Annotated in this window: 45 protein-coding genes (1 of these 45 running past the window's edge); 10 read left to right on the forward strand and 35 right to left on the reverse strand. The window is 67.2% G+C overall.

Going from position 1 to position 57,671, the window contains the following annotated elements:
• The first annotated feature begins 101 nt into the window (after nt 1-101).
• Nucleotides 102-1,265, forward strand: a complete 1,164-nt coding sequence (locus FHW85_RS13920) for a sialidase family protein (protein WP_246866760.1) — start codon at nt 102-104, stop codon at nt 1,263-1,265.
• Nucleotides 1,266-1,378: 113 nt separating this feature from the next.
• Here FHW85_RS13920 and FHW85_RS13925 read toward each other — a convergent pair whose 3' ends face one another.
• Entirely contained in the window at nt 1,379-3,628 is a 2,250-nt protein-coding gene (locus FHW85_RS13925) for a CBM35 domain-containing protein (protein WP_168648631.1), read from the reverse strand.
• A 373-nt stretch (nt 3,629-4,001) separates the two neighbouring features.
• Here FHW85_RS13925 and FHW85_RS13930 point away from each other — a divergent pair, with 373 nt between their 5' ends.
• Entirely contained in the window at nt 4,002-6,431 is a 2,430-nt protein-coding gene (locus FHW85_RS13930) for a glycoside hydrolase N-terminal domain-containing protein (RefSeq protein ID WP_246866761.1), read from the forward strand.
• Nucleotides 6,432-6,691: 260 nt separating this feature from the next.
• Nucleotides 6,692-9,571: a TonB-dependent receptor gene (locus tag FHW85_RS13935; protein ID WP_168648632.1), complete on the forward strand. Its 2,880-nt coding sequence runs from the start codon at nt 6,692-6,694 to the stop codon at nt 9,569-9,571.
• 77 nt (nt 9,572-9,648) lie between these two features.
• On the opposite strand, the gene FHW85_RS13940 is transcribed toward FHW85_RS13935, so the two are convergent.
• Together FHW85_RS13940 and FHW85_RS13945 are read right to left on the reverse strand one after the other, a co-directional pair.
• On the reverse strand, nt 9,649-10,425 hold the full coding sequence (locus tag FHW85_RS13940; RefSeq protein ID WP_168648633.1) for a FadR/GntR family transcriptional regulator: 777 nt from the start codon (nt 10,423-10,425) through the stop codon (nt 9,649-9,651).
• A gap of 90 nt (nt 10,426-10,515) precedes the next feature.
• Entirely contained in the window at nt 10,516-11,274 is a 759-nt protein-coding gene (locus FHW85_RS13945) for a FadR/GntR family transcriptional regulator (RefSeq protein WP_168648634.1), read from the reverse strand.
• Nucleotides 11,275-11,424: 150 nt separating this feature from the next.
• Here FHW85_RS13945 and FHW85_RS13950 point away from each other — a divergent pair, with 150 nt between their 5' ends.
• Both FHW85_RS13950 and FHW85_RS13955 read left to right on the forward strand, forming a co-directional pair.
• A complete protein-coding gene (locus FHW85_RS13950) occupies nt 11,425-12,342 on the forward strand; it encodes an aldose 1-epimerase (protein WP_168648635.1) in 918 nt (305 codons plus the stop codon).
• Nucleotides 12,343-12,353: 11 nt separating this feature from the next.
• Entirely contained in the window at nt 12,354-13,166 is an 813-nt protein-coding gene (locus FHW85_RS13955; RefSeq protein WP_168648636.1) for an SDR family oxidoreductase, read from the forward strand.
• A 12-nt stretch (nt 13,167-13,178) separates the two neighbouring features.
• Here FHW85_RS13955 and FHW85_RS13960 read toward each other — a convergent pair whose 3' ends face one another.
• A complete protein-coding gene (locus tag FHW85_RS13960) occupies nt 13,179-14,612 on the reverse strand; it encodes a sugar porter family MFS transporter (RefSeq protein ID WP_168648637.1) in 1,434 nt (477 codons plus the stop codon).
• A gap of 156 nt (nt 14,613-14,768) precedes the next feature.
• Between FHW85_RS13960 and FHW85_RS13965 the strand changes: the two genes are divergently transcribed.
• The gene (locus FHW85_RS13965) at nt 14,769-17,012 is read left to right on the forward strand and encodes an alpha-galactosidase (protein ID WP_246866762.1); all 2,244 of its coding nucleotides are present in this window, start codon (nt 14,769-14,771) and stop codon (nt 17,010-17,012) included.
• Nucleotides 17,013-17,084: 72 nt separating this feature from the next.
• Here the strand turns inward: FHW85_RS13965 and FHW85_RS13970 are convergent, their stop codons facing one another.
• A complete protein-coding gene (locus FHW85_RS13970; RefSeq protein WP_210427803.1) occupies nt 17,085-18,626 on the reverse strand; it encodes a discoidin domain-containing protein in 1,542 nt (513 codons plus the stop codon).
• 311 nt (nt 18,627-18,937) lie between these two features.
• On the opposite strand from FHW85_RS13970, the gene FHW85_RS13975 reads away from it, so the two are divergent.
• Complete coding sequence (locus tag FHW85_RS13975) at nt 18,938-19,852, forward strand: nuclear transport factor 2 family protein (RefSeq protein WP_168648639.1); 915 nt, start codon at nt 18,938-18,940, stop codon at nt 19,850-19,852.
• A gap of 51 nt (nt 19,853-19,903) precedes the next feature.
• Here FHW85_RS13975 and FHW85_RS13980 read toward each other — a convergent pair whose 3' ends face one another.
• Nucleotides 19,904-20,452 carry a hypothetical protein gene (locus FHW85_RS13980; RefSeq protein ID WP_243868237.1) on the reverse strand — a complete coding sequence of 183 codons (549 nt, stop codon included), beginning with the start codon at nt 20,450-20,452 and terminating at the stop codon, nt 19,904-19,906.
• Nucleotides 20,453-20,952: 500 nt separating this feature from the next.
• Nucleotides 20,953-21,561 carry an ABATE domain-containing protein gene (locus FHW85_RS13985; protein WP_168648640.1) on the reverse strand — a complete coding sequence of 203 codons (609 nt, stop codon included), beginning with the start codon at nt 21,559-21,561 and terminating at the stop codon, nt 20,953-20,955.
• A 93-nt stretch (nt 21,562-21,654) separates the two neighbouring features.
• Here FHW85_RS13985 and FHW85_RS13990 point away from each other — a divergent pair, with 93 nt between their 5' ends.
• The 3 genes from FHW85_RS13990 to FHW85_RS14000 all read left to right on the forward strand — a co-directional run bounded on the left by FHW85_RS13990 (nt 21,655) and on the right by FHW85_RS14000 (nt 26,258).
• Nucleotides 21,655-22,977 (forward strand): glycoside hydrolase family 2, encoded by a 1,323-nt coding sequence (locus FHW85_RS13990; RefSeq protein ID WP_246866763.1) that lies wholly within the window; start codon nt 21,655-21,657, stop codon nt 22,975-22,977.
• Between the two features lie 219 nt (nt 22,978-23,196).
• Complete coding sequence (locus tag FHW85_RS13995; RefSeq protein WP_168648641.1) at nt 23,197-24,987, forward strand: alkaline phosphatase family protein; 1,791 nt, start codon at nt 23,197-23,199, stop codon at nt 24,985-24,987.
• 413 nt (nt 24,988-25,400) lie between these two features.
• Nucleotides 25,401-26,258, forward strand: coding sequence for a DoxX family membrane protein (locus FHW85_RS14000; protein ID WP_168648642.1), 858 nt, complete (start codon nt 25,401-25,403; stop codon nt 26,256-26,258).
• Nucleotides 26,259-26,273: 15 nt separating this feature from the next.
• Here the strand turns inward: FHW85_RS14000 and FHW85_RS14005 are convergent, their stop codons facing one another.
• The 28 genes from FHW85_RS14005 to FHW85_RS14140 form a co-directional block, all read right to left on the reverse strand.
• Entirely contained in the window at nt 26,274-27,863 is a 1,590-nt protein-coding gene (locus FHW85_RS14005) for a DUF6519 domain-containing protein (protein ID WP_168648643.1), read from the reverse strand.
• Nucleotides 27,864-27,873: 10 nt separating this feature from the next.
• Nucleotides 27,874-30,111, reverse strand: coding sequence for a hypothetical protein (locus FHW85_RS14010; protein WP_168648644.1), 2,238 nt, complete (start codon nt 30,109-30,111; stop codon nt 27,874-27,876).
• Nucleotides 30,108-33,263, reverse strand: coding sequence for a putative baseplate assembly protein (locus FHW85_RS14015; protein WP_168648645.1), 3,156 nt, complete (start codon nt 33,261-33,263; stop codon nt 30,108-30,110). The genes FHW85_RS14010 and FHW85_RS14015 overlap by 4 nt, the downstream gene beginning before the upstream one ends.
• A complete protein-coding gene (locus FHW85_RS14020; RefSeq protein ID WP_168648646.1) occupies nt 33,260-36,046 on the reverse strand; it encodes a putative baseplate assembly protein in 2,787 nt (928 codons plus the stop codon). The genes FHW85_RS14015 and FHW85_RS14020 overlap by 4 nt, the downstream gene beginning before the upstream one ends.
• Complete coding sequence (locus FHW85_RS14025; RefSeq protein ID WP_210427804.1) at nt 36,043-36,414, reverse strand: GPW/gp25 family protein; 372 nt, start codon at nt 36,412-36,414, stop codon at nt 36,043-36,045. The genes FHW85_RS14020 and FHW85_RS14025 overlap by 4 nt, the downstream gene beginning before the upstream one ends.
• 7 nt (nt 36,415-36,421) lie before the next feature.
• Entirely contained in the window at nt 36,422-36,745 is a 324-nt protein-coding gene (locus FHW85_RS14030) for a hypothetical protein (protein WP_167258215.1), read from the reverse strand.
• An 11-nt stretch (nt 36,746-36,756) separates the two neighbouring features.
• Nucleotides 36,757-37,263 (reverse strand): phage baseplate assembly protein V, encoded by a 507-nt coding sequence (locus tag FHW85_RS14035; protein ID WP_167258217.1) that lies wholly within the window; start codon nt 37,261-37,263, stop codon nt 36,757-36,759.
• Nucleotides 37,260-38,384, reverse strand: coding sequence for a hypothetical protein (locus tag FHW85_RS14040; protein ID WP_343203704.1), 1,125 nt, complete (start codon nt 38,382-38,384; stop codon nt 37,260-37,262). The genes FHW85_RS14035 and FHW85_RS14040 overlap by 4 nt, the downstream gene beginning before the upstream one ends.
• A 4-nt stretch (nt 38,385-38,388) precedes the next feature.
• Entirely contained in the window at nt 38,389-38,709 is a 321-nt protein-coding gene (locus FHW85_RS14045) for a LysM domain-containing protein (protein ID WP_168648648.1), read from the reverse strand.
• Nucleotides 38,709-39,368, reverse strand: a complete 660-nt coding sequence (locus FHW85_RS14050; protein ID WP_167258223.1) for a hypothetical protein — start codon at nt 39,366-39,368, stop codon at nt 38,709-38,711. Before FHW85_RS14050 ends, FHW85_RS14045 begins: the two co-directional genes overlap by 1 nt.
• Nucleotides 39,365-40,120: a CHAP domain-containing protein gene (locus FHW85_RS14055; RefSeq protein WP_168648649.1), complete on the reverse strand. Its 756-nt coding sequence runs from the start codon at nt 40,118-40,120 to the stop codon at nt 39,365-39,367. The genes FHW85_RS14050 and FHW85_RS14055 overlap by 4 nt, the downstream gene beginning before the upstream one ends.
• Nucleotides 40,121-40,172: 52 nt before the next feature.
• Nucleotides 40,173-41,258, reverse strand: a complete 1,086-nt coding sequence (locus tag FHW85_RS14060) for a DUF4157 domain-containing protein (RefSeq protein ID WP_168648650.1) — start codon at nt 41,256-41,258, stop codon at nt 40,173-40,175.
• Nucleotides 41,255-41,857, reverse strand: a complete 603-nt coding sequence (locus FHW85_RS14065) for a hypothetical protein (RefSeq protein ID WP_168648651.1) — start codon at nt 41,855-41,857, stop codon at nt 41,255-41,257. The genes FHW85_RS14060 and FHW85_RS14065 overlap by 4 nt, the downstream gene beginning before the upstream one ends.
• A gap of 9 nt (nt 41,858-41,866) precedes the next feature.
• The gene (locus tag FHW85_RS14070) at nt 41,867-43,174 is read right to left on the reverse strand and encodes a DUF4157 domain-containing protein (RefSeq protein ID WP_208399912.1); all 1,308 of its coding nucleotides are present in this window, start codon (nt 43,172-43,174) and stop codon (nt 41,867-41,869) included.
• Between the two features lie 13 nt (nt 43,175-43,187).
• Nucleotides 43,188-45,032, reverse strand: coding sequence for a DUF4157 domain-containing protein (locus FHW85_RS14075; RefSeq protein WP_168648652.1), 1,845 nt, complete (start codon nt 45,030-45,032; stop codon nt 43,188-43,190).
• Complete coding sequence (locus FHW85_RS14080) at nt 45,029-45,307, reverse strand: hypothetical protein (RefSeq protein ID WP_168648653.1); 279 nt, start codon at nt 45,305-45,307, stop codon at nt 45,029-45,031. Before FHW85_RS14080 ends, FHW85_RS14075 begins: the two co-directional genes overlap by 4 nt.
• A complete protein-coding gene (locus tag FHW85_RS14085) occupies nt 45,304-47,460 on the reverse strand; it encodes an AAA family ATPase (RefSeq protein ID WP_168648654.1) in 2,157 nt (718 codons plus the stop codon). Before FHW85_RS14085 ends, FHW85_RS14080 begins: the two co-directional genes overlap by 4 nt.
• Nucleotides 47,457-48,701, reverse strand: a complete 1,245-nt coding sequence (locus FHW85_RS14090) for a DUF4255 domain-containing protein (protein ID WP_168648655.1) — start codon at nt 48,699-48,701, stop codon at nt 47,457-47,459. The genes FHW85_RS14085 and FHW85_RS14090 overlap by 4 nt, the downstream gene beginning before the upstream one ends.
• Nucleotides 48,698-49,435, reverse strand: coding sequence for a hypothetical protein (locus FHW85_RS14095; protein ID WP_168648656.1), 738 nt, complete (start codon nt 49,433-49,435; stop codon nt 48,698-48,700). Before FHW85_RS14095 ends, FHW85_RS14090 begins: the two co-directional genes overlap by 4 nt.
• Nucleotides 49,432-50,172, reverse strand: coding sequence for a hypothetical protein (locus tag FHW85_RS14100; protein ID WP_210427805.1), 741 nt, complete (start codon nt 50,170-50,172; stop codon nt 49,432-49,434). The genes FHW85_RS14095 and FHW85_RS14100 overlap by 4 nt, the downstream gene beginning before the upstream one ends.
• A 10-nt stretch (nt 50,173-50,182) precedes the next feature.
• Complete coding sequence (locus FHW85_RS14105) at nt 50,183-50,710, reverse strand: phage tail protein (protein ID WP_167258246.1); 528 nt, start codon at nt 50,708-50,710, stop codon at nt 50,183-50,185.
• A 10-nt stretch (nt 50,711-50,720) separates the two neighbouring features.
• Nucleotides 50,721-52,355, reverse strand: coding sequence for a phage tail sheath subtilisin-like domain-containing protein (locus tag FHW85_RS14110; RefSeq protein ID WP_168648658.1), 1,635 nt, complete (start codon nt 52,353-52,355; stop codon nt 50,721-50,723).
• A 34-nt stretch (nt 52,356-52,389) separates the two neighbouring features.
• Nucleotides 52,390-52,656 (reverse strand): hypothetical protein, encoded by a 267-nt coding sequence (locus tag FHW85_RS14115; RefSeq protein ID WP_167258250.1) that lies wholly within the window; start codon nt 52,654-52,656, stop codon nt 52,390-52,392.
• 178 nt (nt 52,657-52,834) lie between these two features.
• Nucleotides 52,835-53,821 carry a sigma-54 dependent transcriptional regulator gene (locus FHW85_RS14120; protein ID WP_246866764.1) on the reverse strand — a complete coding sequence of 329 codons (987 nt, stop codon included), beginning with the start codon at nt 53,819-53,821 and terminating at the stop codon, nt 52,835-52,837.
• 292 nt (nt 53,822-54,113) lie between these two features.
• Nucleotides 54,114-54,590, reverse strand: a complete 477-nt coding sequence (locus tag FHW85_RS14125) for a cupin domain-containing protein (RefSeq protein WP_168648659.1) — start codon at nt 54,588-54,590, stop codon at nt 54,114-54,116.
• A 133-nt stretch (nt 54,591-54,723) separates the two neighbouring features.
• Complete coding sequence (locus FHW85_RS14130) at nt 54,724-56,592, reverse strand: sugar-binding domain-containing protein (RefSeq protein WP_168648660.1); 1,869 nt, start codon at nt 56,590-56,592, stop codon at nt 54,724-54,726.
• Nucleotides 56,593-56,634: 42 nt separating this feature from the next.
• Nucleotides 56,635-57,504 (reverse strand): ribonuclease H-like domain-containing protein, encoded by an 870-nt coding sequence (locus tag FHW85_RS14135; protein ID WP_343203705.1) that lies wholly within the window; start codon nt 57,502-57,504, stop codon nt 56,635-56,637.
• A protein-coding gene (locus FHW85_RS14140) for a DEAD/DEAH box helicase (protein ID WP_168648661.1) crosses the window boundary here: on the reverse strand, nt 57,501-57,671 show its end. 2,238 nt of this gene lie beyond the right edge of the window; the window shows 171 of its 2,409 coding nt (coding positions 2,239-2,409); its start codon lies beyond the right edge, outside the window; it ends in the stop codon at nt 57,501-57,503. Before FHW85_RS14140 ends, FHW85_RS14135 begins: the two co-directional genes overlap by 4 nt.

Genomic DNA, 57,671 nt, shown 5'->3' on the forward strand with positions numbered 1-57,671 from the left:
GACGATATGCTGGAGCGCGATTCGTTTCGCGTGCACGGGCTGGTTCGCACCGACGTGCTGTCGTTCCATGCCGCTTGTCGCGCCCAGGCTTTTCCCGCGGCATGGGCCCCGGCGGCGAAAGCGCCGCAAGCGTGATGCGCTCCGGCCCGGGAGCATGCGAAACTCGATGTTCTGTGCATGCCCGAATCGAGCTACTGATGGAAAGCAAGCGCGTTGTACGAGCCGGCTTGGCCTTGACCTGCATCGTGGCCTTGCTGCTCGCGGGAGCTGCGCCGGCGGCATGCGCCGACGCGCCTGCAGCCATTCGCAAGATCGAATTCGCCGGGGCCGGCCAGGCGGCGCCGCAAAGCCATGCGGCGACCATCGTGGAGACACCCGCCGGACTGATCGCCGCATGGTTCGGCGGCAAGCAGGAGCGCGACCCGGGCGTAGGCATCTGGATGGCGCGGCAGCGAGCCGGGCGATGGTCCGCGCCGGCTGAAGTCGCCGATGGCGTGCAGGCGGATGGAACGCGCCTTCCAAGCTGGAATCCGGTGCTGTTCCGCAGCAGCACCGGCACGCTGATGCTGTTCTACAAGGTGGGGCCCGACCCGCAGCACTGGTGGGGCATGCTCAAGACTTCCCGTGACGACGGCATGCACTGGTCGGGGCCACGCCGGCTTCCCGAAGGCGTGCTGGGGCCGATCAAGAACAAGCCGGTGCAACTGACCGACGGCACCATCGTCAGCCCGTCCAGTACGGAGGGCGATCATTGGACTGTGCATTTCGAGCGCTCCACCGACGACGGCGCCACCTGGCGCATCGTCACGCCCCCGATGGGCACGCAACCCATCGAAGCGATCCAGCCGGCGCTGCTGGTACATCGCGGCGGCGAGCTGCAGGCCATCGGGCGCAGCAAGCAGGACAGGATCTTCAGCACCCGGTCCCGCGACGGCGGCCGCAGCTGGTCGCCGATGCGCCTGCTGGACTTGCCCAATCCCAACTCGGGTGTGGACGCGGTGGTTCTCGCCGACGGGCGCTCGCTGATTGTCTACAACCCTACCTTGCACGGCGCGCAGTGGTGGGATGGCCGCGGCCAGCTGTCGGTGGCGGTTTCCGATGACGGCGAGCATTGGCGCAAGCTGCTCGACCTGGAAAACACGCCGGGCGCCGAGTTCTCCTATCCGGCGGTCATTCAAACCGCCGATGGGCTGGTTCATATCGTCTATACCTGGAAGCGGCAGCGGATCAGGCATGTCGTGATCGATCCGCGGAAACTCGATTGAGGCGGATTCATTCCGGCCCCGCCGGATAATCGAAGATGCGCCAGGCACGCGCGGCGAGGGCCTGCGCCATAGCGCCTGCCCTCGCCCATGGTCATGCGGTCCGCGATCAGCGATCAGCGCGGGCACATGCGGCTCACCGCGGCATCCGATAAACCGGCGCCGATCAGCGGAGCCACCACGATGCGGTCGAGATCCGGACCGTAGCCGGTGGGATTGCCCAGCTGGATGGTGTTGGTTCCGGCCTTCAACGCCACCCGAAGCAGCGTCGGCCGCGGGTCGTCGAACGTGCTTCCATCCACGGTCAATGAAACCGGCGCGGCGTTATTGACCGTAACCGTCAGCCCGCGCGGCCCGTTGGTCGCATAATCGATTTCCAGCTGGTAATTCCCTGTCGCGGGAACGGTGACGTTCGAGAACGTCACCGTATTGGCCGGTCCATGGCCGACATTGCCGGCCTTGGACAAGCCCGACGCATAATTGCTGAAACCCGCGGTGACCGTTCCGCCCAGGCTGGCCTGCTCGGCTTCGTACGTGCTTGCCTGCGGCGGCACGGCGTCGCCGGCTCCGCTGATGACGATGCGGTCCAGGTCGGGCGCATAGCTGGTGGGGTTGCCGAACTGGATGCTGTTGTATCCCGCCTTCAGGCAAACCGGCAGCGTGGTGCTGGAGGGAATGGAAAAACTGCCGCCGCCGGAGTTGAGCGTCTGATAGGCGCCGCCATTGACCGTATACAGATAGGAGCGCAGGGCGAAGGTCATCGAATCGACCTGCATCAGGTAAACGCCTGCCTTGCGCACATAGACATTCTGGAACGTCACCGTGTTGTTCGTGCCCAGGCCCAGACCACCGACCTTTTTACCGTTGGAGCAGCCGGAACAATCGGCCACGGACGCACTGCCCGCGAGCGTGGCCGATGTGGCCGCGTAACTGGTGGAAGGCGTGGGCGGCGCATGGCCGACCCGCGCCGAGACTTTCAGCAACCGCACGCCATGTCCGTCCAGCACGGTGGAAAATGCGCCCGCGGGTGCGCCAAGCTCGGCCCTGGCCCACAGGTCGCGCACCTGCCGCACGCCATCGAGCCCGATTTGCCGCCACGGCAAGGTGACCACCGCCGGCGTCGCATTCATATTGAACAAAGCGACGTAATAGTTGCCATCGCCGAGATCGGAAATCCATACGGGCAGGTCGCCGCCGAGCACCTGCGTGGCCGGCTTGCCGGACTGGTCGACGGCGAGCACTTCATCCGCCGTGGCCAGCTGCTTGCCGAACGCATCGATCCGGGTCAGGTCGCCGCCGAGATAGATCGGCGCATTGGCCATGGCCCACAAGGTCATGGCAGAGCGCTTTTCGGCATGCGACAGGCCATCGAGTTCGCCATCGCCGATATCGAGCGAGTCCAGGTCGTTCCAGCCCAGCGCGGGGCCGCCCGCATGCTGCCAGCCGGGCAGATCGCGGAAGCGCTTGTAGATGCGCGACCAGTCCGTCAGCGTGGCGCAGCGGCTTTCGCACTCCACGTCGTCGTCGATGCGGCGTGCGTTGGAAAACTGCTGCCATACGCCGAGGTAATCCTGGTCGATTTCCCAGGAAACCGTCAGCCACATGGGGCGGCCGCTGTTCGCAATCGCCTTGGACCAGGCGGCGACATCGGCGCGGTTGTCGATATGCAGATCGTCGCTGTACGAGCCTGGCGTCACCGCATCGAGCTTGATGAAATCGACGCCCCACGAAGCGAACAGCGCAACCACGGAATCGATATAGGCCTGCGCGCCGGGCTTGGTGAAATCGATCTTGTAATGGTAAGGCGAGGTGCCGGGGCCGCCGAAGGCATTGCCGGCGGTGTATGGCACCGTGAGGATGTCCTGGATGTGATAAGGCGTGCCGAGAATGGGAGCGTTGGCCGTGACCGCGGGCTCCTCGACACCGGGTATCCAGTAAATGCCGGCTTTCTGCCCGTTCTGGTGGATATGGTCGATCAGCGCCTTGATGTCGGGAAACAAGACGGGATCGGGAGTGGGCCTGCCGTTCGCATCGAAGCCGCCATGCCAGCCCGAATCCATATTGATGTAGTTGTAGCCATGCGCCTGCAGCCCCGAGCTGAGCAATGCGTCGGATTGGATGACGACATTGGCCTGGGTAAGAAAATTGGGGTCGAGCGTCTGCTGGCTGAAACTGCTCCAGCCGAGATAGGGGCGCTGCGCCACGCCGTTGACTTGCGCGCCGACGCCGGCCGCCATGGCAAACATGCCCAATGCAATCGCACTGCGCGACCACAGCGACAGCAGGCCGCGTCCCTGCTGGCGATCTGCCGTTGTTGCCTGGCCGGATCGCGAATGCTTCGTGCCGTTGGAGACAAAGGTATTCATGAACTGGCGACGCTCCCTTCATGGGTTAGAGGACAGCCGCGCCTGACGGGCAGGCGCAAGCCATGCCCGGGCGGACAGTTAGGTGTACTCATGGATAGAAGGCGCGCCGGCAGCTCGCCTTCCAGGCATGCCCTGCACTCTCTGGAGCCGATCAACAGCCAAGCACCACCGATGAGGGCTGACGGATGGCGGCGCCGTCATCGGTGCAAACGCTGAAACAAGCCGCAAAGCCCTGGATCCGGGCAATTGTCATATAATATAACCTATGCCCGCTTCGCCGCCGGCGTCAAGGGCGGATGAGTGAAATACGGGCCGTCATCGCAAACCCGATGACGCGGGGACGGATGACCAGAGACATGGGACGCGATCACTCATGACCATCGAGCTCGACATCGATCCGCAGCAGCCCGCCCCAGAGCAGGCGGCTCGCCGGCGTTTCCTGAAGATGACCGGCACGATGGCCACGCTGCTGTCCCTGTTGAGCGCGCCGGGCATGGCCACCGCGGTGAGTTCGGCGGGCAAGCCACGGCGCATGCGCACGCCTTCGCTTCATGGCCCCACGCTGTGGTACGGCGCTCCCGCGTCCGAACAGAACGTCATTCAGGAGGGAACTCCGATCGGCAATGGGCGCATGGGCGCGCTCGTCGGCGGCGACCCGGCACGGGACTTCCTGTACCTCACCGACAGCTCCATGTGGCTGGGCGGATCGAACGGCACGCTCGATGCGGAGGGGCAATTCCCCTACGAGGCGGAGAATTTCGGCAGCTTCACCATGCTGTCCAAGCTCGTTATCGAAGTGCGCGATCACGGACTGTCAGGCATTGGCGACTACCGGCGCGAACTGGATCTCGCCAATGGCTATCTGCGGATTTCGTACCGCAAGGACGGCATCCGCTATCTGCGCGAGATATTTGCCAGCCATCCGGACGACGTCATCGCCGTGCGCCTCTCGCAAAGCGGTGGCGGCACCTGGTCGGGCGCCATCCACCTGCAGGGCACGCATGGTGAAGCCATGCAGTTGTCGCCGGAGACGGCAAGCAGCCATTTCAGCGGCACGCTCCGCAACGGCCTGGCTTATGCCGCTAGCGTCAAAGCTATCGCCTCGTCCGGTTCGGTATCGGCTGAAAACGGCGCCCTGCATTTTGCCGGCTGCGATGCGTTGACCATCCTGTATTGCGGAGGCACCAATTACACGCCGGATGCCGCGAAAGGCTATCTCGACAGCTCGATCGACTGCCTGGCGTGGGTGAGGCAGAACATCGAGGCGGCAGGTTCGCAGACGGCGGATGCTCTTCTGCACAGGCACATTGCCGACTATGCCGCCCTGTACGGCACCATGCAGGTCGACCTCGGCGCATCGACGCCAGCTCAGCGCGCATCGGACACCTGGACGCGGCTGCAGGCACGCGCGAAACCTGGCGCCGCTCCGGACCCCGAACTGGAAGCGGCGTACCTGCAATTCGGCCGCTATCTGACCATCGCAGGCTCGCGCGACCGCTTGCCCACCAGCCTGCAGGGGCTATGGCTGAGCGACAACGCGCCCGAATGGATGAGCGACTATCACAACGACATCAATATCCAGATGAACTACTGGCTGCCCGATCGCGCCGGCCTGCCCGGCTGCTTCGATGCGCTGGCGAACTATTGCCTGTCGCAGTACGAATCGTGGAGTGCGATAACCCGGCAGCACTTCAACGATCCGCGCAACGGCTTCCGCAATAGCTCGGGCAAGCTGGCCGGGTGGACGGTGGCCATATCCACCAATATTTTCGGCGGTAACGGCTGGTGGTGGCATCCGGCCGGCAGCGCCTGGCTGTGCAACAGCCTGTGGCAGCACTATCAATACACGCTGCAGCGGGATTATCTGGTCCGCATCTATCCCTTGCTCAAAGGCGCATGTGAGTTCTGGGAGGCACGCCTGCTCACCGTGCGCATCCCCGATCCCGCCACCGGGAAAGAGCGCGAGGTATTGATCGACGACTGCGACTGGTCGCCGGAGCATGGGCCAAAGGATGCAAAAGGCATCAGCTATGCCCAGGAACTGGTCTGGGATCTGTTCGCCAGCTATCGGGAAGCCGCCGCCATTCTCGACAGGGATGCGCGGTACAGCGCAGTGATCGGCGACTTGCAGGCAAAGCTCTATCTGCCCGAGGTCAGCAGCGAGAATGGCTGGCTGGAAGAATGGATGTCGCCGCATAGTCTCGGCGAACCCGGGCATCGCCACCTTTCGCCGCTGGTCGGTTTCTTTCCTGGCGATCGCATCACCGTGGACGAGAGTCCGCCCGCCTTGATCGAGGGAGTGACCCGCCTGCTCGATGCGCGCGGCATGACCAGCTACGGCTGGGCCTGCGCCTGGCGCGCCATCTGCTGGGCGCGCCTGAAAGATGCCGAACGCGCATATCAGCTGGTGATCGACAATCTGGCGCCGTGGCAGATCCGCGGGAACGGCACAGCGATGAACCTGTTCGACATCTACCAGCTGGCGCCGCACAAGAACATTTTTCAGATCGACGCGAATTTCGGCACGCCAACGGCGATGCTCGAAATGCTGCTGTATTCCCGCCCTGGCAGGATCGAGTTGCTGCCTGCCCTGCCCCGTGCATGGTCGGCAGCGGGCGAAGTCACCGGCATCGGTGCACGCCATGGATTCGTCGTGGACATGCGCTGGAAAGATGGCGCCGTCACTCACGCCACGGTGCGCAGCGTCGGGGGCACACGGACGCAGCTGAAAATCGGCACGCGCGTCCGCGAGATTTCGCTGCACGCCGGCGAGTCGATCAGCGTGACACCGGATTCGCCCTGAACTCATCGCGCAAGCAATGCTGCATCGCAGCTTGATCTCGCGGCGCGCCTGCCGGAGAGTCGCCATAAATCTTATTGTAAGATAATAAGATTCTGGGGCCGGATTTTTACGCACGAAACCGATCGATCGATAACCGGTGTGCACGTCGCTGCCCCCGTTTTGAGCAATGCCGCGGTCATGGCGGCGCGCCCTGCATCACGCGCAATCAGGCTCGGCAAACCACTCGCTCCAGCAACTCATCTACTTATTGGGGATAGGGAATGCAGCGACACATCCTGACCAGCTCGATCCATCAAGCCTTGTTCGCCCTTTCCGGCATCGCCTGCCTGGCCACCGCATTCGCGGTTCATGCGCAAGACGCCGCACCTCCTGCCGGCACCGCGGCGCCCGCACCGGCGCAGGCCCAGCAAGGCACGGATGCCGCCCCCGCGGACGGCAAGAAGAGCGTCACCCAGCTCGGCACGGTCAGCGTCACCGGCCAGCTCGCCGCGATCCGCCGCGCCCAGGCTATCAAGCAGGATGCGGTCAATGTCGTCGACTCCATCTCGGCGGAGGAAACCGGCAAGTTCCCCGATCCCAACGTGGCCGACGCGCTGCAGCGCGTGCCCGGCGTATCGGTCAATCGCAGCGGCGGCGAATCCAGCCAGATCGCCGTGCGCGGCTTCGGCCCCGAGTTCGTGGCGGTGACGATCAACAACCGCCCGATGGCCACCGCCTCCGGTTCGCGCGCCTTCAATTTCGACGTGCTGCCTTCGGAAATCATCAGCGTCGCCCAGGTCAACAAGACCTCGTCGGCGGATATTCCGGAGCTGGACATCGGCGGCGTGGTCAATATCCAGACCGCACGCCCGCTGGATTTCCACGGTTTCCATGGCGCCTGGAGCGCCGCTGGCGTCAACAGCAACCTGACCGGCGACTGGGAGGGCAAGACCACGCCCAAGGCGTCGGGCGTGTTCGGCTGGACCAATGCCGACCACACCTTCGGCTGGGTCGCCTCGGCCACGTACTACAAGCGCAAGGACACCCAGCTCAATACCCAGGCCAGCTCCTGGTACGTCAATCAGGACATCTCCACATCGACCGGGGCCAACGACACCCACGTCGCGGTGCCGGAAACGCTGGCCAGCAACGTCATCGACGAAACGCGCACGCGCAAGGGCCTCAGCGGCGCCATCGACTGGAAGCCGATCGACCAGCTGACGGTGCAGTTCGACACGCTGTATTCCAGCTACAAGGTCGACCCGCTGGAGCACGAGTTCGGCGAGTACGGCAACACGGGCGACATCAAGTCGATCACCACCGACGGCAACGGCACCGCGCTCAATTTCGTGCGCAACAGCTCCGGCCCGAACGTCATGGCGAACGACTACGTCATGTCGTACAACCCGAGCTACGAAAAGAGCACGCAGAACGGCCTCAATCTCGGTTTCGATTTTGACGAGTCGACCAAGCTCAGTCTCGATATCTCCAATTCCAAGGCCTGGAACAAGCAAAGCCCGAATGGCTACTTCCTGGTGATCGGCACCAAGAATTTCGGCACCAATCCGACCTGGACCAACAACGGCGACAGCCAGCCGCCGACGTATTCGAACATTCTTTCCACCACCAACATGGGCACCTTGAGCGCCCACTGCTGCAATGCGGGCGCGGGAAACAACGTCACCAACCAGGTCAATAACTACGAGCTCAAGCTGAGCAAGAGCTTCAAGGACGGCGTGCTCTCCCAGCTGGAGTTCGGCGGCCAGGTCACCAACAATTCGGTGAAGTCGATCAGCTGGGGCACGCCGAACGGCATCCTGTGCAATGCCTATTGCGGTTATGTCGTCAACGTTCCGGCCGATGCGGTGGGCGCTTATATCTATACGGCGCCCGACAAGATCCATGGCGTTTCCTCGCCGGGCATGCCGGCGCAGTGGATCCAGTACGACCCGCGCGCCTATCTGGCCTGGCTCGCCACGCCGGCGGCCTACAACCAGATCACCGACCCCGCCAAGCGCGCCGCCCTGCTGGCCGGCCTGGCCGCCAATGGCGGCACCTTCAATGCCGCCCCCAATCCGGGCAGCTACAACAAGGTGACCGAGAACGCGAAGTCGTTCTTCGCCAAGGCGGTGTTCGAAGGCTCGATGTGGGAGAAGCCCTGGGCGCTGGATGTCGGCGTGCGCTACCTCGACATCAATTCCACTTCGACGGCAGTCAACCAGCCGCCGATCAGCTATTACGTGGACCCGAACGACACCAGCAACGGCCAGGTCACCTACGGGCCGCTGGCGCCGCAGTCGGCCAAGGGCGGCTATCACAAGTGGCTGCCGTCGCTGAACTTCAAGCTCAGCCTGCTCGACAACCTGGTCTACCGCTTCTCCGCCTCCAAGACGCTGACCCCGCCCGAGCTCAGCAATCTTTACTACAACAAGAGCTTCGGCACGCGGCCGAACTCGCTGACCATCTCGCAAGGCAACCCGCAGCTCCAGCCCTACACCTCGCGCAACTTCGACATGGGCCTGGAGTGGTATATCGATGACGCCAGCTATATCGCGCTGGAAGGCTTCTACAAGAAGGTCAGCAACTTCAGCACGCTGGTGAGCACGCCGGTGCCGTACCTGACCAACCAGAATACGGGACAGCCCTTTATCTGGTCGCTCACCCAGCCGATCAACCTGAATTCGTCGAACATCTACGGCGAAGAGCTCACCGTCAATTACCAGTTCACCCACGTATTGCCGGATCCGTTCGACGGCCTGGGCGTGGCTTTCAACTACACCCACGTTTCCAGCAGCACCTCGCTGAGTCCGGGTGTGATCGCGACTTCGGGCAGGTTCGCCGTGCCCGGCATCGGCAATTCGGCCAACTTCAGTACGTATTATGAAAAGGGCCCCGTGCAGGTGCGCCTGGCCTACAACTGGCGCGGCTCGTATCTGGAGAGCATCTCCTATGGTTCGGGCGCGCAGCCGGCGACCCGCACCTCGTATGGCCAGCTGGACCTGAGCGCGAGCTATGAACTCAACAAGCATCTGTCGGTGTTCCTGTCGGGCACCAACCTGACCCATCAGCACCTTTACGACTACTCGGTCTATTCGAACCGGTTCCTCTATGCCGAAGCGGATGGCACGGTGTACACGGTGGGTGTGCGCGGCACGTTCTGACCTGCCGCTCCGAGTATCTGCACGACGAAAACGCCAGCGCGATGCTGGCGTTTTCTTTTATGGGTCTTGCCAGTGACTTATCGAGCGCGCTTCGCAGCGGCGCCAGGGTGCTTGCCGCGCGCCTTCTTCTGCGCGTCGACCTCGTGCGCAATCAGCGAGCCGGCCTCCGCGATAATGGCTTTCATCGCCGCGCTGGCGCGCGCTTCGTCGCGGTCCTTGATGGCGTCGAATACACGCCGGTGCGCCGGAATACTGGCCGTGTGCCCCTTGATGCGATTGGTGACGCGGATGGATATTTTCAGCGCCGTGGTAATCAACTCGTCCAGCTGCGCATAGAACGGATTGTCCGTCGCGTACAGCACGGCCACATGGAAGGCGACGTCGGCCTCCAGGTGGTCGTCCTTGCCCTGCCCCGCATCCACCATGCGCTGCAATCCCTGCTCGATGGCTTTCAAGGCAGCCGGCGTGGCATGCCTGGCCGCGAGCGCGGCAGCCTCCGGCTCCAGGCCCAGGCGCATTTCGGTGAAATGGCGCAGCAGATCGTGCGAAAACTTTTTCTCGAGCATCCAGCGCAGGACGTCCGGATCGAGCAGGCTCCAGCGCTCCGGCGGCTGCGCGGTAATGCCGCTGCGCGGCCTGGCCTGCAGCATGCCCTTGGCGGTGAGCATTTTCACCGCTTCGCGCGTAACGCTGCGGCTGGTCTGGAACAGCTGCGAGATCTCGGCTTCCGTGGGGAAGCTGCCGGCGTCGAATTTCCCGGCCACGATCGCCTGCCCCAATTGCTCCAGCACCTGCTCCGTCAGGGTAAGGCGGCGGCCGCGGCGCGAGCGATCGAACTTCGTGCTGATCTCCATGCCGGCGAGGCTAGCAACGCGAATAGCGCTTTACAATGAGGGCGATATGAAAACCCGGCCGCCGGGATCATCGGCCGCGCGGCTCCTGCATCAGCCGCGGGCCGAACTGGCCTTCTGCATATTGGTGCGCGATTCCTCGACCATGGCCAGCATCGCGCGGCGGGCCGCATCGGGCTCGCTGCGGCGGATCGCATCCAGCACTTCGCCGTGCAGCGGCAGTGCGTCCTTGAAGTTCCTGGCGGTGCGCGCGGACAGCGCGAAGAACGTGGCGAGCGCGCTCTCGATCACCGAGAACAGCGACACCATCAGCTCATTATTGGTGGCGCTCAGCACTGCCTCATGGAAGGCCAGGTCGGCATCCGTCCACTCATCCAGGTCGATGGCCGCTTCCATCGCCGCATAGGCTTGCTCGATGGACTGCAACTGCTCGTACGTGCGGTATTTCGCGGCGGCGGCAGCGGCCGACGGTTCGATCACCTCGCGCATATCGGCCAGCTTGCGCACGAAGTCCTCGGTCGGCATCAATTCGCAGCGCCAGGCCAGGATGTCGGCATCGAGCTGATGCCAGGCGCGCGCATCGCGCACGCGGGTGCCGACCTTGGGCCGCGATTCCACCAGCCCTTTCGCGGACAGTACTTTCATTCCCTCGCGCAGCGCGGTGCGGCTTACCCGCAGCTCTTCCGCCAGCAGTTCCTCGCGCGGCAGCAGCTCACCCGGTTTGATGCCGCCTTCGATAATGCGCCGGCCGAGTTCGTGGACTACATGGCCATACAGGCTGCGCGAGGAAGTAATGGAGGCCGAGGGGCGGCGCAGCGGGATCCGCGGGGACGGAGCGGAACGTTTGGTCATGGGGCGTGCGCCTCTGCGCGGCTGTCGAGCTAATTGTCACACAAGAAACTTTATCGCAAAGCCTCCAATGCGTGGAACTTGATTTAATAATCATACAAAATAACCAACGCACTGGCGACTCACACGCCAGCCGCCGCATAGAGACACGACATGATCGAATTGAACGGCACGGCGCTGGCGGCAGGTATCTGCCCATCGTTCGGCGGCGGCATGGCTTATCTGGACGCATGCATGGCCGGCAGCAGGATTCCGCTGCTGCGCCCGCTGCGGCCGCCCACCATGCCGGCGACGCCGTTCGAGCCGAACCGCCTGGCCTGCTATCCACTGGTGCCGTGGAGCAACCGCATCGATCACGGCGGTTTCGAGATGGAAGGCGTGCGCATCGCGCTGCCGCGTAACCGCGATGACGATGCCTGGCCGATCCATGGCACCGGCTGGCAGCGTGCGTGGCGGATCGAACGGCAGACGACGGAAGACATGCTGCTTGCACTGGAAGACGCGACACCAGGCGCCTATGCCTACGAAGCGCAGCAGCGCTATACGCTGCGCGGCGACACTCTCCGCGTGGCGCTGGCCGTGCGCAACACCGGCGGGGCGGCATTGCCGTTCGGACTGGGTCTGCATCCGTTCTTCCTGCATCACGGCGACGTGCGCCTGCGCGCCGCGGCGACTCAGGTCTGGCTCAACGATGGCCATTCGCCCATCCCGACCGAACGCGCGGCGGTGCCGCCCGCCTGGGATTTCCGCGACAGCCGCGAGTTGCCGCCAGCGGAACTCAACCATTGCTTCGTCGGCTGGGATGGCGATGGGACGATCGAATGGCCAGGGCTGGGCCTGGCGCTGGACATCGCTGCCGACGTGGATGCCTTCATTCTCTACACGCCGGCAGCTGCCGGCTTCTTTTGTTTCGAGCCGGTAGACCATGCCATCGACGCCGTGCATCGCCCGGGTGGCGCATTCGCCAACGGCATGACACGGTTGGCGCCAGGCGAACGGCTGGCTCGGCATTTCGCCTTCCGCGTGCGCCCGCTGGCCGCCGCTGCCACGCCGTTGCCCTTGATGCCATGAGGCCGCCATCCATGAACGCCACCGCCCACGATTTCACCGCGACCGGCGTGCCGCGCCTGCACGGCAAGCGTGCCCTGATCACCGGCGCGGGCAGCGGCATCGGCAGCGCCATTGCCGAGCTGTTCGCGCGCGAAGGCGCGGATCTCGCCCTGCTGGACCTCACCGCCGCCCCCGCCCGGGCGGTTGGCGAGCAGTTGGCGCAGGCCACCGGGCGCCACGTGATCGCGGTGGGCGCGGACGTCGCTTCATCAGAACAAGTGGACGCCGCGTTCGCCCGGGCGCTCGACGCCTTGGGCGGACTGGACATCCTGATCAACTGCGCCGGCGTGAATGTCTTCGGCGATCCTTTGCACACCACCGAACAGGACTGGCGCCGCTGCCTCGATACCAACCTCGCGGGTGCGTGGCACTGCATTCGCGCGGCACTGCCGTCGATGCTCGCAGCAGGCTATGGACATATCGTCAATATCGCTTCCGTTCACGGACACAAGATCATCCCAGGCGCCTTCCCCTACCCCGTCGCCAAGCACGGCTTGATCGGGCTGACCCGTTCACTGGGCATCGAGTACGCCGCGCGCGGCATCCGCGTGAACTCGATTTCGCCGGGCCTGATCATGACGCCCGCGGCCGAGCGCTATTTCCAGTCCTGCGCCGATCCGGAAGCGGAGCGCCGCCGCCAGGCCGAACTGCTGCCGTGCAAGCGCATCGGCCGGCCGGAGGAGGTCGCGTACGCGGCGCTGTTCCTTGCCGGCGACGAAGCCCGCTTCATCAACGCCACCGACCTGCTGATCGATGGCGGACGCAGCCAGATCTATCACGACTGAGCGTGCACCCGCTCAGTCGCCGCGCCCCGTCAATCGCGTCTCCATCGCCTCCAGCGCCACGCCGGAGGTTTCCGGCACGCGCCGCAGAATAAATACGAAGCCGGCCGCGCAGATCAGCCCATAGGTCCAGAAACTGCCCGCGGCCCCAAGGCGCGCATTGAGCCAGGGAAAGGTGTAGGTCAGCACGAAACAGGCCGTCCACAGCGAGAACACGCCCAGCGAGACGGCTTGTGCGCGGATGCGGTCCGGGAAGATCTCAGCCAGCAGGACCCAGGTCACCGGCGCCAGCGTGGTCGCATACACAGCGATCGCCGCGAGCACGAGCAGCAGCACCGGCAAGCCCATCACATGCGCGGCGTAGGTGCCGCCGATCAGCGCGTAGATCACCGCCAGCGCGCCCGCGCCAACCAGCATCAGCCGGCGGCGTCCCCAACTGTCGACCAGCTGCAAGGCAAGCACGGTGAACACCAGGTTCACCGCGCCGGTAGCGACGATGGATTTCAGCGCATCGTTCACGTCGAAGCCGGCCGACGCGAAAATATCCTGCGCATAGTTGAAGATCACATTGATGCCGCACCATTGCTGGAACACCGCCAGCACCACGCCGATCGCCAGGATCGGCCGCAGTTCCGGCGCCCACAGCGAGGCACGGCCGCCACCCACCTTGCGATGATCGTGTGCCGCGCGAATCGCAGCCAGCACGTCGCGTGCGTAATCCGCACCACCGATGCGCTCCAGCACCGATGCGGCCTGCGCGTCGCGGCCGCGGCGGCTCAGCCAGCGCGGCGATTCGGGGATGGTCAGCGCGAGCAGCAGGAACAGCACCGCGGGCACGCCGCCGGACAGGAACATCCAGCGCCAGCCGTGCTGCACGTTCCACGACTGCAGCAGCGCCGCGGCATCCATCTGCGGCGGTACCGGGCGCGCGATCCACAGATTCACCATCTGCGCGAGCAGCACGCCGATCACGATGGTCAGCTGATTGACCGCCACCAGGCGGCCGCGGCTCGCCGCCGGACTCACTTCGGCGATGTACATCGGCGACAGCCCCGAGGCCAGGCCGATGCCCATGCCGCCGACGATGCGGAACGCTGCGAACGCGAATGCACTGTTCGCCATGGCGGCGCCGATCGCGCTGGCCACGAACAGGATCGAGGCCACGATCAAGGCAGGACGCCGGCCATGGCGGTCGGCCAGCATGCCCGCGCACATCGCGCCGGCAATGCAGCCGACCAGGGCCGAACTCATCAGCCATCCCGACATCGCCGGATCGTGCACGCCGAAGTAAGCCTCGTAGAACGGCTTGGCGCCACCGATCACCACCCAGTCGTAGCCGAACAGCAGGCCGCCGAGCGCCGCCACCAGGCAGATCAGCCACAGATAGCGGGTGGGTGCGGCGATGGCGTGCTCGGGCTGCGCTCCCGGCGTCGAGAAATCACTATGCATGAGGCATCGCTTCCGCGGATGAGGCGCGCGGTAAATTGTCATACAAGTAGACGGGATGCAAATGCACTCCAGGGCTTGCGTGCTGCGGAGTGCCTTGAGAATTATCATACAATATGCTTGCATCCCGCTTCGACTCGAATCGGGGAACGGCGAGTGATGCGACATTCCATGGGCAAGGCGTACAGCGTGGCGCTGGTGCTGGGTTTGCTGTTCGGCGCAGCCGCACCCGCTGCGGCAAAGGCGGCAAACACCGCGCCGACGATCCGTTACGACGCCGCACATAAGCTGTTCCGCATTGACGCGGCACAAGTCACCTACGCCTTCGGCGTCGACCCCGACGGCATGCTGCAGACGGTCTACTGGGGCTCGCGGCTCGCCGCCAACGATCCACTGGTTCCGGCCCGCGTTTCTCCTGGCCATGCTTCGTTCGATTCACCCGGCAGCACCTCGCCGCAGGAATACGCCGGCTGGGGCGGACGCATCACCATCCAGCCGGATCTCAAGGCGCATTTCGCCGATGGCAACCGCGACCTGGTGTTGCACTACGCCGGCCATCGCATCGATGGCGACGCACTGGAAGTGGAGTTGCGCGATATCCGCCTCGACGTATCGGTGACACTGCGCTACACCGCCGATCCAGCCACGGGCATCATCGGCCGCTCCGCACGCATCGAGAACCATACCGCGCAAGCCATGACCGTCGACGAGGCATCGGCAGCGAGCTGGAACCTGCCCGCCGGCGACAACTATTCGCTGCGCTACCTCACCGGCGCCTGGGCGCGCGAGTGGCGCCTGCAGACCCGCGCGATCGTGCCGGGCGCCATCGAGATCGGCAGCCGCCGCGGCAGCACGGGCGACCAGAACAACCCGTGGTTCGCCATCGAGCGCGGCGGGCAGTGGAACGAAGAGCATGGCGAGGTATGGTTCGGCGCCCTCGGCTGGAGCGGCTCCTGGCGCATGCGCATCGACCAGGACGTGCTGCACCAGGTGCGTATCACCGGCGGCTTCAATCCGTTCGACTTCGCTTATCGACTGGCGCCCGGGCAATCACTGCAGACGCCGGTGTTCTACGCCGGCCATACGGCTGACGGTATCGGCGAAGCGTCGCGGCTCATGCACCGCTTCGAGATCGATTCGGTACTGCCCGCACGCGCCGACACCAAGCTGCGGCCGGTGCTTTACAACTCCTGGGAAGCCACCGAGTTCAAGGTCGACGAAGCCGGCCAGGAAAAACTGGCCGAGGCCGCGGCCAAACTCGGCGTGGAACGCTTCGTGATCGACGACGGCTGGTTCGGCGCGCGCAACAGCGACCATGCCGGCCTGGGCGACTGGACCGTCAACCGCGACAAGTTTCCGCATGGCCTCACGCCGCTGATCGGCAAGGTGCACGGCCTGGGCATGAGCTTCGGCCTGTGGGTGGAGCCGGAGATGGTCAACCCCGACAGCGATCTGTATCGCGCGCATCCGGACTGGGCCCTGCATTTCGACGGCCGCCCGCGCAGCGAAGGCCGCAACCAGCTCGTGCTCAACCTGGCGCGCAAGGACGTGGCCGACTACGTCTACGGCGTGCTCGATCGCCTGCTGTCGGAAAACGATATCCAGTTCCTCAAATGGGATTACAACCGCAACTGGACCGAGCCGGGCTGGCCGGAAGTGGCGCCCGAGGAGCAGCAGAAGGTCTATGTCGCCTTCGTCGACAACCTGTACGACATCATCCGCCGCCTGCGCGCGCGGCACCCCGGCGTGGAAATCGAATCCTGCTCCGGCGGCGGTGCGCGCGTGGACCTGGGCATCATGGGCCTGACCGACGAGGTGTGGCCGTCGGACAACACCGACCCATCCGACCGCCTGTCGATCCAGGACGGGTTTACCTACGCCTATGCACCCGGCGTGATGATGGCCTGGGTCACCGGCTCGCCGAATTGGGTGAACCAGCGCAGCAGCTCGCTGGACTTCCGCTTCCTGTCATCGATGCAGGGCGGATTGGGCATCGGCGCGAATATCCTCGAATGGACGCCGGAAGAAAACGCCACCGCGCAGCGCTACGTGGCCGAATACAAGCGTATCCGCGCCACCGTGCAGCGCGGCCTGCTGTACCGCCTGCTGTCGCCGCGCGACGACTCGCCGCGCTCGGCCACCGCGTCGGTGGCGGCCGACGGCCGCCAAGCCGTGCTGTTCGCATTCCAGCGGCAAGGCCATGAAGCGGAGGCCTACCCTGCCCTGCGCCTGCGCGGGCTGGATCCGAAGGCGCGCTATCGCTATCGCCTGATCCATGGCGAAACCGTGGAAGGCACGCCGGCCGAAGCCAGCGGCGCGTATTGGATGAACCAGGGTATCGAGCTGAAAATCCGCGGCGATCTGCAAGCGGCGGGCGTGGTGTTCGAACGCGTGGGGGCTTGATGGCCGGAAGCAGGCTGGCCCTGCACTCAACGCGCCGGCCCGCATCGCACGGGCCGGCGCTTATTCAGCGGATCAATGCTCGATCAGGCTGAGGCTGGTGCGGTAATACGAATCGCTGGTGTATGGCGACTTGCGTCCGATCCCCAGCGACACCGACACATTCTGTCCCGCCGTCAGATTGCTTAGCGGGAAATAATGCGTGGCGATAATCCCGCCCGGGCACCAGTTGCGCGGATTGCTGCTGGTGTTGTTCTGGAAGATGCCCGGATTGCCATCGGGGCTGTACTGCGCCAGATCCGAGCAGTTCACCGCGGTATTGAGGCTGCCGACCTGGGTGCCGTTGACGGAAACGGTGACCGTGGTGTTCGAGTATTCCTCGCCGCCGCTGGACGAGCCGTAAGCGCCGATCACCAGGGCCACGTCGCCGCTCTTGTGCGCGACGCTCTGCGTGGTGGTGCTGGCATTGACCTGGTTCGTGGTCTGGTTGGAGCCGGACAGCATGGTGTCGATATGGCGGTCCAGCACCGTCTGCACCTGCGACGACACCAGGTCCAGCGAATAGGTGAAGCCCACCGCCTTGAAATCCGTGCTCAGCCCGCTGTGCGAATCGCAGGGGTCGCCGCCATACGGATTGGAGCCGCTGCCGATGCCCACCCAGATATCGCGGTCCGGATCCGACATGGCATCGGCATACGAAGACAGGTCGCCATCGTTATAGACATAGGTGGCCTTGGTGCCGCGCCAGTAATCGCTGAAGGGCGTGATGAAATCCTGCAGGGTGATCCGCGGCGTGGTGGCGACCGGCGCCTGGCCCTTGGGCATGCTGATATAGAACACGGTGCCGATGCGGTCGTAGTTGTCGCACTGCGCGTGATAGGTCACCCGCGCGCGCAGGTCGTCGCCGATCAGTGCCTTCTCCGTATCGCTCAGCTTGCGCGCGAATTCGGTGCCGCGGTTCCACATCAATACGCCGGATGGCGGCGTATAGCCGGCCGGGTCGGTGCTGGTGTAGATGCCGTACATCGGAATGCGATCGAACACCGCGATCGATCCGCCCGGTTGCGTGCCATTGCCGTTGACCTGGAATTCGTAGATGCGCGCGGCCGTATCGGTGGTCTGCGTCGGCGTGGTGATATTGAGCCTGGCGTAGCGCGCGGTGGATGGCGTGATCGTATGCGTACTGGTATTGGCGGTGTTGTTGCTCACCGTGACCACCGTGAACCAGTTCTGGCCATCCTGCGACAGCTGGATATTGAAGGCCTTGGTGTTGTAAGTACTCGATTCGCCGCCGGCCCCCGCATGGGCGATGGTGAAGCTGTCGACGGTAACCAGCGCACCCAGATCCAGCTGCAGCCAGCGGCTGGAGGCCTGCGTGCAGAACTTGTCGTAGTTGCCGAGGTTGGTGCTGCCGTTCACCGCGCGCTGCGGACCTTCGGTACTGCCGCACGGAGTCGAGCCCGTGGCCAGATGATTGAGCGCGAGATTGACATCGGCGGCTGAGGCCGAGGATGCGGACGATACCCAGAGCATGGCGGCGGCTACCGCCAGCAGGCTATAGCGATATGGCGGGCGCCGGTGCGTGGCGCTTTGCTTGGAGCGACGGACTTCAGGCATGCGATTGACGACCATCTCGATTTCCCTCGATGCGGGTGCCGACAGCGCGGCACGATCATTCCCCTGAGCTGCGCCCGCTCCGCGGGCGACCTGACGACATGCAATCAAGAGCTGCGCCGATCACGCCCGCGTGGGCGTGACCGGTCATGCGTACCGCTACTTTTTTCCCTGCCGGGCCGCCGATGTGCAAAGCCGCTGGCGCCGTGAATGTTCACTCGCGAACGGATAGTTCATATTTACTTGGATCGAGGCAAGTTGCGCTGCGATAGGAGAATTTCCTATTTGTCGGACGATGTAAGGCACGTGCCGTCATGGCCGCCAAAATTTATTTGGCCATCCGCGAAAAAGATTCGACTTACCCGGGCGCCGTGGCGAACGCAGACTGCCCCGCATTGCCACGGAGCCTCTTTATGCAGTCCCTTGTCTCGCTTTTTATCTGGGCGGCAGTCGCCAGCTCTTCCGCCGCTGCGGTTTCGAATCCATCCGCTGATGAAGCCGCGATCCGCGGCGCCGTCGACGATTATTTCCGCGCCAATGACCAGAGACGTCCGGATCTGCTTTATCAGGCGTTCCAACCCAGCCTGGTGATGTACAGCGTTAAGCCGGACGGCTCGTTGACCGGGCTGGATCTGGCGCGATGGGCGGCGAGGCTTGCCGAGGCTTCATCGGTGAAGCCCGCGCAGAAGCGCAGCATCGAATGGCTTGAAGTACATGGCGACGCCGCGAGCGCGGAGACGCTGAGCGTTTTTGAAGACCATCAGTTCCGCGACTTTCTATCCCTGCTCAAAGTGCAGGGCCGCTGGCGCATCGTGGGAAAGGTTTATGCAAGCGAGCCCGCCGGCACCGCCGCGACTGAAAATCCACCTGACGTCCAGGCCGTGCGTGCGCTGATCGAAGCCCAGTTCCAGGCCATGGATCGCCAGGACGGCCAGCGCCTCGCGCCGCTGTACGACCCTCGCGCACTGAGCTACTCCGTCACCCGCGGCGAGCTGGTCGCGGTGGCCATCGGCGAATGGGTGGGCCGCTTCGACGAAGCGGCGGCACGCAAGGAGTTTCCGCAAGGCGCAGTGCGGACGATCGACCGTGTGGTCGTGCGCGGCCATGTGGCGTGGGCGCGATTCAGCCATCGCATGGGCAAGCGCGTGGTGGTGGACAACGCGCTCTTCGCCAGGGTGCATGGAAAATGGCAGGCGGTGAACCTGACCTACGTCGTAACCACGCAGTAATCCGGCGCTGAAGGCGCGCCATGCACAGGCATGGCGCGCCAACCATCAGGCTTACTTCTGATCGGCCCCGAACTTCGCGCTCACGCCGCCGTTGAACGGCGTCGGATCGCTGGTGACCAGGCAGTTGTAATCCTTGCCCTGATTGAGCACCAGGATCGAGGACTTCGCGCCCTTGAAGTCCGTGCCCATGGAGTACAGCACATAGGTATCGGGCAACGCCGTGGGACGGAACGCGCCGAACGCGTACTGCCCTTCGATGCCCAGCGGCGCCAGCTTGATGGTGAGCATCACCGGCTTGGTGGCCACCGGCGACGGCAGCATCGACGAAGCACTCATGATCAGCGACTGCGGGTCGACCGAGTAGCGCGTGGTGACGGTAATGCCCAGATAGCGGGAGTTGGGCGACGAGACCTGCTTGCGGCAGGCGGCGATATCTTCCGGCTTCGTATCGGTCTGTCCGTTCTGCAGGGTCGCGAAGACGTGCGTCAGCTTGACCTTGGCCGTGCCGGTGACCGGCGCCGCGAAAGCAGCACCCGCAGCAGCCAGCGACAGCGCGCCGCAAGCCAGCAGATAAGCGAGGCGATTATGTTTAATGCGCATATGGGCTATTTCCTTGTTGTTGAACTGCTGTTATCGGCTCTATTTCGATGATATTCGAGCGATCGCAGGCCCAGTGCACCGACCGTCTCATTTGCCCGCCTGCCGGGTTTTGCGGAAAGCAGGCAGTCGCAGCCGATCGGACTTTTCTCCGATCGCCGCAAAAGCACGATGAAAACACGCCAGCGCAGAGCCAGAGTCAGAGTCAGGCCAGCCAATGGAAATACCAGATGGGCGCCGGACGATCCGGCGGCCATGATGCAATGCAGAAAATGGCCGATCCTGGCCGATGAAAATAAGTTCCTGGATTCCCCGAAAAGCGGCGGCGACGCTATCATGCAAGTATGTGCAAATAGCGTGAATAATCGAGCGGGAGATAAAACCCCATCCCGAAATAGTCGAATCGCGAAAAGCCTCTTATATGGTCGACCCGATAACCAGGGTGGCGTGCCGGTCAAAATCGCAAAACTTCTCGATACACCGGCGTGGCGAATCGCGCCCGGCTAGCTCCGGCGATACCGCCCCATCTTGAATTCCGTGCCGCAGGTTTCCATCGCACACCAGCGCCTGCGCTGGTTCTTGCTGGTATCGAAGAACAGCCAGCCGCAGGTGGCGGTGTTATCGCAACGACGCAGCTGTGCCACCGACGGCCCGTTGAGCAGATCCAAGGCATCCAGCGCGATCCGCTGCAGCGGCAGCAGCACGTCGCGGGCATCGCTGCGCCAATGCATCCTGCCGTCGGCGCCGAGCACCTGATTGGCCCAGGCGCGATGCAGCCAGCGGTCGACGCCCTGCACTGCCTCGTCCGCCGGCACCACGCCATCGATCCGCGCCGCCAGCAGCGCATGCAGGTGATCGCGCAGCGGCCGCAGCTTGCGCATCAAGGCAGCGCGCGGCCCGGCGCCCGCAGGCGCGGCGATGTTCTCTCCGGGGCGAATGGCGCCGGCACGCCGGCACCATTCGATAAAGCGCTCGGGATCGGCGATGTAATCCTCGGCCGGTACGGCGTAGCGGTCGTGGATGGTATTGACGAAGTCCAGGCACAGACGCCCTCCGTCCAGCCGGACGGTGGCCACCGGACGTGGTTGCGGAATGCTGTTTTCGATCGGCATGGAGCGCTGCTGTCTCTGGCGGCAAGAACTTGACGTTACCGTCAAAGTTAGTTTAGACAGTAGCCCGCCGTGGAATCAATCCGGAGAGTGCAGATGGGCAGCGCAACCGCGTCCAACGAGTCCGCCACCGCTCGTGGAGCGTCCGGTACGCTGCGCCGCGTGCTGGCGATCTGGATCGTCATGGCCAGCCTGCTCGCACTGATCGGCACCACGGCGGTCATCGCCATCGGCGGCCGGGCCGACCCTGCCGAGGTGCGCGCCGCCTCGCCATTGCTCGGCGGCCCATGGCGATTCCATCTGGGCGACGATCCCCGCTGGGCTGGTGCCGGCGTCGACGACAGCGCCTGGGAAACCATGGATCTCAGCGCGCCGGCAAGCAGCATCGATGGCGACGTCGGCCTGCCCAACTACGTGCGCGGCTGGATGGCGCACGGCCACCCCGGCTATCAAGGCTATGCCTGGTATCGGCGCACGGTGGCGGTGCCGGCGGGCGATCGCGCCTGGGATATCGTCGGCCCCACTCTCGTCGAGGATGGCTACGAGCTGTACTGGAACGGCAAGCTGCTGGGCGGATCGGGACGGATCGACGCATCGCCCAGGGTGGTCGGCACACGGCCGCTGATCTTCGCGCTACCCGCCGACGCCGCCGGCACCCGGGGCGTGCTCGCCATCCGCACCTTCATGCAACCGGGCAACGACGCCAGCGCCGAAAGCGGCGGCATCCACGTCGCGCCGACGCTGGCGCCGCGTCCCGAGAGCTACGCGCTGTACCGTGCGGAATGGTGGCGCAGCATTGCCGGCTACATCGTCGAAGCGGTCGAACCGCTGGCGATGTTCGCGCTGATCGGCCTGGCGCTGGCGATCCGCAAGCGCAGCAGCCATCCGGCTTTCATCGTATTCGCCTGCATCGCGCTCGCGCTTTCCGGAGTGAAGCGCCTCGACAACGCGATCGTCTCGTGGACCGACCTGATGAGCCTGCCCACTTACGCATGGCTGTCCAAGGTGCTGTGGACGCCACTCAGCCTCGCCGCCTGGGCGCTGGCCTGGAACCGCTGGAACGCACGCGCGTCGCGCGCCATCGATGGCGCGATCCTGCTGCTCACCCTCCTGGGCATCGCGGGCGCACTGATGAAACTCGCTCCGATGACGCAGATCTTCCGGCTCGGCGTACTCGCCCTGTTCGCGGTGATCGCCGTGCGCATGATCCGCCATGGTCCCATGCGCAGCCTGGCCATCGCCACGCTCGCCGCCATCCTCGTCTCGCAATACGCGGGCGAACTGGGCTCGCTCGGCGTGCCCACCATCTGGTTCCCGTTCGGCATCGGTGTGACGCTGACGCAGTACATCTATGCCATCGCCATACCGTTGCTGGCCGTACTGATCGTGTGGACCACGCCATCGACCAAGGCACGATGACCCAGGCCATACGGCCACGCCATAGCCACCATTTCTTGCGAATGGCGCTTCCCATCGCTTGAAGGCGCTTCACCCGCCGATCACGCCCCAACTCACGTCCGCGCGCTTTGCCGCGTACTGAAAAGGTTTACTTCGCGCGCTGTCACGCCGCTGTTGCTGGAAAGTCACCAGGTGCCGCCAACCTGCGCTGCTTTTCATCCAACAACCAGGAGTAGATCCATGCGTGGACGACGTGTTCTGGCGAAATTACCTGCGGCGACGGCGCTATTCGCGCTGGCTGCCAACCCCGCCTTCGCCGCCACCAGCGGCAACCTGATCGTGGGCGGTGACGGCGAGGCGGGCACCTGCACCACCGATTGGTCGGCGGTCACCACGGTGCCGGGTTGGACGGTGACCCAGGGCAATCCGTCCGTGGCCTGCTACAGCATCGGCAGCTTCAGCACGCCGGCTGGCGCAACGCCGGGGCGTGCCTTTATCGCGGATGGCCCGTATGGCGACTCGGCGTTGCGCCAGGTGGTGGACGTGTCGTCGGCGGCTGCGGCGATCGATGGCGGCGGCGTGAGTTTCAATCTGTCGGGTTGGCTTGGCGGCTACGGCGCCTATAACGGCCAGGCCGTGCTGACGGCCAGCTTTCTCGATGCCGCGGGCAAGCCGCTGGGCAATCCGGCGCAGTTGTCCGGCGTGAACGCCTCGGCACGCGGCAGCCAGAGCGGATTTCTTGCGCGAGCCACCACCGGCGCCGTGCCGGCCGGCACGCGTTCGATCGCGGTGCTGCTGCAGTTCACCGACACCTCGGCCTCCTACAACATCGGCTATGCGGACAATCTCTCGCTGACCTTGTCCACACCGGTCAATGCACCTTCGCTGCGACCGCCTTCGTCCAACGTGCCGGCCTTCGACCATGTCTTCGTGATCATGATGGAGAACACCGACTACGCGCAGGTGATCGGCGACACCACGAACGCGCCCTACATCAACAGCCTCGCCAACCAGGGCGTACTGCTGGTCAACCACAGCGGCGTCTATCACCCCAGCGACGAGAACTACCTGGCCATCGCCGGCGGCGACACCTTCGTCAAGGGCGCCATCTACTACCCCAACATCCACGTGACGGCGTCCAGCATCGCCGACGAAATCGAGGCCAAGGGCAAGACCTGGAAAGCCTACGAGCAAGGCATGGGCACGCCCTGCAACACCAGCAACAACAACGACAGCTACTACGAGCCGGACGACGCGCCGTTCATCAACTTCAGCAATATCGCCTCCGATCCCACGCGCTGCGCCGCCCATCTGGTGGACACGAACCAGCTGAGCGCCGACCTGCAGTCCGCCGCCACCACGCCCAACTTTGCCTGGATCGCCGCGGACGATTACTACGACGGCGAAGCGTCGGGCAACGGTTCCGCCACCAGCCTGAAGACACAGGACGGCTGGTTGAAGCAGACCCTGCAGCCGATCTTCAACTCGCCGGCGTGGACGACGCAGCGTTCGCTGGTGGTGCTGACCTGGGATGAGTCGGCATCGAGCAGCGGCAACCATATCGCCACCGTGCTGCTCGGTTCGCAGGGTCTGGTGCGTGCGGGCAAGACCAGTAACGCCAGCTACAACCACTACAGCATCGGGCGCACGATCGAAGCGGCATTAGGCCTCGGTGCGCTGACGGCCAATGACCAGTATGGGCAGCCGATCAACGACGCCTTCGTCGCGACTTCCGGTACGGGCGCTGCGTCGTTGTCGACGACCATGCCGTCGATAAGCAAGGGCCAGTTCATCGCCTTCGCCTTCGACACGCCGTTCGCCCAGGTCAGCGCGAAGAACTGGATCGGCATCTATCCGCAGGGCGGCAGCCCGGGGCATGGCTCGTCCACCAGTTGGCAGTACACGCCGGCAGCGAGCGGCACGGCTACGTTCGATACCTCGGGACTGGCGCCGGGCAATTACACGGCGTGGTATTGCAATAACGATGGCTATACGGTGATCGCTGGGCCGGTGTCCTTCACCGTGCACTGAGCGAACGGAAAGCTTTTCCGTTTCACCCGTAGAAACCGGGAAGAACTTTGCGAAGTGGAAGCGCAACTTCGCAGGGTTCTTCCCGCTTGTTTTCGCCGCAGCTTTCTTTACCCCGAAGCGTATTGCATCGACCCCGCGAATCCGCCTATAACGCGCTTCGCGCAGTCTTTTGTGGGACAAGTGCTACAACATTCGCGACAACGTTGAGCCCCTCTCCCACTGGGAGAGGGGTTGGGGTGAGGGTACGGGCGGAGCGCTAGGGTGATGTGCACCGCTCCGGCCGAACCCTCATCCGGCTGCCGCCACCTTCTCCCGGTGGGAGAAGGGCTGAGCCTTGGATGTTGTCTGCATGCACGCACATTCGATAGCGATCCATCTTTCAACACTGCCGCGCGCCACCAGGGAGACAGGGTATGGAACGATCGATTCAAGCTGGCAGCGGCGCTTTTGCCTCCGACGTATCCAGCACAATGCCCATGCGTCCGGCACACATAGCGTTCGCCATCGTGATGGCGGCGCTCGGCATCCTCGGTCTGGTCTACGGCGACGTCGCCCTGGTATGGCAACGCATCCCCATCGAGAACATGCCCGGGCAGCATCTGCTTGCCTACGCGTTTGCGCTGATCGAACTACTCACCGGCATCGGTCTGCTGATCCGCTCTTTCGCCAAGCCCGCAGCCGCCGTGTTGTTCGTCTACATGGCGCTTTGGGCCGTACTGCTGAAACTGCCTGCCGTCATCGCGGTGCCGCAGATGGAGGCGACGTGGCTGGGCTTCGGCGAGATTGCCGTGATTCTTGCCGGGGCCTGGGTGATCTACGCCTGGCTGGCGAACAACAAGGCCTTCCTTGCCGGCCCCAAGGGCCTCCGCAACGCGCGCCTGCTGTTCGCCCTCTCGCTCCCGATGATCGGCCTCTCCCACTTCTTCTATAGCCAGCAGACCGTGGAATTCGTCCCCGCCTGGCTGCCTTCGCCGCTGAGCTGGGCATACATCACCGGCGCTGGAAGTATCGCGGCCTACCTCGGCGTCTTGTTCGGCATCTTTCCGCGGCTGGCGGCCACGCTCGAAGCGGCCATGCTTGCCGTGATCACGCTGCTGGTGTGGGGGCCGAAGCTGTTCGCGATGCCGCTTGATCGCACAGCGCTCACTGCCTTCGTGATTTCCGCAGCCATCGCCTGCGGCGCGTGGCTCATCGCCGAGTCGTACAAAGGCCAGCCATGGCTGGCCCTCGGCGCACCCGCATGGAAGACACCGTCCGCCGCATCGGCCTGACGGTGTCTCGATGGACTAAGTCCCTTTCTTCTTGGCCGTCGCCGCCTTCTTCGCCGCCGGCGCGGCCACCGCCATCGGCTTGAGATCGGCGGCCTTGGTGTCCCGCCGATCCGACTTGTCCATGATCAGCGAACACAGCGAATCGAAGCGGCAGCAGCATTCGTTGTAAGCGCCCTGCACGCCAAGGCAGCCCAGCACCGCCTGGTGATGCATGCCGCTGGAACGGACCAGCGCGGCCGTGCCATCCGGCGCCTGCGGCCAGTCCAAGGTGCCGTTGCCGGCGACGCGGGCGGGGATCACCCAGTAATCGCCGTTGGCATAGAGGCCGCCGGCCTGGAAGCTGATCTGCACGCCGTCTTCCAGCTCGATGGTCTGGCCTTCCAGCAGCGGCACGCAGCCTTGGCCGTCGAGGTCCCCGCTCTGGTCCCAACGTCGCAGCAAGGGATGCCTCGCCGGGTCGTTGCTGACGGCATACGGCGTGACGTTCTTGGGTACGGTCAGCGTCACGATGCCCTGGGCCACGTCGATCGCCATCACCTGCAGCAGCGGCGCGGCCAGCTGCGCCAGCGTGTACTCGTCGTCGACCAGTTCCACCCAGTCGTTCACCGCCAGTCCCAGCCGCTGATCGCGGCCCAGCGTGGCCAGCGATACGGCCAGCTGCGCGCTGCCATCGTTCTGCGGCGTGCTGATGGCGCCGATGATCGGGAAGATCACCGAACCGTTCTCGCGCGACCATTTGAAATTGGTGCCCGAAGGCGAACCCGCCGTACCCGCGGCGCCGCCCTGGTGGATCTCCACGCGGTACAGCTGGTTCTCGCAGCCGCGGTAGCGCGCGTCGGCGGCGATCACGCAGGGATCGCTGTCGGAAGGGATCGGGCCGAGCTGGGCGCGCAGCTGCGGCCACGCATAGGCGGCGCGCGCCCCGAGCAGCTGGCGCAGCGAGGGGCATGGGTCGCCGTTATTGGTGGCGCCGCCGCCGGCCGCGATGCTGTTGCGCAGCTGGGCGACGTCGTTGATCTGCTGCTTGATCGCCGCCTGGTCGCTGCTGCTGACCGCCGCTTCCAGGCGCACTTTCAATGCCGCCGTCACCGCATCCAGCCGGGCGGTAAGTGTCGTCGGGTCGAGGTTGAGCAGGCGCACCTGCCATACCGTCTGCGCACGCGAGGCGGTGTCCACGCCATCGAGCGCCAGGTCGGCGATTTCCGGCGCCTCGATCGCGCTCAGGTGCCGTTCCCACACGTCCAGCCACAGCGCGAAATTATTCGGCGGCTTGTTCCAGTCGTCGCCGGTATCGGCCGGCGCGGGCGCATAGGGCTGGCTGTCCAGCGTGCACATCGCCTCGTTCTGGCACAGGATGCCGTCCACGTAGAAGTGGCCGGGCGCCAGTTGCCAATCCGCCAGATGCTGCTGGGTGGTGATCGCAAAGCCGCTGCCCGGCGCCCAGCAGGGGCCGACCAGGTCCGCGATCATCGTGCGCAGCAGGAACAGCTGGATGCCGGCCTGCTCGTTCCAGTCCGCCTCCAGCGTCACCCGGCCCTGCTGCTGCATGACCTGGCTGTAGTGTCGTGCCGGGTCGAACGTGACCCGCGCAAAGTCGCCTTTCATGGTCGATCTCCTAACTTGCGAAAAGAATTCCGGCATCGGTATCGGCGGGTGTGTATTCCTGCAGCCGCCAGGCCAGGTTGGCCTCGCGCTGCGGCTCGTACAGGTCGTGGTACACGCCCATCGCCGACTGGTCGGATGCGCCCGCGCGGATTTCCCCGCAGGTGCCGTCGTCCAGCCGCGCGTAGTCGGGCGTGCCGTAGCGCAGGCTGCGGAACTGCGGCACCACGCGCAGCGTTTCCTGCGGCTGCTGCGCCTTCGGCACGGCGTCCAGCGCCAGGTCCGGCTGGCAATGGAAGCGCTGCGGCGTGCGCGAACCCGGCGGCACGTAGCAGAAGCGCACGCAGCCGGACTGGCGGCGCAGCACGCGCACGTTGCTGGCGAAGATGCAGTCCTCGGCCAGCGGCATGGTGTGCGCCTGCACCTCGCCGATCACCGTGCAGCGCTGGAAGCTCGCCTGCACGTAGGCCACCGCCTCGTCCGGCGCGCCCAGCGCAACGCGCTCGATGCCGGTGGCATCCACCACGCTGTCGCAGATCTGCAGCGCCGGCGGCTCGCCACGGCGCACCGGGCTGACCACCGAGATCGCACCGACGATGCTCTGCTCGATGCGCAGCGAGGCACGCGTACCGTCCAGGGTGACGCTGGGCTCGCCCGGGCGCTTCGGATCGCAATCGCATTGCAGCGCCCAGCCGGGCACCAGGGTGCAATGGCGGATCACCAGCTCGCACAGGTCCGGCTGCGGCTCGCTGCTTTCGCTGTCCTCCGGCCCGTGCACTTCCACGCCGCGGCCGACGATCAGCAAGCCATCCAGCAGCACGCGGCTGCCGTTGGCGCCGCCGATATTCAGCGCATCCGGCTGGCTGGCCCGCACGTCGAGCAGGCGCAGGATCGGCCGCGTGCGTTCCGCCGCACGCAGCTGGATCGCCTCGCCGGCTTCGAGCTGCAGATCGATCGCGCCTTCGTAGATGCCGCTTTCGGCCAGCTCGATGATCAAGGCGCGCAGCGACGGGTCCGCCGCCTTGGCCTGCGTCCATGCGTCCAGCGCATCGGCAATGCTGTTGAAATGCCCAGGCGGCAGCGGCGCCGGGCCGGCCACCGGCAGCACGGCGTGCACGATGTAGCGCGTGGCGTTCTCCAGCTCCGGCACCGGCCGCGCATACTCGCCGCCGCCAAGATCCGCGGCGAAGCCGTAGCTGTAGGAAACCCACACGCCACGCTTCGGCCGCTGGTTCGCCGGGAACAGCAGGCGCCCGGTTTCCGGATCGACCGCCACGCGTCCGCGCGGCACCTGGTAGCGCCAGGCGGAGAGGTCGGCCGGGATCAGCGCCTCGATCGGCACCGGCATGCCCTGCCCCTTCGCCGGCCAGTCGGGCGCGTAGACCAGCACGCTCTTGCCGGGGCCGTACAAGGCCGGCGACACATTGGCGTAATCCGCCAGCGGGCCGCGCTGCGCAAAACGGTAGCGGCGCAAAGGCACCGGCAGGTTGTGCTCGCGGGCGATATGCGTGGCTTGCGTTTCGGCCTCTGGCCGCTGGAACAGCGGCGTGTCGTTGCCGAGCACGCTGAAGCTGAAGCACTGCGGCCCGCGCTCTTCCAGGCAATACGCCGGCGTGGTGGTGACCGCATAGCTGCGCAGGCGGAACACGAACAGGCCGACGTCGGGAATGGCGTAGCGGCCGCGCTGGTGGGCGCTGCCGAAGCGGCGCACGTCCACGCTGTGCGCGAGCGGATCGAAAGCGCCGCCCGCCCAGCCGATGCGCTGCATCACGCCAGGGTCGCGCAGATCGGCCGTGCCGCCGCGGTGCGGATGCTGGTGATCCAGATGCTGCGTCCAGCCCAGCAGGCGGTAGAACTCCACCGCGCGCGCCGGCCAGCCGGCGGCGTCGCGCGCCAGGTCTTCCAGCAGCGACAGCGTGCCCTTGCGGCGGCGCGCATCGATGGTGTTGGCCACGTCGGCGCGCGGCGCGAGCACGCGTCCCAGCCGGGCGCCGTGCACGCTGCCGTCGGCCAGCGTCGCCGCTTCCGGCAGCAGCGAGTAGCCCAGCAGATCGCCGATATACGGCACCACCCAGTCGTCGCAGGTCTCGATAAACCAGTTGTCGTACAGCCGCGCGATGTCCCGCTCCAGCACATTGGCCTGGGTCGACAGCACGCGCAGCAGGTCGCGCAGCGGATAGCCCTGGTCCGCATCGCGCATGCGGTACACCACCGGCATCAGTTCGTACAGGCGGTCGGGATTGGCGCTCATGGCGTGGCCTCCTGCAGCAGCAGCGTGTCGGGCACGGTGGGCAGGAAACAGGCGATCTGCGCCGGCAGCGGCAGCCCGTCATCGTCGTAGCGCGCCGGCAGCGCCTGCACGCGCTGGTTGACCAGGGACTGGCCGCAGGAGCCATGGGCCGAACCGCTGGTATGGAGGAACGACAGCTTGCCGACGCCTTCGCCCTTGTCGCCGTTCTTGTCGCCGCCGACGCCGAAGCCGGCCAGCACCGCCGCCTCGTCCAGATACCCGAAGGCATCCGCATCCACCCAGGCCACTCCGCGTACCGCCTGGATGCAGGCGACGATCTCGCTGAGATAAACGTTCTGCGCCAGGCCGCGCCGCTCGAAGCCGAAGCGCTCCAGCAAGGCCGCGCGCACCTGCGGCTCCACCGCTTCCCAGTGGTAGTCGGGCGCCAGGCCGATCTTCGCGCTCAGCGTCAGCGCCAGCAGCTCGCGCACGTCCAGGCTCACCGGCAAGGACGGATCGCCGTACTGCCGCAGCGCCTGCAGCAGGTTGCGGTACAGGTCGGAGGTGACATCCACCGCCACGTCCGCCGCGCCGGCAATGGTCACCCGCACCTGGGTGCCCAGCTTCGCCGCCGCGGCCTTGCCGACGCCGCCGAAGGTGCGGGCGAAGTCGGCGTAGTCGGTGACCGACACCAGCCGGTCCAGCGCAAGCACCGCCAGCGGCACGTTGGCGCGGGCCTGGTCGCGCGTTTCCGGATCGGCGCCGCCGGACGCGCGCAGCGGGTTGATCACGTTCTTCACGCCCAGCGGCTTGGTGGTGAGCAGGCTGATCTGCCCGGCCTGCACATTGCCGGCGGCGCCGATGCCGTTGCGGTACACCGCGGCGATGTTCTCCACCCCGGTGGGCAGGCGCGCGCCATGCGCACCGTCGCCGAAGCTCACGCTGGTCTTGCCGCTGTCGTCGGTGGCGGTGACGAAACGGCGCGCATTGCCGTCGACAAAGGCCAGGTTGCGCACCTCGTGCCATTCCACCTGGTTGACCCGCACGGAGAGCGTGCTCAGCACGCCGTCCACCGTCGCGGCCGACACATACGTGAGCGGCGGCTGCTTGAGCGCGAACGCCTGCATCGGCACGCTGCCGTCGCCGCTGCCCAGCACCTCGTTGCGCGTCTCGCCGTTGGTGGCGCGCACCACGTTGGCGAAGATCGACACGGTGCCGCGCTTGTAGGTATAGGCCAGGCCCTGGTTGGCGAACACCAGGGTGCTGTGCACGGTGTCGCCCGGCAGGTCCGGCGGCACGTCCTGCTCCACCGCCAGCAACATCACCAGTTCGGAGGCGATGACCGCATCGGTGCCAGGCACGTCGGTGCGCTGGCCCTGCACGATCACCCAGCGCCCGGGCTTCAGCCCATCCACCGGCGCTTCCAGCGTGACCCGCGTGGGGCCGTCGTTCGGAATGCCGGCGCTGGTGGCGGCGACGTTGCCCATGTCGTCGGCAATCGACAGCACGGCCAGCGGCAGCAGCTCGCTCTGCGCATGTACCAGGCTGCCGCGCAGCGTCGCTTCATTGGGTGCCGGCCAGGTCGCGCCGGTGGCGTTGGAGGAGCCGGCCAGCACGATCTGCGTGCTCTTGCCGCTCATGCCGTAGTCGCTGTGCGGCAGCGTGTGCGCCGCCTGGACCCGGCCGATCACGGGCAGATCCTTGCCCATGGTGTGGATCATCACGTAGCCGCCGGCGCTGACGCCGTCGTAGGCATTGTCCAGCCACAGCACGTTGTCCTTCTCGTCCATGGTCAGCGCGCCGGGCTGCGGTGTGGAAGTCCATTGGGTGTGGGCGCTGTCGTAGGTCTGCACGATGCTCACCGGCGCCGGCGCGTTGTAGCCGAACAGCGGCGCCGCCACCCGCATGGCGTACACGCCCTTGAGCGCGGGCGAAGGCTCGCCGTGCTGCACCTGGGTCCAGGCGTTGTAGAAGCTGTCCATCAGCGGCCTGGCGAAGTTCAGCAGCAGCTGCGGCCGCGCATCGCTGGCCAGGCCCAGCGCGGTGGCCAGGTTGCGCTGCAGGCGCAGGCTGTTGGCCGGCTGCACGGTCACCGGCTGGATCAGCGCCTCGAACAGCGCACCGAAATCCGCATAGTCCGAACCGCCGTTGCCGCTGTTGCCGAAGGCCTGCTGCACGGTCTGCATGAAATCGATCACCGGCTGCGGCGCGGTCTGGTAGCCCTCCAGTTCGCTGAAATCGTGCGCGAAACTGGTGAAGCTTCCGGTGTTGCCCACTTCGAGCAGCAGCTTCTGGCGCACCGATTCGATGCTGTCCAGCCAGCCGGTGTTGGTATAGGCCAGCAGGCCGATCGCCTTGTTCGCCGCCGTCAGTATCTGCACGGTCACCGCATCCACCGGCTGCAGCACCACGCGGCTGCGCTGCTGCTCCGGCGGCAGCACGGCGCCGGTGGCCGGGTCGCGCTGCTGCACCTCCACCGACTGCACCCGCCGTATGGCGCTGACGCCGGTGCCCAGCTCGCCGAACAGGAACAGCAGCGGGTCGTTCAATTTCAGCTGCGTGTTGGCGCTGGCCACCCACAGCTCGCCGAGACCGCCGATGGTGGCCAGCGAGATGTTCTGCGGCTGGGTCAGGCGCGGCCGCAAGGTGTTCCACTCGCGGCGCGCATCCAGCGCCTCGGCCGTCTCGAAGGTCTGCATCTGCTCGCCCGGCGCCGGCACCGACTGCGCCTTGGCGCCCGGCGGGATGGTCACCGCGGTCGAGTTGTCGTCGATGGTGTAGGCCAGGTAGACGCTGGCCGCCACGCCGGGACGCAGGCGGTAATCCACCAGCCGGCCCAGCTGCAGCACGGAGCAGCGCTCCGTGGCGGTGCGCAGATAGCCTTCGTTGGCGATGCGCTCCTGGTAGAAGCTCAGCACGTCGGCGCCGATCGCCCAGGCATCGAGCAGGGCCATCGAGGGATCGTCCAGCTCGCGCGTGCGCAGGCCCTGCAAGGCAGGCAGCGCCGCATCGCTGAGATCCAGCTGCATGGTGGCGCGGAAGTCCGCATAGGTGCCGACGCGGTAGACCAGGCTGTCCAGCCCGGGCCGGTTGTAGAGGGATCGCGGCGTGCGCGCGCCGGCGCCGCATCCGCAGGCGCAGGCGTGCTGGCCGCAGGCGCTGCAGCAACTCATCGGCCACCTCCCATGATGAACGCGATGCTGCCGTGGTCGGGATGGTCCGGATCGTTGTCGACCTGGGCCAGTTCGGTGCCTGCCAGATGCAGCAGGCCGTCGTCCGGCGCGCCGCTGGCGGCGTCATCGTCCATGCGCAGCAAGGTGCGCACTTCGACGTGCGCCACGCCGACCACCGCCTGTGCCTCGGCCATCAGCGCGCTGACGCTGACGGCGGCGCCCAGGCGCAGCCGGTCCGGATGGAAAAAGCCCGGCGTGCCGTCGCTGCGCAGGCCGGCGCTGAAGCGCTCGATCAGCGCCGCCTCCACATGCGCCGTGAGGAAATCCGGCAGCACGCAGACGAACAGTTCGATACGCAGCGGCACGTAGCGCGCGGGCAGCACCGCCACGTCGTGGCCGATGCGGCGGTACGGCTGCAGGTCGGCCAGTACGCGCGCGGCGAGGCTGGGCGGCAGCGTGTCGCGGCCCAGCGGATCGATCACCACGTCGGCCTCGTACCAGCTGCCGTTCCACGCCATGGCGCAGGCGGCGCCCTGCACGGCCGGCTCGCGCGCCGCGAACTGCGCGTAGTCGTCGGCGACGATCGCGCGCAAGGGGCGGGCGCGAAACGCGCCCGGCGCATACAGCTTCACCTCGGCCAGCGTTTCCGCCGCCTGCCCGCCGCCGGCCGCCAGCGGATTGCGCGGCACCAGCCCGTCCGGCACCACGCCGTTGCGCAGCGCTATCCACACGATGCTTTCGCGGCCGACATTGCCGGCGGTGCCGTTGCCGATGCGCGTGCGCGCGCGGAAGAAATCGCCGGCCTGCGGCTGGCGGCCGAGCACGCCGTCGCCGAAGCGCAGATGCGCCGCGCCGTCGTCGTCCATTTCGACCACGAAGTGGCGGTCGTCCGCGCCGCTTTCCAGCAGGTCCTGGCGCGAATCCCAGCGCCACTGCGCATCCGGCGTGCCGGCCACCAGAATGTCGCCGAGCGCACCGCCGTAGACGTCGAGCTGCGGCAGCGCCGCGCGCGGATCGCGCGCCAGCAGCTGGCAGACCGGCGCATTCGGCGTGGCCGGCAAAGGCTCGGCCCAGGTCAGCGGCGTACCCGGCACGACATGGCCGGTCTCCGCAGGCGGGCGCCGCACGTCCAGCACCGCGCCATCGCAGCGGCAGCAGCCGTACCCGGTGCTGCCGGGCACCAGCCAGCAATCCTCGGCCAAGGCATCGCAGCGCTGGCAGGCATCGGGCATGGCGGCGCGCGCGGTGGCCAGCCCCGGATAGTCGTCGTCGCCCTGCCCGGGCGGCGCGCACAGCGCCGAGCAATCGCACTTGCCGGGCACGTGGTCGCCATGATCGACCAGCAGCACATTGCCGCGCGCCAGGCTGACATCGTGCAGCCACGCGCAATCGGGCGATGGCTTGCGCACCGACAGGCACAGGTCGAACGGCAGCGCATCGCAGGGATCCCAACTCACCTGCAGCAGCAAGGTGCCGTCGAGCGGATCGGCGATGGGCTGCACGGAGGTGAGCCGCACGGCGTGGCGATGCTCCGGGTTGGCATCCGCCGGATTGCCGGTGACCGGGCCGAGCACTTCCTCGAAGATCAGCAGATCGCCGACCTGCAGCGTCAAGGCGCGCTGAGGCGCGGCCACCGCCATGCGCGCCACCTCGACCGTCGGCGTATTGCCGCCATCGCCGGTCCCGGTTCCGGGCGTGGTCGCGGGACCCGACGGCACCGCCGGCGGATCCACCAGCACCGCCTGCGTGCTTCCGCGCGGCAGGCAGCACAGCTCGTCGCCCCAGGTGTAGAAGCGGATCGCGCAATGGGCAGCGCTCACCGTGATCGTGGTGGCGCCATCCAGCGCCATCGGCTCGAACACCAGCGCCCCTTGCGCCCGCGCCTTCTCCAGCTGGCCGGCATTCAAGCCGCCCGGGGTGGCATCGGCTTGCGCCGGCGGCGGCACCAGCAGCAGCAGATTGTCCAGCTCGAGCGTCGCCTCGCCCGCCGGCAGCTGCAAGGCCACCAGCGCGCGCGCATTGCAGCCTTCGTGCATGCGGTAGTCGACCAGCCGCGCATGCCGCCGCACCGAAATGCGCCGGCGCGCGGTGGCCAGATACGCCTCGGTCGCGACGGCGTCCTGGTAATAGCTCAGGTAATCGGCGGTATAGGCCAGCGTCTCGACCAGGGCGATGCCGATATCCGGCACGTGGCGTTCCTGCCACACCGGCGCATCCAGCGCCATGCGGTCGAGGAACAGCTGGCGGAAGCTCGCATAGTCCTTCGCCAGATAGTTGATCTCCGGCGGCGGCTCGGGCGTTTCCACGCAAGGCGCGACGGCGGCGCAGTCCAGCTCCTTCGCGCAGCCCAGGCGGAAGCGCAGGCCCACGCAGGCGTAGCGCGGATCGAAACCGGGATAGGCCATCCACCCGGCAGGATCGTTGCCGGACGCGGCATCGACCAGGCACAGGCAATACGGCGAGTGGTCGCCTTCGCGGTCCAGCACCACGCGCAGGCAGGCGTCGTCGTGCATCTCCGGCTCGTTCTCCTCGCTGACCGCGAGCACGCGCAGGCCGGTGATGCGGTCGCCACCGCTGATCCGCACGTTGGCTACGCCAATGCCTTCCGGTATCGGCCCGAACAGATGCACGCACAGCGTGACGCCGTCATCGCCGACTTCCACGAAGTCGATGCCATTGAGCTGCCCGCCCAGGCGCAGGCGCTCGCGCCGCGCCTCCAGCGAACAGGACGGCGGCAGGCCGCAGCCGATGGGAACGGGAAGCAGCGTCGCGTCGGTGCTCATGTCGCGCTCCCGCGGATGCTGGCGGTGCGCACGTCGCCGGTGGCCAGCACGGTGTAGCTCAGATCCACCTGCAAGGTGGCGTCGTCGCTGGTCACCTCCAGCGAGCCCACATTGATCACGTCGCCCAGATAGCGCTGCAGCGCCGCCTGCAAGGTGAACTGCAGGGCCGCGGCGATCTCCGGGCTGTTCGGCGCGAACACCATCTGCAGCAGGCCGCTGCCGAAGTCCGGCCGGTTCACCCGTTCGCCCGGACGGGTGAACAGCAGCTGCTCGATCATGTCGCGCACGTGGTCGTCGTCATCGGTGAGCGCGGTGCGGCCGCGGCGGTCGAAGGCGAATGGAAAGTCGATGTTGATGGCGGAATCCATGACGTCCTCACATGGCGGTGACGCGCATCTGGCTGGCGACGATCAGCAGCGGCGTCGCCGTCGGCGCGCACAGCGCCTGGCTGTCGAAGCACAGCAGCGGCTGTCCGTTGGAAGTGACCCGGGTCGCGCTGGTCATGAACTGCGCGCTGACGCAGGGGCCGTTGGCCGCGGGCGGCGGCGGAAAAGTGCAACCGGCTACCACCCACGGCCCGGGCATGGCGACCGTGGGCTGGCCGCTCACCGTCACGCGCGGATTCGGCACCGTGGCCTGCGCCTGTCCGCCGTGCGAACAGAGCACGCTGGCGCCGACATGGATAAGGAAGCCCGGCATCGTCATCCTCCTCAGGTCACGACCAGCGCGCCGTTGTTGATGGTGACGGTGGGCCCCGCCAGCACGATGGTGGCGCCCTGCCCGTTGGAGATGGTGATGCCGATCTCGTTGACCATGATCATGGCGCCCGTCACGGCCTTGAGCAGGATGCCGCCGGTGGGACCCGGCAGGTCGCTGATCGAGATCGTGTTCTGCAGGCCCGACTGCAGCACCACGCTGGGGCTGGCGGGATTGCCCGCCAGTGCCAGGGCCGGCACCTCTGCGGCGATGCCCCAGAAACCGCCGGTCCAGATCGGGTAATCCGGATCGCCCTGCTCGAATTCGATCCACACGCCCGCGCCGATCTGCGGCACCACGTACACGCCGTTCTGCTTGCCGGCGAACGGCACGCACGGCATGGCCCAGCTCGAGGGCAGCAGGCCGGACACGTCCGGCACCGTCGCCTGGATGCGCCCGAGCTGTTCGGGGTCGATGTTCTGCAGCACGGTGCCGCGGTATTTGCCGTAGTACTTGGTCATGACGGCACCCGCGGCACGGTGGAGATCAGGCCCTTGCGCGACAGGCTGAAGCTCTGCTTGTACTCGCCGCGCTTGATGGTGTGGCGCACCTCGCTCACGTAATGCAGGCCGTCGAAGGCCGGCCCCACGCCGCGCACGCCGACCAGCTGGCGCGCCTTCAGCACGCGGCCGTAGCGCGACACGTCCAGGTTGCCGCGGCCGGTGACGGTGTCGGCGGACTTGGCCGCCTCTGCCATGCCCAGCAGCAGCGCGCGCACCGGCGAATACTTGGCCGTTTCGGTCAGCGGGTTGAAGCGCTGCGGCGGCGGGTCGAGCAGGCCCAGCGGCGGATTCAGCGGACCGACGTCGGGGATCGGAATCGGGATCGGAATCTTGGTCTGCGGATTCTGGATATAGACGATCGGCAGGCTGCGCGCATTGCCGTTGTAGCTGAAGCTGAGGTTTTCCACGTTGCTGGCCGCATCCATGTCGGCATTCAGCGCCGGCTGCGGCACGCCTACTTTAATCTTCGGCCCCCAGTACGCGGTGCTCATGCCCGGCGCGGGGCCGGGTTCGATATAGAACACGTAGCCCACGCGGCTGGCCAGCATGCGGATGTATTCCAGGTCCGTGCCCTGCTGGGTGGGAATGCGGTCGGTGGGAATCGGCACGTCGATGGCGATGCTGGGAATCACCAGCGGCACCACGCCTAAAAATGCGTACTTGGCCAGCAGCAGCGCCACGATGCCTTCGGCCGGCATGGCCGGATACGGCAGACCCGGCAGGCCGGAGAACTCCAGCTTCTGCATCACCGTGGTGAGATCGTCGCCGCTCACCTGCAAGCTGGTGTGGCGCTGGTCGGCGCCGGGCATCACTTCGGTCTTGGTCACCACGCCGTCGATCAGCACCTCCGGCGTGCCGTTCACCGTGACGATCACGATCACCCGCAGCAGCGGCACCACGTCGCCGCCGCTCAGCAGGAACAAGGTATGCAGCGGCGACTGCACGCTCAGGGTGAACTGCAAGGTGAAAGCGCCGGCCTGCTCGTCGGGCTGCACCACCTCGATCTGGGTCAGCGCATCCAGCACCACCTGCGGCACCGGCACCGGCACCACGGGCCCGACCAGCAATGTCAGGTGCACGCCCTTAAGCACGCGGCACCCCCGGAATACCCTCGGGCAAGGTGATGGCGAGCTTGCGGCCGATGGTTTCGGTCAGCTCGTCCGGGCGCAGCGCGCGATTGGCATCGCACAGCCGCCAGAACTGCTCGGGATCGCCCAGGTAGTGCGCGGCGATATTGTCCAGCCGCTCGCCCTGCACCACGCGATGCCACTGCAGCAGCGCGAACTTCTCCGGCGCCGGTACGAAGCGGCGCTTGAGATAGGTGACCGGCGTGCCGTCGGCGCGCACGAAGGTGCCGGTTGGGGTCAGCGCATAGCGGCTGGTCGGAGGAAAGGCGATGGCCATCAGGGCACTCCCGTTATGCCGAGCGCGGACAAGGGCATGGCCGGCGCCATGCCGGACAGCCGTTCCTTGTTTTGCAGATAGCTCATGAACAGGCTGGCCGCCTTGTGTCCCGGCGGCACGTCGTTCACCGACAGCACGCGCAGGCCCAGGCTGACCTTGGCGCGGATCGGATTGAGCGCGGTGTCGAAGGCCTCCTCGGTGATGCTCAGCTCCGTGACGCGCACCGGCAGGATGCGCGTCTGGCTCCACACGAACAGGGCCAGCGGCGTTTCCATCGGAATGATTTCCAGCGTGCCGGCCTGGGACATCGCATCGTTGGCGTTCAACTGCGCGCTGGTCGGATAGATCATGGTTTCCAGCGCGGCCAGCTGGGCGAACACGCCGGTCTGCGTGGCGACGCGGTTGCGGTCGGGAAATTCCAGCTGGTCGGTGGCGTCGATCTCCGCCTCCAGCTTGATGGTTTCCACCGGCGGCCCTTTCAGGCGCAGCACCTCGGAGCGGTCGCCGCCGTCGGCGCTGATCGCCTGCACCTGCAGCGAGCGGGTGATCGAGTCGGGGTTGTACTGCAGCGCGATCACGCGCAGCACGGCGGAGGTGTCCGGGTCGATCAGCACCAGGCCACCCTTGAGGATGCGCGGCGAGCCGGGGAATCCGCTCATGGCACGTGTCCGTAGCCGAGCAGCTTGTCCATGCGGCTGAGCACATAGGAGAAGCCCTGCACGTTGGGGCTGCGGTTGCCCTCGATGGTGTAGAGCATGCCGTCCTGCACCGAGTGCACCAGGCCGGTGTGGCCCAGCCAGCCGGCCAGGCTCACCCGCCACCACACCACGATGTCGCCCGGCTGCGGCATGTAGCCATCGCCCGGCGTCGAGGCCCAGCCCTTGTCCTTGAATTCCGCCAGCAGGCTGCGCGCGCTGGCCACGTAGGGGAATGGCATCTTGGCCTGGTCGCCGCCCGCGCCCTGCAGGAAGCAATAGCTCACGAAGGAAGCGCACCACGGATTGCCTTCCGCCAATCCTGCCGGCGCCAGGTACTTGCGCACGAACGGACCGCGGTTGTCGCCGCCCTGTTCGCCGGCGCCGGCCTTCAGCTCCGCGATGGCCGAGGCTAGCGCCGCCCTGCCCCGCGCGCTGCCGCCGGTGGCGGGCAGCACGGTGTAATCCACCGCGCTCGGCGTAACGATGGCCGGCTTGGGATTCTGCAGGCTCCACCAGGTCAGCGGCCCGGCCACGCCATCCACCACCAGCGGCTGGCCGTGCTGGTCGAGGTTCTGGATCTGGAACGCGCGCAGGGCCTGCCAGGTGCGCGTATCGAACACGCCCGTGCCGGGCGCCGCATAGCCGCGCCGGGTCAGCAGCTGCTGCAGCTGGCTGACCTGTGGCCCCTGGTCGCCTTTACGCAAGGTGTCCATGCTCAATGCTCCATCCCGATGGCGCGTGCGAGCGCGCACGATTGATCGCGTTTCAAGCGGTATCTCCGTTGACCGGATCCCAATGCGTCGCTGCCGGCGCGCTCAGGTCCATCGCCCCGCCCGGCAGCGCCGCATTGCGGCAGGCGGTATCGCAGTCGTCGCCATTGCTGCCGAAGCCGCGGCCCAGCCGCTGGTTGTTGATGTCCTGCGCGTAGCTGTCGTGCGGACTGCTGTCGATGTACTCGCGGTAGAACTCGCGCGAACTGCCGGCCAGCCTGGCGGTGAAGGCGCCGCAGCGCTTGGTCGAGGCGCAGGCGATCCAGCAGTGGCCGAAGGCGTCCCACACATTGCTCGAAATCGGCGCGTGGGTCTGGTTGTAGTACCAGAGCCGGAAGCCGCCGGTGCGGTTCACCGGATCGCCGAAGGTGGCGTCGTACATCGGACGCTCCAGCGGCGTCAGGCAGTGATAGGCCCATGCCGCATAGAGCGCGGCGCCGACGCCGACCACGCCGGCCGCCACCAGCGGCCAGCCGCGGCGCAAGGTGGCGGACGGATCGGTGCCGACCATCGGCGCCACCGACGAGACCGGCCGCGTCAGCACGTCCATCGCCGTGCGGTCGGCCTCGTGCTCGAAGGCGTCGTTGCGGTTGCCGATCGCCTGCGGACGCACGTCCTGCTGGCGCTGCTGCATCACGTGCGAGAGCTCGTGCGCGAGCAGGAAGCTGCCCATCAGCGATTCCGGCGCGTACTTGCCGTCGGCGAACACGATATGCCGGCCGGCGGTATAGGCCTGCGCATCCACGTCCCTGGCCGAGCGCGCGGCGCTGCCGTCGGTATGGATGCGCACACCGCCGAGGTTCCGGCCGAAGCGCGGCTCGAAGAAGCGGCGGGCGCGATCGTCCAGCGGACGGCCGCCGCTGGCCAGCGCATCGTGGACGGAAGCCGGCACCGGTTCGGCGGCCGCGTGTTCCGCATGCGGCCCGGCCTCGCGCTCGCTGCAGGCGCGGCACTGGCCGCCGCCCGGGGTATGCGTGCCGCAGGCGCATTTGCGCTGCAGCAGGTGGCCCGCCGCCGCACCGTTCGCCGCCGCGCTCTTCACGGCCTGCGCGGCCTGGCTCTTGGCGGCGCGCTCGCTCATGTCCGGCCCTCCTCGTGCAGCAGCTGGTCGAGCAGCCGCACGGTGGCGGCGTCGGCCTGGCCGGACTGCTTCCACTGGAGCAGCAGCGCCTGGTCGCGCGGCCTGGGCACATAGGCATACGCATACAGCGCGTACAGGCTCAGCGGCAGCTTGCCGAGGCGGATGAAATGCTCCAGCGATGCGCGCACTTCGGCGGCGATGGGACGCTGCAGCAGCAACAGCGGAAACGGCTGGCCGGTGCTGGTCATGCCCACCAGCTCCCGCGCCAGCGCGGCCTGATCCACCGGCAGCAGCCACAGGCCGGCGTCGCAGGCTTCGGTCAGTTCCTTGTCCGCGCGTTCCAGCACGGCCAGCAGGCGCCGGTACAACGCGTCGGTGAGGCAGCGCGAAAGCAGGATCACCGCGACGCGCGCGAGCGCGGGCTCGGGCTGGTGCTCCAGGTAATCGAGCAGTTGCTCGCCGGCCGTGCCGTCGGCGAGCAGCTCGCGCACGCGGGGCAGTGCGAAGAAGGCATCCAGGCCCGTGCGCAGGGCGAACGGATCCGGCAGGTCCTGTCGCAGGACTTCCAGGCGGGCTTGCATGGACGACGGTGCGTTCATGGCTGCGCCTCAGGGCCGCTCGCGCGCGTCGCCGCCGTAGTCGTCGGGGCGGCGCGGCAGGGCCGGCGAGTGCTCGGCGGCGATGTCGCGTTCGACGTCGACGGCGTGCTGTTCCGACGGCGGCGTGCCGCCCGGCGGCGTCGGGCCGCGCGCCGCATGCGTGCCCTGCATCTTCGGCAGTGCGTGCCCGCAGACTTCGTGGGCGAAGATCAGATGGAACGGAATATCCACCCAGCGTCCGTTGATCTTGTACTGGCCCTGGAAGCGCGGATCGACATTGACGGTCGGACTGGTGCGGCGCCCCGCCTCACCCTGCACGCGCCCTTGCTGATCGACCGTGCGGCTGGTGCCCGGCGGCCCGGCCTGAAAGGCAATCGTGGTGGTTTCGGTGTTGTTGATGACGTCGCACAGACAACGGCAACCCACCGGCGTGCTGGAATTGGCCGGCGATTTCGCCGGAGCGGCCGGCGCAGGCGTGGCGCAGAAATTGGCCGCGCCCGCGCTGGCCACGCCGGTCGCCGGATCCACCACGAACTGGCCGTCGGGGCAGACTTCGTGCATCAGGTTCTGCACCGCATTGGTCAAGGGTTGCTCCGGCCCCGCCGCGCCCGCCGGCATCGGAATCGAATCGCCGGGATTGACCACCAGCCGCCGGCGCAGGATCGGCGCACGCGCCAGGCTCAGCGGCGCCGCGGCAAACCCGGCGCCCGCATTGGCACCGCTCATCACCCGGTGCGCCGCCGCATCCGCCTCGCCTTCCAGCGGATCGTCCGCGCTGCCGATGCGCAGGCCGTTGCCGCCAGCCATCGACGGCGTGTCGCCCACCTGCCCGCCGGAGCGCTGCAGGCTCTGCGCACCGCCCTGCTGCACCACGTGCGCCAGTTCATGCGCAAGCAGCTGGCGGCCCGTATGCGTCGACGGCGCATAGCCGCCCTGACCGAACACGATATGCGGCCCCACGGTGTACGCGGAGGCGCCGACGTCGGCCGCCGTTTCCGCGGCCTGCGGCGAGGCATGCACGCGCACGTGGCTGAAGTCGTGGCCGAAGCGCGGCTCCATGAAGCTGCGCGTGGCGCGATCCAGCGGCTGTCCGCCGCGGGCCAGTTCCGCATGCACGCTGGCCGGGGCGACGCCGCCGGCCACGTCGCGCTGCGCGCGCCGCTGCAGGCTGGCCTTCTTCTGCGCGCACTCGCTGCACTGGCCGCCGCCCGGCGTGGATTTGCCGCAGCCGCATTTGCGGTGCAGACCGACCGGCGCGCGGGTGAGCGCAGGCGTAAAGCTCTGCCTGGCGATCGCTGATTTGTCGGCGCTTGGCATCGTGGCGGCCCTCTCAAGGCTTGGTGGTTTCGACCACGGTGGACGGCGCGATGCCGAAGGCCTTGCGCGCCGCATTGATCACTTTCTCGTCGCACGCGACCGGGTCGCGCGTGACCTCTTCGGGTTTTGCCGGCTTGAACTCCTGGGTCACCTTGCTGCCGACCAGGGTGATGTCGGCGCGCCGCATGAAATCGAAGGCCTGGTCGCGCTGCGCCTTGAACGGCTGCGCCTTGAACGCATCGCGCTCGGGGCCGGCCTTGGGCGCCGTCGGATCGGCCGTGCTGCCGGGCTTCTCGCCCAGGTATTCCTTCACCGCGTCTTCTTCCATCGGGCGGCCCACCGGCTCGGGCTTCTGCTTGCCCTGCAGCGGCGGCAGCTCGCTCTGGCCGTCCGCCTTGACGCCCGAGGTATCGCAATGCGGGCATACCTTCGGATCCTGCAGCCAGCGGAGCGCCGCTTCCGCGCGCTTCACCGACAGGCGGTCGTTGCCGATAAATGACGGCTCGTGCTCGCGCCCGCGCGGACCTTCCGGCGAGGTGAAGCCCTGCACCGCGGTGACGCGGTAGCCCTTGGCGGCCAGCGTCTCGATGTCGTCGGGCAGGTGGAAATCCTGGCGGATGGTGTCCTTGGCATAGTCGAAGTACACGCGCCGCACTTGAGGATCCGGACCCTTGAGCTCGGGCTGTCCGGGGTCGGCCGGCTTGCGCGTGACCTTGGCGCAGGCCAGGGTCACGTAGTGGCGCACGGTGTGGCAGTCGACGTTCTTCGGCTTGTCGCCAGGCGTGTAGCTGAAGCTGATGCCGCCCTGCTTCTGCTCCGCGTCGTACTGGCCCTGCGCGCCGAAGCCGCCGTACGGCGTCTTGACCTGCACGCCGCCGCCATAGGTCGGCTTGCCGGATACGCCGGCGGTGATGGTGGGGCCGATGGTGACGGTGACCTTGTCGCTGACCGCGACCTCGATGCCGAGCCCCGCGGTGAGCCGGCCGCTCTTGACCGGATCCTTGCCCGACAGCACGTTGCCGATCGCCTGCGCCACGGTGGCGGGCAGGCTGGCGGAGGGCGAGATGGTGACGCTGGTCTTGCCGCGGCAGTAAGTGATGTCGACGAAGACGTTCTGCGAGTCGTAGCCGGGCACCGCGGAAATCGTGGTCTTGGGCTCGGGCTTGTCGGTGGAATCGACCATGGTCAGTTCGGTTTCCGACATGTCCGGGCAGCGCACCACTTTCTGCATGTCGTCCTTGCCGGCGCTGGCATAGCACTCGGCGATCTGCCGGCGGATCACGCCGCCGGCCGCCGGCGCCACGTAGGCGCGCCGGCCCTGCGCCACCGCATCCGCGGCGCGGTCGGCGGCGCGCTCGCTGGCGTCGTCGGCCGCACCCAGCTGCAGCTTCGGATGCAGCCCGCCGCCGCCCGCATCCTGGATGGTGTGGGCCAGCTCGTGCGCAAGCAGATGCCGGCCGTCCGGCGTATGCGGCGCGTACTGCCGGTGGTCGAACACCAGGTGCTGGCCCACGGCATACGCCCGTGCGCCGACCGAACGCGCGGACGCCGCTGCCTGCCCATCCGTATGCACGCGCACGCCGCTGAAATCGTGGCCGAAGCGCGGCTCCATCCAGGCGCGCGCCGCGGCATCCAGCGGCCGCCCGGGCGTGCCCAGCACGTCGTGCACGATCCCCGGCACCGCCGCCTGCTGCGCGGATGCCCCGGCGCGCTCCTTGCGATGCACACGCTGCTTGCAGCTCTCGCATTCGCCTGCGGCCGCATGGCTGCCGCAGGCGCATTTGCGCCGCAGCACGGGGCTGGCGACAGCGGCGGATGGAGCCGGCGCGAGCTTTGCGTTGGCGAGAGGCCGGTTCATGTCCGCTCCACCGCCGGCAAGGCGGCGGCGAGGCTTTGCCCCACCGCCGCGGCGAGGCGTGAACCAAGCCGCTCCTGACCTCGAACCGGCGCGGGCAGCGCCGCGGAAGGCAGTGCGCTGACGGCGCCGACATGGCGCAGCGCATCCATCGCTCCCGGCTGCGCGAGTTGCCGCGCCAGTTCCCGTTCAAGCAGCAGCCGCACGTCGGCGGCGCGTTCGCCGCCCAGCACGGCCTCGTCGATCACCAGCCGCTCGATATGCAGCGCGATGCTCACGGCTGTCCTCCCGCACTGCCCAGCCAGCGGAAGTCCGCTTCGTTGACCGGCTTCTCCAGCTTGCGGAACTCGTTGCGCGCGGCATCGAGCAGCAGCGGCATGGTCACCTGCACGCCGTGCCTGGCGGCCAGGAACGCTGCGTTCAAGGCGATGCCCTGGATGCTGCCGCCGGTCAGCGCCAGCTTGGCCAGGCGTTCGATGTCCAGCGCGGCGGTGGCCACCTTGGCGGGAAAGGCCGAGGCCCACATCGCCTTGCGCTCGGCCACGCCGGGGAACGGGAAGTTCACCACGAAGCGGATGCGGCGCAGAAAAGCCGTGTCCAGCGCGCTCTTCATATTGGTGGCCAGGATGGCCAGGCCGCGGAAGCTCTCCAGCCGCTGCAGCAGGTAGTTCACTTCGATATTGGCGTAGCGGTCGTGGCTGTCCTTCACTTCGCTGCGGCGTCCGAACAGCGCGTCGGCCTCGTCGAAGAACAGGATCGCGCCGCCCTCTTCCGCCGCGTCGAACAGCTTGCGCAGGTTCTTCTCGGTGTCGCCGATGTACTTGCTGACCACGGCCGAGAGATCGATGCGGTACAGCGGCAGGCCCAGTTCGTTGGCGATCACTTCGGCCGCCATGGTCTTGCCGGTACCGCTCTCGCCGGCGAACAGCGCGCTGATGGAAAGCCCGCGGTTCATGCGTTCGCGGAAGCCCCAGTCGTCGTAGACCACGCTGCGCTGCGCGACCTGGTCGGCGATTTCGCGCAGCAGGTTCTTCTCGCTGTCCGGCAGCTTGAGGTCGTCCCAGCCCGCCTTGGGCTCGATGCGCTGCGCCAGCTGGTCCAGCGCCGGCCGCGTGCGCGCCAGCGCGCCTTGCCACAGCGCTTCGCCCAGGCCTTCGGCCTTCTGCCCGGTCGCGGCCAGCGCGGTATGCGCGATCTGCCCGATCTTGCCGAGATTGAAATCGAAATGGCTGGCCAGCTGGCGCGAATGCTGCTCCGCGCCTTCGCCCAGCAGGTGCTGCCACACGCTGCGCTGTTCCAGCGAGGTGGGCCGGGTCACGTCGGCGCTGAGCGCATGCGTGCCGTTGTCGTTCCACGGCTCGCGCGTATCGATGAACAGCAGGCCGCCGGCGCGCGCCAGGAAACGGCGGATCGGACCCGAAGCCGCATCCGCGCCGTCGATGGCGGAAGCGTCGATATACAGCGCCACCGGCATCAGCAGGCTCTCGCGCCGCCACAGGCGCACCAGGGCCTCCTGTTCGGCGATGCCCTGCGGCAGCAGCTGCGCCGACAGACGAAACGCCTGCGCACCGAAGCCGGCCGCCACCGTCTGCGCGATCGCCTGCTTGCTGGTGCTGTCCACGCCGACCAGCTGCACCGTGGGCAAGGGTTCGCCGAACGGCATGTGGCGCAGGTTGTCGAGCAGGCGGTCGGCCACGGCTTGCTGCGAAGGCGGCAGGCTGTCCGTGTTCAACGGCGTCAGCAGCGGCATCAGGCGGTCGTCGACGTAGTTCAAGCCCTTGGCGAAATTGACGATGCGCTCGTCCGCGCTCAGTGCGGCGCCGATCAGCGGCTGCGGCCCCGGCTGGTGGATCTCCAGCAGGCGCCAGTAGCGCAGCGGGCGTTCGGGCGAGAGCGCGTCCCAGCTCGGCTGGTCCAGCACGGCGAAGGCGAGCGCGAAGGTCGGCCAGGGCTTGGCGGGATCGTGCTGGGCCTGCGCGCACAGCGCGGGCATGCGCGTGTCCAGTTCCATGCCGATGCACAACAGCAGCAGATCGCGTTCGAAGTCGGACAGGCCCAGGCGCTGGGCCAGCAGTTGCAGCGCGGGGGCGAAGGCCGGCGCCTGTGCGGGATCGGCCGCGGTGTCGACGGCGATCGCCGCGGGCGGCGGTTCGGCCGCCTGCAGCTCCGGTGGCGCCGTGTCCATCGTTGCCAATGGCGCAGCCTGCGCCGCCGGGTGCTCGCCGAACACGCGGGACAACCATGACGTATGCCGAGCTTCAGTGGCTTCGGGCGCCGGCGCCACCGTCGCGGGAATCGCCGGCACGTTGCGCGCGCCATTCGACGGCGCCGCCTCCTGCCCCGCGGCGCGCTGCAGCCGCGCGCGCAGGTCGGCCAGCGCATCGGCCAGGTATTTATCGTTCTCGGCGAGCCATTGCGCGTAATCGCTCATGACACCACCACTTGCTGAAGGCTGTCGAAGGCCGGCAACGGGCCGCTGAAATCGACCGGAATGCTGTCGGCGCCGTCGACGCGCAGGCGCACCGTATAGGTGCCGGCAGCCACGCCTGGCACGTCGAAAACCAGCGCGGTGGGCTGGGCCGGATCGGCCGGGTTGGTGATGCTGGTCGGCGTCACCAGCTGGTCGCCGAACAGCAGGAACACGCGCTGCCCGTCGCGGATGCGCGGCAGGCAGGTCAGATTCAGATGCTGCGTGCCGGGCGAACCGGTGCGCGGCGTCAGCGTGATCGCCGGCGCCAGCGCCAGCGGCAGTTCGTTGCTGAGCAGCGCGGGCAGGCCCGGCGACTGCACCAGCAGCGACAGCGTGTAGATGCCCGGCGCCCAGCGCGACGGCGCCTGCGCATCCTCGGCGCTGTCGGCCAGATGCACCTGCAAGGTGCCCGCTGCCGGGCCCGCGGCCGGCACCACGTCCACCGGCGCATCGAGCCGCAGGCTGTTGAAGCGCGCCACCGCGTTGGCGGTGCTGAGCTGGCTGCCGCTGAGCACCAGATCGTCGCCGAGCCTGGCCGCCGCCTGCGCATTCGGCAGCGCCACGCTGCTGAGTGCCGGCGCCGTGGATGCCGTGCTGGTCACGCCGCGATCCTGCGGCCCGCGGCGCAGCACCGGCAGGCTGGCGCGCGACGGCGCCTGGCTGTCGATCAGCAGCACGGTCGCCTCGTAGGCGGCGGAGACGCGGTAGTTGGTCTGGAACGCGGTCCACAGCTTGGAGAGCTCTTCCACACTCTGCGGCAGCGGCGTCAGGCGCACGCGTTCGATCTGGTCGGCCAGGTCGTTGCCGAGCAAGGCGTTGCGGATGTCGTCGGCGTCGAGCAGCGGGCGGTCGTGCAGCGTGCTCATCGCCGCCGCCAGCACGCGGTGGCTGACCGCGTCGTTGTCGCTGTCGCCGCGGCCCCAGGCGGTGATCAGGTAATGCAGGTTCAGCGCCAGCGCCGGCTGCGCCGTTTCGCCGGGGCGCACGCGGCCGGGCATGTCCATATTGCGCCAGCCGGCGTTGTAGATGACCTGGTACAGGAACAGGTTGAGCTGGGCCTTGGTGATGCCTTTGCGCGCGACGTCCAGCGGCTGCAGGGTCACTTCCAGGTCGCCCAGGTCGGTATCCAGCAGCGGCATGCGGGCCAGCAGCACATTGCGCAAGGTGCGGGTGGCGGCGGCGATGGCGAGGACATTGCTCATGGCGTGCTTCCGCCGCGCTGGCGCAGGTAGTCGTCGAGCGCGCTGGGACGTGACGGCGCCGCAGCGCGCGGCGCCGTGGCGTTCGTGGGGGCGGCGCGCACTTCCAGCCGGCCGATGCTGACGTGCACGGCCGGTTCGCTGGACGGCGGCGCCGTGCCGGCCGGTGCTTTCGCCGGTGCGGGCGACGATGCGTTCGTGCGCCGCGCGCCGGCTTCGGGCCGGGTGGCGAAGACGGGCTGGCCCGGCGGCAACAGTTCGCCGGGCGCTTCCTCGTGCGAGGTCTCGATGGTGGTGCGTTCGCGCAGGATGCGGGTTTCTTTCAGCGGCTGAAGCTCGCCGGTGGAGGCAGGCTCCTGGCGCGAAACCGTCCGCGGCGATGCCGGCTCGATGGCCGCTTCGCGCACGGACGGCTTGCTCGCAGAAAACAAGCGCACTTCTTCCGTGACGATGCTGTGCTCGTGCCTGTCGGCCTGCGCCGTAGAAGCGTGCGCAGATGAGCGCGCCGGCGCCAGTTCCGGTGCCTCCGCGAGCACTTTGCTCTCGGTCCGGCGTACGTTCGGCACGGCCTGCTCCTGCGTTCGCTCGACCGCCGGCGCCGCCTGGATCTGCACCGGCTCCTCCGTCACCGCCGCCCCACCCCGACCCGCCGGCTCGAACAGCGACGGCAGCCGCGGCGACAGCATCGATTCGCTGCCGAGCGCACGCGTAGCGACACGGTCGAGGAAATCGCTCACGGCGCGCATTGCTCCAGGTAGGCCTGGCGGCGGCGCGGCGTCATCGCGAGGATGTCCGCTTCGCTCCAGTGGTAGTGGCGTGCCAGCGTGTCCACGTCGCGCAGCAGGCGCAGCGCCCAGGCGTGCAGTTCCTGCCACAGGAAGCGGGCGATATCGAAGGCCGGTTCCCAGTCGTGCGCGCATTCGGGGCAATGGAAGGCCAGCTGCAGGTCGGCCTGCGGATCGGCTGCAGCCATGGCCTGGGCCAGTTCCGCCTGCAGCGATTCCGGCAGGCTGGCCGGGGCAGCGCTCGACAGCTTCGTCGTTTCGATCACGCAGCGTTGCAGCAGCAGGCCACGGGCGTCGATCAGGTCGGCGCAATCCTGCAGTGCCAGCAGGTCGGCGCAGTTCACCGGGCGAAAACGCACGCGCAGGTCGTGCGCCGCCGATTGCAGTTCGAATACACCGGCGGAGGTGTCGTCGCCGGCATCCGGCCCGGTCAGCAGCGCATGCGCATCGAAGCTGACCTCGACCACCGCCTTGCACGCCGGGCAGCGCGCCACGCCATCCAGCCGCCGCCCGAACAGCCTCGCGTGCAGGCGCAGCAGCAAGGCATCGCGCCGCCCCAATGGCAACTGCAGCAGCGCGTCCTCGTCCGTGGCCTGGTCGGCCGCGCCGAGCAGATACAGGCTGCGCGCCGCGGCGGAGGCATCCCCGCCGCGTTCCCAGGCGCGCAACCAGTCGGCGGCGGTCGGCATGCGCACGGCCTCAGCCCGCCGGCACCGTGAAGCTGGGTTCGGTCGGTTCCTGCACGCTGACGTCGCGGTCCCAGCCTTCGTTTTCCAGCTTCAGATGCTGGATGGCCACGGCATTGGCATTGGCGTCCAGGTCCGGCAGCGCCTGGTATTCCGACACCCAGCAGCGATACAGGTGATAGGACAGCACCAGCTGGCCGGCCTCGTTGTAGACCTCCAGGATCAGGTCCTTGCGGAAGTCCTTGAGCGACACTTCGGCGCCCAGGCCGGCGCCGAAGTGCCAGACCTTGTTCGCCCACTTCTCGAATTCGAGATCGTGGGTGACGCCGCGTTCGATGGTGATCGCCTCGTATTCGGTACGCCCCGGCGACTTGCGGCTGCTGCTGGGGTCGCCGCCTTCGCGGTGCTTCACCACTTCGGTGGTGCGCTTCAGGCCCGAGACCTTGCTGATGCCGGCCACGTAGCGGCCGTCCCACTTCAGCCTGAACTTGAAGTTCTTGTACGGATCGAAGCGCTGGGCATTGACGCTGAACTGAGCCATGGTGTTGTCCTCAGGTCTGGATCTGGCCGGCCATCTGCTGCAGCTGGATGACCACGAACTCGGCGGGCTTGAGCGGCGCGAAGCCGACCACGATGTTGACGATGCCCAGGTTGATGTCGTTCTGCGTGGTGGTTTCGCCATCGCATTTGACGAAGTACGCGTCGGTCGGCGACTTGCCCTGGAACGCGCCCTGGCGGAACAGGTTCTGCATGAAGGCGCCGACGTTGAGGCGGATCTGCGCCCACAGCGGTTCGTCGTTGGGTTCGAACACCACCCACTGCGTGCCGCGGAACAGGCTTTCCTCGATGTACAGCGCCAGGCGCCGCACCGGGATGTACTTGTAGTCGTCGGCCAGCAGGTCGGCGCCGCGCAAGGTGCGCGACCCCCACACCACCGCCCCCGCGTTCGGGAAGTTGCGCAGGCAGTTGACGCCCAGCGGATTGAGCATGCCGTTCTCGGCATCGGTCATCACCGTGGACAGGCCCTGCACGCCGTTCAAGGATGCATCCAGCCCCGCCGGCGCCTTCCACACGCCGCGCTGCGTGTCGGTGCGCGCCATGATGCCGGCCACGATGCCGCAGGGCACGAAGGTGTCGAGCTGGCCCTGCCGCGCCGGGTCGGACTGGATCACCCGCGGGAAGAACAGCGCCGCGTTGCGCGCGGCGGTGCCGGTCAGGCCCAGGCCGGAAACGGTGCCGGCATTGATCGAGCTGGGCGTGGTCCATGCGCCGGGCGCATCCACGATCAGCAGCGCGCGGCGGTCGACGCACAAGGCCATCGCCGCCTGGTACACGCCATTGCTGGTATCGCCGCCGCGCACGTCGGCGGGGATGCACAGCAGGTTGAACAGATCCACCTTCTTCAGCGCATAGATGCCGGTCTTGGCGTCCTGGTTGCCGAGGTAATCGGCATCGGCGGAGAGCTTCTCGCTGTCCTGCGCCACGGTGGTCACGGCTACCGAGGTGGCGGCGGCGGGCGTGCTGCCGTTGTCGTCCCAGATGGTCTTGCCGGCGTCGGTGGTGTCCGACATCGCCGACGGCGGCTTCGCGCCCAGGGTGGCGCCGGCCTGCAGGCGGATCAGCGCGGAGCTGGCCTTCAGCACGCGGTCGACGCGGCGCGGGCTCTCCACCACGGTGACGTTGAGGAAGCTTTCCTGCGCGCCGCTGGCCGTGTCGCGCACGGTGAGGTTGAACAGGTCGGCCGGGGTGAGGCCGTACAAGGCGGCCACGTCGGCCGACACGTGATTGTCCACCCGCACGCGCAGCTTGTTGGCCCAGGCGCCCGGCGAGGCGGCTTCCAGCAGCAGCGCGACGGCGGGCGGGGTCAGGCCGGGCGCGGTGATCTGCGCCTTGGCGCCGGCCGCGCCGGCCTTGTACAGGCGCACGATCACCGCCTGCGCACCGCCGTTGAGGAAGAAGTCGCGCACCGCGTAGCCCATGGGATACGCCGGATCGAGCGCGCCGAAGATGCGCTCGTAGTCGCCGTAGCTGTTGATGGTGACCGGGCCGTCAGCGTCGGCATCGACCGGCCCTTTCGCGGCGCGGCCGACGAAGGCGGCGATCGAGGTGGCCACGCCGGTGATGGTGCGGACACCGCTGGGAATCTCCTCGATATAGACGCCTGGATAACTCAGGGTGGCAGGCATGGCTGTTTCCTCAAGGGTTGGCGGGATGCGTCGGTCAATGCAGCGGCGCCGGGTCCGCGCGGTTCAGCGCGTACAGCACGGCGCCGCCGGGAAGGCGGTCGCGCCGCAGCTGGCCGCGCTCGACCAGGTGGCTCAGCGCTTGCTCGATGCGTCGGCGTTCGGTGACGTAGCGCTGCTGCGGCAGCCACCAGCTCACGATGCCGTCGAGCGTGTCGGCGGCATCGGGATGCTGCGTGAGATAAGCCAGCACCGCGCCTTCCACTTCGCGCCAGCCGTTCTCCGGGTTCTGCCGAGGATTCATGCGTCACCTCCACGTCGAGGAGGACTGAGGCAAGCGCCGTGCCAGCGTTCGCCCTGCTCGAAAATGGCTTGAAACAAGGGATTTGCGCGTGGACCCGGATGCCAGCCGGGTGAGCTTTGCCCCGGTCCGCGGGCGCGGGTGGGTCAAAGCGCACCCGAGTTCCGCGGCATGCCGCGGGCTAGCGGAAGCCGCCGGTCTCGATGCCGTGCTTCTTCAGCAGCTTGCCGAGCTGCCTGCGCTCCGTGCCGGAAAGACGCGCCGCGGCGCTGATATTGCCGGCGGTGCGCTTCATCAGCCCGAGCAGATAACTGCGCTCGAACGCGCACATGGCGTTCTTCTTCGCGGACAGGTAATGCAGGTCGCCGTCTTCGAGGAAGATGTCCGCCGACTCCTCGGATGAAACATAGGCCGCGGGCGCGATCAGCCCGTCGAGAATGGAGGCGCCGATCATCGCGCCCTCGGTACCGAGATAAGCGCGCAGCACCACGTTCTCCAGCTCGCGCACATTGCCCGGCCAGCCGTGCGCGTCGAGCACGCGCAGGGCTTCGTCCGTCCAGCGCTTGGCCGGACGATCCAGCCGCTGCGCCAGCTGGGCGAGGAAATGCTGCGCCAGCATCGGAATGTCGCCGGCGCGCTCGCGCAGCGGCGGCAGGCATACATGCAGCGCATTGAGCCGGTATTGCAGATCGCGCCGGAACAGGCCGGCCGCGACACGCGCTTCGAGGCAGGCATTGGTGGCCGCCACCACGCGCGCGCTCGACACGCGCGCCGCGCCGCCGCCGACGGGACGGTATTCGTTGTTTTCCAGAAAGCGCAGCAGAGTCACCTGCGCCTTGCTCGACAGCGAGTCCACTTCGTCCAGGAACAGGGTGCCGCCGCGCGCATGGTCGATCAGCCCGGGCTGCGCGCTCTTGGCGTCGGTATAGGCGCCGCGCTCGTGCCCGAACAATTCGTTCTCGATCAGATTGTCCGGCAGCGCGCCGCAGTTGACCGGCACGAACGGCCGCTCGCTGCGCGCGCTGGCGTAATGGATTTCCCGCGCGGCGAGCTCCTTCCCGGTACCCGTCTCGCCTTCGATCAGCACTTGCACATCGCAGCCGGCGTAGCGATGCAGCTGCGCACGCATCAGCTCGAACGCCTTGGATTGCCCCAGCATGGCCGGCATCGTCCCTTCTCCCTAGGATCCCATCGCCGTCGACACGTCGCGCCGCCCGATGAGTTTTACTCCCCGGAGATCAAGGGCTTGGGCGGCCACCTCGGCGAGTATGCATGGCAGCGCGCAGCGTTTCCCATCGGTAGAAAGTTATAGGAGTGTGCGCTGGTGTGCATTTACTCCCTGGCCTTGTTTGCTAGTGCTTTGTGGCGATGTAACGCGGTTCCGTGCACGCCGGGTCAAGACGGCAGTGCAGCGATATGGCGTTTGCGCGGCGGGAGCGATGCCGGCGCTTTCGCGCCGCTTACTTGGGCGCACCCTTGGGCGCCGGCACCAGCACGTCGTCGTCCTTGCTCCACGCCGGCGTGGTGATGGCGTAGAACTTCAGCACTTCGCCCTTGCTGGCGCGGATGGAACGCACGACGGCGGGTGGGACCAGGATGTAGTCGCCGGGGCCTACCGCGTGTGCGACGCTGCCGGTCCACACTTCGCCATGTCCTTCGAGGATAAAGAACGATTCCTCGCCGGCCTTGTTGTGGCTCCATGCGCTGGCATGGCCCGGATCGAGTTCGAACAGCGCGACGCTGCCCAGCGTGGAGCGTGCGCCGGCCGGTGCGGCGCGCCCGGTGAGTTCCTTCAGCCGGACGCCTGCGGAGACCTTGATGAAAGGCAGCTCGGAGGGCGCGATGACTTTCGCGCTGTCGTCTGCCTTGGCGGCGACGGGAGCAAGCGTAGCCAGGGAAGCGGAAAGTGCCAGCAGCAGTGCGGCCTTGGGCTGCATAGGTGGGGACCTTTGAGTTCTTGGCGGCGAAGAGTAGCGCACAAATCGCCTTGCGCACGTTGCATGAAGCCCAAGGCCGCCATCGGCGGCCGTCATCCCGGCGCAGGCCGGGATGACGGCCAAGCCCCAGGCTTCAGGGACTGGCGCCCGCACGTATCGTTTCTTCGTTGATCGCGCGCACCATGGCCTCGTCCACCTTCTCGACCTTGCGGTCGTAGGTGTACAGCCCGTTGTGCTCGCCCTCGACGTCGGTGATCTGCGTATACACGCTGCCGGACATGCCCTTGGGCACGCCTTTGTCGCGCAGCACCGCGGTGTTGGCGACGTAGCCGGCGTTCAGCGCAGCGCGATCCTTTACCGCGCCGTATGGATTGATGGCGGTATTGGGCCACACGTGGCCGGGCACGCCCAGGGTGAGGCCGCCGTGCTCGCCGTCGATGGCGGCGCGTTCCGCATCGGGGCTGGGCAGGCCGGGGCCTTGGTAGTCGTGCACGTCGTAGACGTCGCCCGCATGCGGGTCGCCCTTCATGTCGCAGCAGTTGGCGCCGCTGCGCGCGTCGACCAGGCGCGAGGGATCGAGCTGCTTGATCTGCGCGGACAGCTCGGCGGCGGCGGGGATGCTCCACTGGCCCCAGCCTTCGTTGAACGGAATCCAGCCGATGATGGAGGTGACGCCGCGCAGCTGTTCGACGATGGCGGAGACGTCGGCGCGGAAGCTGGCCTTGTCGGCTTCGCTGAGCTTGTCGTTGCGGTCGGTGGGCAGCGCCGGCATGTCCTGCCACACCATCAGGCCGATGCGGTCGGTCCAGTAATACCAGCGCGCCGGCTCGACCTTGATGTGCTTGCGGATGGTGTTGAAGCCGAGGTCCTTGGTCTTCTGGATATCGAACTTCAGCGCCGCGTCGGTAGGCGCGGTGTGGATGCCGTCGGGCCAATAGCCCTGGTCCAGCGTGGCCAGCAGGAAGGTCGGCTTGCCGTTCAGCACGATGCGGTTGCGGCCACCGACCTTTTCGACCGCGACGGTGCGCAGGCCGGCGTAGCTGGTGACTTCGTCATGCTGGTCGCCCAGGGTGAGCGTGGCCTTGAAGGTGTAGAGGAAGGGATCCTGCGGGCTCCACAGGTGCGGATGCGCGATGGCCAGCTTCAGCGGCTGGCCGGCCGCGCCGCTCGCCTCGCCCACGGCCTTGCCGTCCGCGTAGGCGGTGACGCGCAGCGTGGCGTCTTTCGCGTCGCCTTGCAGCTTCGCGCTGACGGTGAACGCATCGAGGCTGCGCGCGGGCGTGAATTCGAGCTGCGCCAGGCTGGTGGCAGGCACCGGCTCCAGCCATACCGATTGCCAGATGCCCGAGGCCGCGGTGTAGAAGATGCCTTCGGGCTTCAGCCGCTGCTTGCCGACCATGATATTGGCGGCATCCACCGGCGCATGCACGGCGACCACGATCTCCTGCGGCCCTTTCGCGCGCAGCGCCGAGGTGATGTCCGCGCCGAAGGACGTATAGCCGCCCGTATGCTTGGCCACCTGCGTGCCGTTGACGTAAACGGTCGCCTCGTGGCTCACCGCACCGAAGTTCAGCCGCACGTGCTGGCCGTTGGCCGTATAGGCGGCCGGAATATCCACCGTGCGGCGATAGAACATGTAGTCGGCATGCTGCTGCACGCCCGAGAGCACCGACTCGACCGGATACGGCACCAGCACCTGCGCCTTCAGCGCCTGGCCGAACGGCGGCTTGCCCTGCCCGTCATCCGCCGCGTATTGCCACAGGCCGTTCAGGCTCATCCATTGCGGATGCTCCAGCGATGGGCGGGCGAGCTGCGGACGCGGGTATTCGGGCAGCGCGTTCTTCGGCGAAACCGCGGCCGTCCACGGCGTGGCCAGCGGCGCCGGCTTGCCGTTCCACACTTTCGCCGGCTGCTCCGCCGCCATCGCCGCGGAAGCGAGGTTCATGGCCGCGATCGTGCCGACCCAGGCGCCCGCGCGCCGTACCAGGAGGTTGTTCGTCATCCGCCCTTCCCTCATCGGTTGCGTTGGAGAACGGGAGAATGACTAATTGTCGGACAAATGTCCAAGCGCGCCGCCGCACGGTGTGAAACCGCCCGCCGTTTGATCGAGCGCCACCATATGGCTGAGCACACCGGCGAGGCTGCGCAGGTCTTGTGCGTTGTGCTTCAGCACGCGATAGAGATCGGTGGGATCGCCTGCGCGCAGGAAGCGCAGCCACGCGGCCGGCGCCTGCGATCCCGGCAGGTCGTCTTCGCGGACGACGCCGAGCAGCTGGCGCTCGGTGGTGGCGAGCTTGCAGTTCGGCCAGTGCGCGCGCCAGCGCCGGCGCACGGGATGCAGCAGGTCGATATGCCGCAGCCCTTGCAGCGGGCTGCTCATGCGTTCGAGGCGAAAGCGCGTATTCAACAAGGGAGCGTCGTAGCTCTTGCCGTTATAGGTGCCGAGCACCGTTGCCGGCGTGATCCATGCGCGTAGCTGCTCCAGCATCGCGGCCTCGCCGGCCAGCGCGGTGATGGTGAGCTGGCTCAGCACGAACCGCGCGCCGTGCCAGCGCGCCACGCCGATCATGAAGGCGCGGGTGCCGGTGCCGCCGGCCAGTCCGGTGGTTTCCGTGTCGAGGAACAGCATGTCCGCGGGGTCGATCCGCTCGGGGATCTTGGCGAACGAGGCATCGAACGGCAGCGGCACGGAAGGCCAGTCCGTCGTTGCTTCGGCGAGCCATAGCCCTGGTGCCAACTCACTGCCCAAACCAGTCGGCGTATTCGTGACAGACCGCTGCCGCGCCGGCGTGGAACGGCGAACCGCAAGCAGGCGCGACAGGTCGGCGGGCAATCGCGGGGCCGGAGCAGCGGCGCCGCCGGCCATACCCGCCTGCCCGCGCAGCCGCCGCAAACGTGCGGCGAGATCCGTCACAGGTCGGCCAGCAGGGCGAGCACCATCGCGCCGAGATCCTTCATGGAACGCGCGGCGGTTTCGTCCGAAGCCAGTACCGGCCCGACGCAGGCGGGACAGCCGAGCCGGCAATCGCATAGCTCGATCAGCTGGCGCGCTTTTTCCACCAGCTCGGCGCGGCGCTCGAA

The organism is Dyella sp. SG609 (assembly GCF_012275375.1).
In the GTDB taxonomy this organism is placed as follows: domain Bacteria; phylum Pseudomonadota; class Gammaproteobacteria; order Xanthomonadales; family Rhodanobacteraceae; genus Dyella_D; species Dyella_D marensis.

Bases quoted from the DNA above. Each gene is read 5' to 3' on its own strand.
- FHW85_RS13920 (WP_246866760.1), top strand. From the start codon at position 102: ATGGGCCCCGGCGGCGAAAGCGCCGCAAGCGTGATGCGCTCCGGCCCG.
- FHW85_RS13925 (WP_168648631.1), bottom strand. From the start codon at position 3,628: ATGAATACCTTTGTCTCCAACGGCACGAAGCATTCGCGATCCGGCCAG.
- FHW85_RS13930 (WP_246866761.1), top strand. From the start codon at position 4,002: ATGACCATCGAGCTCGACATCGATCCGCAGCAGCCCGCCCCAGAGCAG.
- FHW85_RS13935 (WP_168648632.1), top strand. From the start codon at position 6,692: ATGCAGCGACACATCCTGACCAGCTCGATCCATCAAGCCTTGTTCGCC.
- FHW85_RS13940 (WP_168648633.1), bottom strand. From the start codon at position 10,425: ATGGAGATCAGCACGAAGTTCGATCGCTCGCGCCGCGGCCGCCGCCTT.
- FHW85_RS13945 (WP_168648634.1), bottom strand. From the start codon at position 11,274: ATGACCAAACGTTCCGCTCCGTCCCCGCGGATCCCGCTGCGCCGCCCC.
- FHW85_RS13950 (WP_168648635.1), top strand. From the start codon at position 11,425: ATGATCGAATTGAACGGCACGGCGCTGGCGGCAGGTATCTGCCCATCG.
- FHW85_RS13955 (WP_168648636.1), top strand. From the start codon at position 12,354: ATGAACGCCACCGCCCACGATTTCACCGCGACCGGCGTGCCGCGCCTG.
- FHW85_RS13960 (WP_168648637.1), bottom strand. From the start codon at position 14,612: ATGCATAGTGATTTCTCGACGCCGGGAGCGCAGCCCGAGCACGCCATC.
- FHW85_RS13965 (WP_246866762.1), top strand. From the start codon at position 14,769: ATGCGACATTCCATGGGCAAGGCGTACAGCGTGGCGCTGGTGCTGGGT.
- FHW85_RS13970 (WP_210427803.1), bottom strand. From the start codon at position 18,626: ATGCCTGAAGTCCGTCGCTCCAAGCAAAGCGCCACGCACCGGCGCCCG.
- FHW85_RS13975 (WP_168648639.1), top strand. From the start codon at position 18,938: ATGGCCGCCAAAATTTATTTGGCCATCCGCGAAAAAGATTCGACTTAC.
- FHW85_RS13980 (WP_243868237.1), bottom strand. From the start codon at position 20,452: ATGCGCATTAAACATAATCGCCTCGCTTATCTGCTGGCTTGCGGCGCG.
- FHW85_RS13985 (WP_168648640.1), bottom strand. From the start codon at position 21,561: ATGCCGATCGAAAACAGCATTCCGCAACCACGTCCGGTGGCCACCGTC.
- FHW85_RS13990 (WP_246866763.1), top strand. From the start codon at position 21,655: ATGGGCAGCGCAACCGCGTCCAACGAGTCCGCCACCGCTCGTGGAGCG.
- FHW85_RS13995 (WP_168648641.1), top strand. From the start codon at position 23,197: ATGCGTGGACGACGTGTTCTGGCGAAATTACCTGCGGCGACGGCGCTA.
- FHW85_RS14000 (WP_168648642.1), top strand. From the start codon at position 25,401: ATGGAACGATCGATTCAAGCTGGCAGCGGCGCTTTTGCCTCCGACGTA.
- FHW85_RS14005 (WP_168648643.1), bottom strand. From the start codon at position 27,863: ATGAAAGGCGACTTTGCGCGGGTCACGTTCGACCCGGCACGACACTAC.
- FHW85_RS14010 (WP_168648644.1), bottom strand. From the start codon at position 30,111: ATGAGCGCCAATCCCGACCGCCTGTACGAACTGATGCCGGTGGTGTAC.
- FHW85_RS14015 (WP_168648645.1), bottom strand. From the start codon at position 33,263: ATGAGTTGCTGCAGCGCCTGCGGCCAGCACGCCTGCGCCTGCGGATGC.
- FHW85_RS14020 (WP_168648646.1), bottom strand. From the start codon at position 36,046: ATGAGCACCGACGCGACGCTGCTTCCCGTTCCCATCGGCTGCGGCCTG.
- FHW85_RS14025 (WP_210427804.1), bottom strand. From the start codon at position 36,414: ATGGATTCCGCCATCAACATCGACTTTCCATTCGCCTTCGACCGCCGC.
- FHW85_RS14030 (WP_167258215.1), bottom strand. From the start codon at position 36,745: ATGCCGGGCTTCCTTATCCATGTCGGCGCCAGCGTGCTCTGTTCGCAC.
- FHW85_RS14035 (WP_167258217.1), bottom strand. From the start codon at position 37,263: ATGACCAAGTACTACGGCAAATACCGCGGCACCGTGCTGCAGAACATC.
- FHW85_RS14045 (WP_168648648.1), bottom strand. From the start codon at position 38,709: ATGGCCATCGCCTTTCCTCCGACCAGCCGCTATGCGCTGACCCCAACC.
- FHW85_RS14050 (WP_167258223.1), bottom strand. From the start codon at position 39,368: ATGAGCGGATTCCCCGGCTCGCCGCGCATCCTCAAGGGTGGCCTGGTG.
- FHW85_RS14055 (WP_168648649.1), bottom strand. From the start codon at position 40,120: ATGGACACCTTGCGTAAAGGCGACCAGGGGCCACAGGTCAGCCAGCTG.
- FHW85_RS14060 (WP_168648650.1), bottom strand. From the start codon at position 41,258: ATGAGCGAGCGCGCCGCCAAGAGCCAGGCCGCGCAGGCCGTGAAGAGC.
- FHW85_RS14065 (WP_168648651.1), bottom strand. From the start codon at position 41,857: ATGAACGCACCGTCGTCCATGCAAGCCCGCCTGGAAGTCCTGCGACAG.
- FHW85_RS14070 (WP_208399912.1), bottom strand. From the start codon at position 43,174: ATGCCAAGCGCCGACAAATCAGCGATCGCCAGGCAGAGCTTTACGCCT.
- FHW85_RS14075 (WP_168648652.1), bottom strand. From the start codon at position 45,032: ATGAACCGGCCTCTCGCCAACGCAAAGCTCGCGCCGGCTCCATCCGCC.
- FHW85_RS14085 (WP_168648654.1), bottom strand. From the start codon at position 47,460: ATGAGCGATTACGCGCAATGGCTCGCCGAGAACGATAAATACCTGGCC.
- FHW85_RS14090 (WP_168648655.1), bottom strand. From the start codon at position 48,701: ATGAGCAATGTCCTCGCCATCGCCGCCGCCACCCGCACCTTGCGCAAT.
- FHW85_RS14100 (WP_210427805.1), bottom strand. From the start codon at position 50,172: ATGCCGACCGCCGCCGACTGGTTGCGCGCCTGGGAACGCGGCGGGGAT.
- FHW85_RS14105 (WP_167258246.1), bottom strand. From the start codon at position 50,710: ATGGCTCAGTTCAGCGTCAATGCCCAGCGCTTCGATCCGTACAAGAAC.
- FHW85_RS14110 (WP_168648658.1), bottom strand. From the start codon at position 52,355: ATGCCTGCCACCCTGAGTTATCCAGGCGTCTATATCGAGGAGATTCCC.
- FHW85_RS14115 (WP_167258250.1), bottom strand. From the start codon at position 52,656: ATGAATCCTCGGCAGAACCCGGAGAACGGCTGGCGCGAAGTGGAAGGC.
- FHW85_RS14120 (WP_246866764.1), bottom strand. From the start codon at position 53,821: ATGCCGGCCATGCTGGGGCAATCCAAGGCGTTCGAGCTGATGCGTGCG.
- FHW85_RS14125 (WP_168648659.1), bottom strand. From the start codon at position 54,590: ATGCAGCCCAAGGCCGCACTGCTGCTGGCACTTTCCGCTTCCCTGGCT.
- FHW85_RS14130 (WP_168648660.1), bottom strand. From the start codon at position 56,592: ATGACGAACAACCTCCTGGTACGGCGCGCGGGCGCCTGGGTCGGCACG.